This is a genomic window from Rathayibacter sp. AY1A7, from assembly GCF_002930845.1.
In the GTDB taxonomy this organism is placed as follows: domain Bacteria; phylum Actinomycetota; class Actinomycetes; order Actinomycetales; family Microbacteriaceae; genus Rathayibacter.
Window position 1 is genome coordinate 168,452 of sequence record NZ_PSTL01000003.1, and the last position, 54,873, is coordinate 223,324.

Here is a 54,873-nt window from a genome sequence, read left to right on the forward strand (position 1 = left end):
CGGCGGGCTCGTGACCGCGGCGCTCTGCTTCACGGGTCCGCTCGCGGAGTGGTCGCACGCGGATCCGCGCGGGGCGATGCTGACGCACCTGGTCGTCGGGATGCTCGCGCCGCTCCTCCTGGTGCTCTCGGCCCCCGTCACCCTGGCCCTGCGCGCGCTCGACGTCACCGCGGCCCGACGACTCTCGCGGCTGCTCCGGAGCCGCCCGGCCCGTCTCCTCGCCCACCCGGTGACGGCGCTCCTGCCCTCGACGGGCTCCCTCTGGCTCGTGCACGCGACCGGGCTGCTCGCCGCCGCACACGCGGATCCGCTGCTGCACCTCGCACTCGGCGTGCACTTCCTCCTCAGCGGCTGCCTGATGACGGCGGCGCTCGCCGGAGTCGATCCGAACCCGCATCGCGCCCCGTTCGGCCTGCGCCTGGGCGTGCTCGGAGCGGGCATCGCCGCGCACGGGCTGCTCGCGACCGTGCTCTACGCGGAGGCGCCGGACGAGACCGGACGCCAGGCGGCGCTCCTGCTGTTCTACGGAGGCGACCTGCTCGAGACGGCGCTCGCCGTGGTCGTCTGCGCCCGGCGCTTCGCGGCGACGGCGCCCCGGCAACCCCCTCCGCCGAGCGCGCCCTGCTCCCTACGCTCGGACGCATGCTCCTCATCTTCGGGACCCGAGTCGTCGAGGACCTCCTCCGGACGCTCGTCTTCGTCTGCCGGGTCTGCGGGCAGCGCGACGAGCAGCGGATCCTCCGCCGCCGGACGCGCCTCTCGCTCTTCTTCGTCCCCGTCCTGACCGTCTCGACCCGCTACCTGCTCGAGTGCTCGCACTGCGGCAACGTTTCCCCGATCAGCAAGGAGGAGGCGCAGGGCTCCGTCAGCTGGGCCGGCAACTCCGACCAGTGACCGCCCCGAGCGGGAGGCTCTCGCGATGCGCTCAGCGCACCGCAGCCGGCACCGCCGCGGGGCGCGCGGCGACCGCGGCCGCGCGCCGCGTCGCCCAGTTGTTGAGCAGCAGCGCCGTCACGACGATGGCCGCGCCGAGCAGGGCGACGGGCCCCGGCCGGTAGCCGCCCGCCATGCTGATCGCGAAGGTCGTGACCGGGACGAGGTTCTGGAAGAGCGTGCCGTTGAGGGCGCCGAGCAGCTTGATGCCCGTGTTCCACAGCAGCACGGCGACGACTCCGGCCAGCAGGATCAGGTAGGCCAGCTGCGGCCAGGCCGCGAGCACCTCGGCACCGGTCGGCGGGTGCGCGGAGCCGGTGGCCGTCGCCACGGCGACCGCGACGGCGATCGAGGGGCAGCCGAGCGCGGTGGTGAGCGTCGAGTACCGCAGCGCCGACCAGCCGGGGAACGCCGCGGCTCCGCGCGTGTAGACGACCCAGCAGATCGCTCCGAGCAGGGCGAGCAGCTCGCCGAACCCCAGCTCGCCGTCGAGGAGGAGGGCGACGTCGCCGCGGGTGACGACGAGCGCGACTCCGGCGAGCGCGAGCAGGATGCAGCCGACGGTGGCGGCCGGCGGCAGGCGACGCGCGCCGATGCTCGCGAGCACCGCGCCGATCGCGGGCATCATCCCCATCATCAGGCTGACGTTCGGGGCCGAGGTGAACCGCAGAGCCGTGAAGGCGAGCAGGCCGAAGCCGGCGAATCCGGAGGCGCCGAGCAGCGCCAGCCGCCACCCGCGGCCGTCGAGCCGGAAGGCGCGGAGCCCCTCCGCCCGGGCGAGCAGCAGGGCGAGGACGACCGCGGCGGCCGTGTAGCGGATGAGGGTCATGAAGAAGGAGTCGACCGTCGCCGCGATGCTGTCCGCGACCGGGAGCATGCCGCCCCAGAGGATCGGCGGGATCAGGCAGAAGAGCAGACCTCGCGACCGCATGGCGCCCCTGACCCGTCGGGTGCGGCCGCCTCGGGCGGGGGGCCGTCGCTCGATGGTGGACCCCGGCGGCTCGGCGCACAAGAGCGCCGCCGACCCCCGAACGGCCCGCCGCGGGGCCGAGCGGAGAGGGGTGCGCCGGGTGTGGAGGAGGCTCGGCGAGCCGACTGACCTGCTACGACGAAGACGACGGAGCCGCAAGGACCTTGCATGGCCCCTTTAGGGTGACAAAATTCACTTGCTTCCATCATCTCCGTGCCCCTAGGTTGATCGCAGCACCCCCCGATGCTGTCCTCTGTCAGGCCCTGCTCCGATCCCCCCGTCGGACGCCGTTCCTCACTCGGGTCGCGCCCACCCCGGCGACGACCTCCGTTCCGCGCGGGCGCTCATCAGCGCACATCGGCCCCCGGCCGCGGAGAGGAACAGTCATGAGCACACAGCCCGGCCACGGCGCGGACGAGCCGGCGGCTCCCCGTCGCCGGGCGACCTGGGAGGCGCACGACGAGACGGCCTCGCGCCCGCTCTCGGGACGCCGTGCCGCCCGCTCCGGGCGCGAGCGGGTCTCCGCTCCGCGCCGCCTCGCGTCCGCGACGCCTGCCGGAGCGGTGACGGTCCCCGCCGCCCCGACCGCGGTGCTGGAGCGTCCGGCCACCCCGCCCGCAGTGGTCGAGCGACCGGCCGCCGCGACCGCGGTGCTGGAGCGTCGGGCCGCGATGAATGAGCGTCCGGCCGCGCCGACCGCCGTGGTCGAGCGTTCGTCCGCCGCGACCGCGCTCCTGGAGCGCCCGGCCGCCCCGACCGCGCTGCTCGAGCGTCCGCCGGCCCCCGCCGCGGTCCTCGAGCGCACCGCGCTCCCCTCCGTCGACGCCGACCGACTCCCTCCGGCATCCACCCCGATCGCCGGCACGCGCCCCCGCAGCGGCCGCCGCGCCTCGTCGCGCATCGGCGACCTGGTCGCCGCCCTCCCCGCCCACAACGAGGAGGCCGGGATCGCCGCGGCGATCGAGGGCCTGCGCCGGCAGACCTGGCCGCCGGACCGGATCGTCGTCATCGCCGACAACTGCACCGACGCCACGGTCGAGATCGCTCTCGCGCACGGCGCCGAGGTGTTCGTCACCGTCGGGAACAGCCACAAGAAGGCGGGCGGCCTCAACCAGTTCCTCGCCGAGGTCCTCCCGGGGCTGCAGGACGACGACCTGGTGCTCGTGCAGGACGCCGACTCCGCGCTCGACCCCGGGTTCCTCGAGATCGCCCGCGGCAGGCTGCACGGCGGCATCGGCGCGGTCGGAGGAGTGTTCCGCGGCGGCGAGGGCGGCGGCTTCGTCGGCCACCTCCAGCGCAACGAGTACGCGCGCTACGCCCGCGACGTGCGCCGGCTGAACGGGAAGTGCCTCGTCGTCACGGGCACCGCGGCCGTGCTCCAGGTCGCCGTGATGCGCCGCATCAGCGCGGCCCGCCTGGCCGGCTCCCTCCCCTCCGGAGACGGCATCGGCGGCATCTACGACACCACCGTCCTCACCGAGGACAACGAGCTCACGTTCGCGATCCGCCACCTCGGCTACGACGTGCTGAGCCCCGCCGGCTGCACCCTCGTCACCGAGGTCATGCCGACCTGGGGAGACCTCTGGCGTCAGCGCCTGCGCTGGAAGCGCGGAGCGGTCGAGAACTGCGTGCAGTACGGCTTCACGCGGGTCACGGCTCCCTACTGGGGGCGCCAGCTGCTCACGATGCTCGGCTGCATCATCACCTACGTCTACCTGGCCACGATCGTCTACGCCGTCGGCTGGGGCGAGCTGAGCCTCCAGCCGTTCTGGCTGGCCGTCACCGCGATCTTCGTCGTCGAGCGGATCGTGACGGTCCGCGACCGCGGCTGGCGGTACATGCTCGCCGCCGCGTCGATGTACGAGCTCGTCGTCGACCTGTTCCTGCAGGTCGTCCACACCAAGGCCTACCTGGATGCGCTGACACGCCGTCGGCGCGACTGGTGAAACAGAGAGAGAGACATGTACAACCACATCGGAACAGCCGCCGGAGCCGGAGTCGGTGCCGGAACGCTCGCCATGACCGGGTTCGACTCGGTCTGGCTGGCACTCGCGGCCTTCGCCCTCATCGCTGCGGGGACCGCCGTCCTGCGCATCGCTCCTCGCCGCAAGCGCGAGGTCTGAGACACGGTGGCGGGCGGGGGACAGCCCGCGCCCGTCACCGTCCCACGACCGCCGTCGCCGCGGAGGTCCGGCTCGCGGTCGAGTAGCCGGTCTTCGTCCCGGTGACGGTCAGCGTGATCCGCTTCCCCGCCTGAGCCTTCGTGAGCGTGAACCGCGGCGACGTCGCTCCCGCGATGGCCGCGCCGTCCGCCTTCCACCGGTAGGTGAGGTTGACGGGAGTCGGCGTCCACGGACCCGGGGCTGCCGTGAGCACCGCTCCGACCCGGGCCGTGCCCGTGACGGTCGGCGTCGCGGCGCCGAGGGTGCCGGCGGCGACCGGTGCGGTCGGCTGCGAGGTCGTCGGGCCGGAGCCGTCGGCGGCGCTCACCGTCACGGTCACCCGCTTGCCGACCGCGGAGGAGGGGACCACGAGATCCGGACCCGTCACTCCCGCGATGTCGACGCCTCCCGCCGCCCAGCGGTGCACGAGCGGTCCCGTCCGGCCGGCGGAGGAGGACAGGGTCGCGCCCACCGCGGCGGTCCCGACGACGACCGGAGCCGGCGCCGCGTCGGACCGGTAGACCGCGACGTGGTCGACGAGCATCGTCCCGCCGGAGCTCTTCGGAGCGGCCGCGCTGTCGCACCCGCACACCCCGTTCGGCAGCCCGCCCCCGATGGCGAGGTTCAGGATCAGCAGCACGTCGTTCGGGACCGCGGCCTGCCACGCGGCCGTCCCCACCTCCGACTCCCGCACCACGTGCCGGGTGACGCCGTCGACGAGGAACTCCACGCGCTCGTCGCCGGGCACGGTCCGGTCGAGCAGGGCGGAGTAGCGGTGGAACCCGGTCACGCAGGACGCGCAGTCCAGCATCCCGCTCGTCCGGCCGGCGGGCTCGTCGCAGGGGCCGCCGTCCGGTACTCCGCAGTGCAGCGTCTGGATCACCTGGGCGGTGCCGTTGACGGCCTCGAGCATGTCGAACTCGCCGGTCGCGGGCCAGTCGATGACGGCGTTCGCGTCCCGCCCGAGAGCCCAGAAGGCGGGCCAGTAGCCGGTGGCCTGCGCGACGTCCGGCAGCTGGATCGAGGCGGTCATCAGCAGTCGGCCGCCCGCCGGCGCCGAGAACGACTTGTCGGCGGTGACGATCCGCCCGGAGGTCCATGCTCCGGCGGAGTCGCGGAGGGCGCGGATGCCCAGAGCGCCGCCGCCCGTGAGGAAGACGTTCGCCGTCGACGCGGTCGTCCGGTCGACCGCCCCGGTGCCCCAGGTGCCGACCTCGTGCTCCCACTGGCTCCCGACCGGCGCGCCCGCCGGCCCGGTGAAGTCGTCGCGCAGGAGCGTGGTCCAGCCCGGGGCGTCGGCGGGTGCCGCCGTGACGGCCTGGCCGGCGGACGAGGCGGTCGGAGTCGTGGACGCCGGTGCGAGGGCGGCGACCGCCTGCGGGGGTGTCGCCGCCAGCACTCCGAGGCACAGGGCCGCGAGGGCGAGGGCGAGTCGCGGCCGGTCGAGGAGTCGTGAAGGCATGGCGAGTCCTCTGCGTCGAAGGGGCGCGCAGCTGCACGCGCCTCGACGCTAGTGAGGAGTACTCGCTCTCCCCCCACCCTCCAGGCGGGGTGATCTCCGGCACGAAAGCTCACGACCGGGCTCGGCCGGGCCGGGTCCAGGGTGCTGGCAGAGGGGCGGCCGCCGTCGCCTCCGATCGCCCGTTCGAAGGAGAACACCATGCATCGTCGTCTCACGGCCACGCTCGCCGCGATCGCCCTCGCCCTCGGAGGGGCCGTCGCCGTCGCGACCCCCGCCTCCGCCGGGCAGCTCGTCTACCGGAACGGCGGCCCGGGCAACTGCTACGAGGTCCGCTCGCAGCGCGACTCCCTGGGTCGCGCGCAGGTCACGGTGTGGTGGCACTGCGACCAGGCGAGCAACGTCAAGGTCATCTGGAAGAACGGCCCGGACAGCGGCTGCAACAAGATGAGCGTCATCAACCGCAAGTTCAGCGACAGCTCGGGCGTCGCGTCCCGCTTCGACCGCCTCGTCTCCTGCTGACCCGGACGGGCTGCCCCTGATCCCTTCCGCGAGACGCCACCTCGGTACGCGGCACGCCGCGCGAGGTACTCGGGTGGCCTCTCGCGGGAGGGGGGCGGCGGCGGCCCCACTCAGTGCTCGGCGCGCCCCGAGTCCTCGATGAGGCGCACCTTCACGTTGACGGCGAGCGGCCCCGTGACCGACGGGTCGGCGGCGAGCAGCGCGTGCATCCGCTCGCCCACCAGGCGGAGCGTCTCGGGGGCCGGCAGTGCGGCGGACGCGGAGATGTGCGCGCTCACCGTGGTGAACCCCTCCGACCGGTCGATGTCGACCAGCACGTCGGGCTGCCGCAGGTCCAGCTTCACGGCGAGCGCGTCGGCCGCGGCCTCGACGATCGGCTGGGCGGGGTAGACCCCCGCGACGCCCTCGGTGTCGCGGATCTCGGCGGTCAGCCGCTGCGAGAGCTCGGTGTCGTCGGTCATTCCCGCTCCTCCCGGTGGGGGTACACGTCGTCGACCGTCACGTCGATCGCGCCGACGGTCAGCTCGGTGTGGCGCTCCAGGGCGTAGCGGATGCGCTCGCGCAGGCGGTCGGCGGCCACGGCGACCGGCAGGCCGAACTCGAGGGCGCAGGTCACGTCGATCCGGACCACGGCGCCGGGAGCCGAGACGTCGCCGTCGAGGGTGCAGCGGCCCATGATGACGCCGCCCATCGTGTCGCCGGCGCGGCGGATCATCCCGCGCACGGCCGCCTCGGTGAGCGCCAGGCGGAGGGTCGGGTCGGGGTGGCGGACGGGGATGTCGCGGCCGGAGCGCACCTCGGAGCGGATCGCGTCGAGCAGGCCGGCGATCCAGACCTCGTCGCGGTCGGGCTCGCGGTCGGCCTCCTGCCGCAGCGCCCGCGCCGAGAGCTCGGTGAGGCGGGTGAGGTTCGCGAGAGCGAGCCGGCACGCGGCGGAGTTCTCGATCGAGGGGTCGCGCGGCTCGCGGCCGCGGTCGAGGTACTCGCCCAGCTCCTCGAGCGTGTGGCCGTCGAGGTCGTCCTCGGGCACGGCGGCGTCGTCGGTCATCGCCATGCCTCCAATTCGTGGAGCAGGAATCGACGGGCCCGGGCGAGGAGGCCGCGGACCGTCGAGACGGGGAGTTCGAGAGCGTCGGCGATCTCCTGGTAGCTGTAGCCGGCGGTCTCGCGGAGTAGCCAACAGCGTCGCTGATCAGCAGGCAATCGGTCCAGCGCTTCCCAGACCGCGTCCAGCTGGAGTCGTGCTTCGACGATGCGCTCGGGGGAGTGCTCGGGCGGCGCGGGCGGGTCCCAGTCGTCGATGTCGTCGTGGCGGCGGCGGACGCGGATCCGGTCGATCGCCTTGTGGGTGACGATGCGCATCAGCCAGTTGCGGATGTGCGCCGGGCTGTCGAGATCGGCCAGACGCCGCCAGCCGGTGAGGAACGCCTCCTGCACCACGTCCTCGGACTCCGCCTCGGAGCCGAGGAGCTTCGCGGCGTAGACGCGCATGAGCGCACCGTGGCGGCGGGCGAGCTGCTCGAACGCCTGCACGTCGCCGTCGACGGCGCGCGCGGCGAGGGTCGCGTCGGACGCGTTCAGGAGGGGGTCGTCGTCGATGAGCGCCTCCTCCGCGGTCCCGCGCGCGGTGTCCCGCGCGCGCCGATGCCCTCAGTGTGGGGCGCCGTCCGGCATGACTACCAGCCTTGACAACGGGCCGCCGAATCCGCTGGCCGGATTGCGAGTGCCGCCGATGGGGGACGCCTCGAGACGGGATTCGTGACATTCCGGCTCCTCGACACGTCTTGATTCCGTACCCCTCGTGCGTCCCCCCGAGCGCACGGACCCCGAACCCGGAAGAAGTCCCCCATGCACTGCTCCCTCCGCCGCCGCCCCGGGCGGACGTCATGAGCGAGTCGACCTTCACCCTCGGCAGCCCGTTCGCGGGCGACGAGCGGGCCGACCGGCGCTACGAAGCCTCCGGCGACGATCCGTCCGCCGCGTCCGCCGTCTACTCCGAGGCGTACGGCGGAGGCGAGTTCCGCGTCGCTCCGTTGCAGCGCGGCTTCTCCTACCGCTACGCCGTCCGCGGCAGCGACCGGGTGACCCTGCGCACCTCCGACTGCTCCGGCGCCCTCACCGGCCAGGTCCCCCACCTGAAGGAGTACGTCGTCGGCTGGTTCCGCGCCGGTGGCGGACGCCTGAACCTGCCGCCGTTCACCCGGACCGGCGCGCTCTCGGCCCCGTTCCTGTTCCCCGCGGAGCGCCAGTTCGGGCTCGAGTTCGAGCCGCACCGGCAGAACCTCATCCACTTCGCCCCCGGGTTCCTCGAGGACGTCGCGACCGAGACGCACGCCGGCCCCCGCCAGCCCGTCTCCTTCGACCACGGGGCGGACGCCGACCCCGGCGTCCTCGCCCGCTGGCGCGCCGCGGTGACGGAGGCGAGCACCGCGCTCGCGACGGCCGCGATCACTCCGCTCGTGCGCTTCACCGCCGAGCTCGACCTCGCCCGGGTGCTGCTCCTGCTGTTCCCGTGGCGCGCGTGGGACGTGCCGGCCGTGCTGCGGCGCCCGTCCGCCTCCCGCACCCGGGTGGCGCTCGACTTCCTCCAGCACCACGCCCACGAGCCGATCACCCCGGCCGACGCCGCCCGCGCGGCCGGTCTGCACACCCGCACACTGCAGCAGGCGACGAAGCGGCACCTCGGGGTGTCGCCGTCGGTCTACCTGCGCGACGTGCGCCTGGACCGCGCCCACTCCGACCTGGTCGCCGGCGACCCCTGCTCGACCACCGTCGCCGCGGTCGCCCGCGAGTGGGGCTTCGGCAACCTCGGCCGCTTCGCGAGCGCGTACCAGGTGCGCTTCGACGAGAAGCCGAGCCACACGCTGCGCCGCTGACGCGCAGCCCCAGCGTGCCCGAGGGCCTGGACCGTCTCACGGCAGTGCCGGCCCTCGTCGTCTCCGGGTGCGTCCCGAGGGGCCGTCTCGGAGGATGCTCCATCGTGTCCTCCGACCGGTCTTCCGGACACGAGCCTCGTGACACTCGGCGCCGGCTCAGCCCGGCTGATGCACGTGGATGTCGCTGCTCGACGTCACGCCGTTGAACTCGAGATACAGCTGCCCCTCGACGACCGACACGGTCAGCGTGTTGCGGCGCTCGAGTACCGCGACCGCGGCATCCAGGAACCCCTGGTCGAAGCTCTGCACGGTGATCTGCTCGAGCTGGTGGACGCGCTTGCCGGACCACGCCGCGATCACCTTCTCCGGGTTGCGATGCGTGTAGACCGTCGTGCGGTCGGCCAGCTTGCTCCCGAAGTGCAGTCGCTCGGCGTCCGGCGCGCCCACCTCGATCCACGTGGTCAGCCTGCCGGTGAGATCGCGGACCAGCACCGCCGGCTCGGTCGCTGTCGACGAGATCCCCTCGCTGAAGGTGATCCCCTCCACGTATTCGAGGCAGTACGCGAGCACGCGCGTCATCATGTACGCGTCGGTCTCGGAGGGGTGCCGAGCAGCCCGCAGCGTGATGTCCTCGTAGACGCCGCGGTCCACATCAGCCAGCTGTATCGCGAAGTTGTACATCACTGCGCCGGCTGCCACGTGTGCGAGCTTATGTCCTCTCGCTCATCGAGGAGCGCGAGGCTTCTCCGGTGCCGGTGGGGGCATCGTGTTCGCGCGCCTACTGGGGGGGCGTCTCCGCGACCAGGAGCTCGAGGCCTGGCTCGGGGTCAGCCGGACGCCGATCCGGGAGGCGCTGCTCCGGCTGGCCCGCGTCGGCCTCGTCTCGGCCAAGCCCGGCCGGGCGACGATCGTGACCCCCGCCACGGCCGAGAGCATCAGCGACGCTCAGCAGATCGCCGCCGCCATGCACGAGCTCGCCACGCGCCTCGCCGGCCCGGCCGTCACTCCGGAGGCGCTCGCCGCGATGGAGTCGGCGAACGACGACTTCGCGCGGGCGCTGGCGGAGGGCGACGTCGAGCTGGCGCTGCGCTCCGACGACGCGTTCCACGCGGTGCTCACCGGGCTCAGCGGCAACGGGATGATCGAGGACGTGCTCGAGCAGGCCACTCCGCTCATCCGCCGTGCCGAGCGCCAGCGCTTCGCCTCCGTCGCGGCCCGCGGATCCGTGGAGCAGCACCGCGCGATCGTGGAGTGCCTCCGCGCGGGCGACACCGACGGCGCCGCCCGCCTCAGCCGCGAGAACTGGATGACGCTCGACCGTCACCTGCACGAGGCCTGACGCGCTGCTCCTCCGCGGGGAGGAGTCCGCGCTCGGTCATGCGCGAGGCCGACGCGATCGCATCCGCGACGAACCGCTCGGTCAGGTCGGCATGCCCTCGCCCGCGCGCTCCGCATCCGTCCCGAGAGCTGAGCGCCGCCCTCCCCGCGCCTCCGCCGCCGGGATGCGGGTCGAGGCGGGTGCCGGGCGCGGCGCGGAACGACGGACGGCCGACGCGCGGGCGACCGGAGCGCTCTGGAACACTCGAGCGAGGGGCGGGGGCTCCGGAGCGGGGGAGCCGTGGCGTCACGCTTCGTCGAGCTCGACGGTCTGCGCGGCCTCGCCGCCCTCGGCGTGGTCGTCTACCACTTCACCACCGCGTTCTCGCTCGATCATCCGGATGCACCGCCGGGATCCGTCGCGCTCCCGTTCGGCGAGTTCGGCGTCCAGCTCTTCTTCGTCATCAGCGGCTTCGTGATCCTGATGTCCGCGGGCCGCGCGCGGCGGCCGTCGGACTTCGCGATCTCCCGCGTCAGCCGCCTCTACCCGGCCTACTGGATCGCGGTGGTCGTCTCGATCGTCGTCGGCGCTCTCGCCCGCGTCCCCGGCACCGACCTCACGCCGCCGGAGCTGCTGCTCAACTTCACGATGGTGCAGCGGTTGCTGCTGGTGCCCAACGTGAACGGCGCGTTCTGGACGCTGGCCGTCGAGATGCAGTTCTACCTGCTGGTGCTGCTCGTGCTCGTCCTCACGAAGTGCCGGTTCACGGATCGGCTGGTCCGCGTGCTGGTGGTCGTCTGGCTCGGCGTCGCCGCGACCGCCTCCGTCGCCGCCCACCTCGTCTCGGGAGGCGTCGACGTCGTCTCGGCGCCGGTCGCCGTCCGGGTCCTGGCGAACCTGACGCTGGCCGAGTACGGACCGCTCTTCTGCGTCGGGATGCTGCTGTTCCTCTCGCGACGCCAGGGGCGCTTCGAGCTCCTCGCCGTGCCGGCGGCTCTGATCGCGGCCCTGAACGCCCAGCTCCTCCACGGCGGGCCGGACGGAGCAGTCGTCCTCGGCGTCTGCGCGGCCGTCGCGGTCGTCGCGATGCGGCGCCGGACCGCCGTGCTGCGATGGGCGCCGCTGCTCTGGCTCGGGCGGATCAGCTACTCGCTCTACATCCTCCATCTGGTCGTGGGCAGCGCGATCGTCAGCGCGCTCTGGCCGCTGATCGGCCGCGACGGAGCAGGACTCGTCGCCTTCGTCGTCGTCCTCCTGCTGTCCTGGGGCCTCAACGCGGTCGCCGAGGAGCGGTGGAGCCCCGCCTGGCGCCGCGCCCTCACCCGTCGGCGCGACCGCCGGCTCCCGGCGGGGACGGCGGCCGCGGACTGACGCGGCTGTGCACTCCGCTGGCCGCTCAGCGAGTGCGCCGAAGGAGCCTGTGGACGCCGGTGGCCGCGAAACGCATCTCCGCTCGACGTTCCCTGCACCTTGGCTGAGCCACCGGGACGTCCGGGCCCCGGGCCACGTCTTCATCATGTGCCACGGATCGTGAGCACCGCGGCCCCGGCCACGACCTCTGACCATCTGGAGAAGATCATGACCAACGTCACCCCCACCAGCCTCGCCAACGCCTCCTCGGCCAAGCACGGCACCGCCACCTCGGCAGGCAAGAACACGATCGCCGACGGCGTCGTCGAGAAGGTCGCCGGCATCGCGGCCCGCGAGGTCCCCGGCGTGCACGACCTGGGCAACGGCGCCGCCCGCGCCATCGGCGCCATCCGCAACGCGATCAACGCGCAGGACCGCGGCCAGGGCATCTCCGTCGAGGTCGGCGAGAAGCAGGTCGCCGCCGACATCACCGTCGTCGCCGAGTACCCCGTCGCGCTGCAGAAGCTCGCCGACAGCATCCGCTCCGCCGTCTCCGAGGCCATCTCCTCGGTCGTCGGCATGGAGGTCGCCGAGGTCAACGTCACCATCTCCGACGTCTTCATCCCCTCGGACGACAAGGACGACGAGACCGAGAGCCGCGTCAAGTGACTCCGTCCCACATCGGCCTGGTCCTCGGCGCGGTCCTCGCGCTGACCGCCCTCGTCTTCGGCTTCTGGGCGCTCCTCTGGGTCGCCCTCGCCATGGCGATCGGCTACGGCGTCGGGCGGGTCGTCGAGGGCAAGCTCGACCTGCGCTCCCTCGGCGACACCCTCCGCGGGCGGCGGTCCTCGTGACCGCGGCGGTGATGGCCGACGAGGCCAGCCACGGCCGCACGACGATCAGCTCGCGCGCCGTGCGCCGAGTCGTGTCGGCCGTCACCGCGGAGGCGCTGGACGTGAACTCGTCCGACGTGTCCGTCGAGCTCGACGACGAGGGAGGACGCCTCCACGTCGTCGCGCACGCCCCCATCCACGTCACGCCCCTGGGCGAGACGGGCCGCCGCTCCTCCGGGACGCTGCTGGACCGACTCAGCCGGGCGCAGACGACCATCCGCTCGCGCTGCCTCGAACTGACGGGCTCCACGATCGGCCGGGTCGACCTCCGGATCACCGGTGCCGACCTCCGAGAACGAAGGAGGGTGTCGTGACGACTCCCACCACTGCCGGCCGGGCGCTCTACCCGCGCCTGGTGCGGCGCGAGACGCACTCGTCCCGCTCCGGATCGGCGATCGTCCTCGCCGTCCTGCTCATCCTCCTGTTCGCGTGGCTGGCCACGGAGGCGGTCCTCGCCGTCCTCGGCCAGCCCGCCCTGCTCGTGGCCCCGCAGGACGGAGCGTCCTCGCTGCTCAACGCGGCCGCAGCGCCCATCGCGCTGACCGCCGCCGCCGGCGCCGTGCTCGCGCTGATCGGGCTCGTCCTGATCGTCGTGTCGCTCAAGCCCGGCCGTCGCGGCCGTCGCGCCGTCAGCACCGACCGCACCGCGGCCATCGTCGACGACCGCGTCATCGCGCAGGCCGTCGCCCGCACCGCCGGCTACGCCGGAGACGTCGACCCGGACAACGTGTCGGTGTCGGTCGGATCCCGCGTCGTCGACGTGACGGTCTCCCGCACCTCCGGCCGCAGCATCGACGTCACGCCGATCCGCGAGGCCGTCGACGCCGAGCTCGCCACGTTCGACTGCACCCCGCGCCTGCGCTCGAAGGTGCGCCTGTCCGAGAAGGGAACGGTCCGCTGATGACCACCACGAACCGATTCCTCAACCGGCTGCTCCTGTTCGTCGTGGGCCTCGTCCTCCTCCTCGCCGGCGGCGCCGTCGCGGTGGGGTCGCTGCTCCCGCAGGTCCAGGAGAACGTGTCCACCGCCGCGCAGGACGCGGCCGACCCCACGAGCCAGGCCCTCTCGGGCGGCACCCCGTGGATCCTCTGGGTCATCGCGGTCGTCGCGCTCGTCCTCATCCTGCTGCTGGTGCGCTTCATCGTGCGGCAGGGCCGCGGCCGCACCTCCACGCTGCTGCGTGTCGGCTCCGGAGAGGGAGCGGGGACGCCCACAGGCGGCTCCGTCACCATCGACGCGAAGGTCGCCGAGCAGGTCCTCGAGGAGGCCCTGTCGCAGGAGCCGTCCATCGTCGCGGTCGACGTGACCGCGTTCGAGATCAAGCACCAGAAGGTGCTGCGCGTCACCGCGCACACCCGCCGCGGCGCCTCGCCCGCCCGCACCCGGCAGACGGTCGACCAGGCCGTCCGCCAGTGGGACGCCCTCCTCGGCGAGGAGACGCCCGTCGTCATCCAGATCGTCAGCGGTCTGCGGACGAAGATGAGCGGCACCGCCCGCGTGCAGTAGCCGCCGGCGCCACCGTCCGGCCCTCCCGATCGGGAGGGCCGGAGAGCCCCGCTCAGGCGGGATGGAAGTCTTTCTGAAGGAGCACCTCATGTCCGATCCGATGGAGCCCGGCACCGTCGAGCGCATCCGCACCGATGAGCAGCCGACCCCGAACCAGCAGAGCCGGCGCGAGTCCGCCCGCCGCGACGGGAAGCCGTCCGAGCCCGAGTCGACCGAGAGCCGGGTCGCGACCGCCGCCGGCGAGAGCGCCCAGCGCGTGTCCGGCGTCCACCACCTCGGTGGAGCCGTCGCCCGCGGCCTCGACCGCGCCTCCCGCCGCGTGCTGGGCACCAGCACCGTCCCTGGAGTCACGGTCTCGAAGGCCGACGGCGTCACCACCGTCGACATCGACCTCGTCGTCGAGTACCCCCACCCCGTCCGCGAGGTCCTGGACGCCGTGCGCGATCAGGTGCAGCGCGTGGCGGAGCCGGTCGCCGGCGGCCACGTCGTCGTCAACGTCGAGGCGACCGACGTCCACGGCCCGTTCGACCCGATCGAGAAGCCGGAGGAGGACGAGGAGCCGCTCGTCGACACCGTCAAGCGCGCCGTGTCCGACGCCCGCGACTCCGCCAAGGAGGCCGCCGGGAACGCCCGCGACGCCGTCTCCGGTGCCGTCGACTCCGCCCGCGGACGCCTGGCGGACGCCGCCGACGACGCCGCGGACGCGATGGACCGAGCGGCCGACGAGCGCGACGAGCGCGCAGCCGCCCAGAAGACGGCCGATGACGAGCGCGCCGCCGAGCGCGACGAGGACGACCCCCGCGTCGAGACGCACGCGGCCCCGGCCGTCGTCGAGACCGCGGAGTTCGTGGTCCGCGTCCAGGTCGAGCCGGTCGACGACGACGGCGACCCCCGCACCGCGACCGTCGAGGTCGCTCCAGCGGAGGAGTCCGAGCACGTCGAGCGCGACGAGGCGGCGGCCGATCGCGACGCCGCGTCCGACGACGCCGACGCCCACCGCTCCGAGGACGACCGCGCGTCGTCCACCGCCGGTCGGGAGTAGTCCCGTGCGCACCCGCTCGTACGGCGCGCGACGCAAGCCGCGTGCGGCCTGGATCGCGCTCGGCACGGGCGTCGTGCTCTCGTTCGTGGTCGTCGTCGCCGTGCTGCTGCCCGTCCTCGGGCTGATCGGCGCGGCGGACGGCACCACGGCCGGGGCGCTCGACGTCCCGGTCGGCGCGATCGTCCTCTCGATCGTCCTCAGCTACGCGGTCGGCCTGGCCTGCCTCGCCGTCGCGTTGCTCTCCCGCAACGCGGCCCTCGCCTGGGTCGCCGCGGTGGCCGCCGTGATCGCGACGCTCATCGGCTCGATCTGGCCGCTCGTCGCGACCGGATTCGCCAGCGTCGACCAGGCGAAGGACGTCATCCCCTTCATCCAGGACCTGATCGCCCGGGTCCGGGGGTAGCGTCGGGGCGATGAGCTCCGACTACCTCCGCGCCTACGACGACCAGCTCCGCTCCGACGCCGAGACCCCGAGCGCCGTCTCCGTGACGCGGGAGGGGCCTCTGCGTCTGGTGACCTTCGCCGGCGGACGCGGCTTCGTCACCTACCGCGACCTCGCCGGCGCCTCCTCCGCGGAGATCGCCCGCCTGGTCGCCGCGGCCTGCGCGCACTTCGACGCCGATCCCGGCATCACCCGCGTCGAGTGGAAGACCCGCGGCCACGACGAGGCCCCGGGCATGCACGACGCCCTCGTCGCGAACGGCTTCGCGCCGGACGAGGCCGAGTCGATCATGATCGGCCCGGTCGAGGCGCTGCTCTCGGACCGGCCGGTCCCGGAGGGGGTCGTGCTGCGGCGGGTCGTCGACGAGCCGGACGTCCGCGCGTTCAGCGCCATGATCGACGCCGCCTTCGAGGAGGAGGTCGACGTGTCGATCGCCGATTCGCTCGTCGCCCGCCTGGCGCGCGGCGACGGCATGGAGCTGTGGGTCGCCGAGGTCGACGGGCGCATGGCGTCCGGCGGCCGGCTCGAGCCCGTCCCGGGCACCGCCTTCGCCGGCATCTGGGGCGGAGCGACGCTGCCGGAGTACCGCGGACGCGGGCTCTACGGCCTGGTCACGGCCGCCCGCGCCGCCTCCGCCCAGGCACTCGGGAAGACCCTCGTGCACAGCGACTCGACCGAGTACTCGCGGCCCATCCTGGAGCGCGCGGGCCTGGTCCGGGTGTCGACGACGACTCCGTACCGACGGCGGCATCCGTAGTCCGCTCTCCGTGCGTGCGCGGGGATCTCGATACGCGCGCTGAGCGCGCTACTCGATCAGCATGTCGGGGACTTCTGCTGGTCGAGTAGCCCGAAGCGGCGTATCGAGACCTGCCCGTTCGTGCGTGGAGATCTCGATACGCGCGCTGCTCCGATCAGCTCGGGGACGTGATCTCGAGCGCGATGTTGTCGGGGTCGCGGAACTCGAGGAGGCTCATGCCGCCGGCGTCCTTGATCGGCTCGTGGGCGATGCCGAGGTCGTCGAGCACGGCCGCGGCCGCCTTCAGCGCGTCGAGGTCGGGGACGGTGAAGCTGACGTGGTCGAGCCCGACCCGGTCCTCGTCGAAGCGGTCGTCGCCGGGCGCGACGGGGCGCAGGCCGAGCAGTCCGCCCGGGAACTGGTAGATCACGCCGCCGAACACGAACGCCAGCTGCTCCTTCTCCTCCGGCGACGCGTCGGCCGGCGGCGCCTCGAAGGCGACGTCGAAGCCGAAGACGGAGTCGTAGAAGGGACGCGAGACGGCGATGTCGCGGACGGTGAGTCGGACGTGGTTGTAGTCGACAGCGGGGATCGGCACAGGGGTTCCTCTCGGCGGGGCGGGCGGAGTGCCCGTCTCCAGTTGTTCGGAGGCGGCGGGCCGCCGGTTCGGGGCTGGCGCCGCCTCCGAGGATCGGGTAGCGCGTCAGTCCAGCTCGGTCGGGCGCGCCGGCTCGGCCAGCAGGGCGCGCGCCGCCATCCCGATCACCGCGCTGTAGGTGGGGTAGGCGAAGCGGACGTTCGCGAGGGTCGCGAGGTCGACTCCGGCCGCCATCGCCGTGGTCACCGACTGCACGACCTCGATCGCGTTCTCGCCGACCGCGTGCGCACCGAGCAGCAGCTCGCGGCGCCGGTCGGCGATCAGCGTGAGGAACCCGTTCTCGCGGTCGTCGATGACGGCGCGGTCCAGGTGCGAGAACGGCACCGAGGCGACGACGCACTGCGGGTCGCGCTCGCGGGCCTGCTCCTGCGTGAAGCCGACGCCCGCGTAGTCCGGGTCCGTGAATCCGCCCGCGGGCAGGAGGAACTGGGGCGTGCGCCGGTTCGCGCCGAGCACCGCGTTCTCGGCGGCGGCCTCCGCCTCGAACTGCGCCGCCTGGACGAGCATGTCGCGCCCGTTCGCGTCGCCGACCGCGAAGATGTGCGGCACGACGGTGCGGAAGTACTGGTCGGCGGGGATCGCGGAGCGGACGACCTCGATGCCCGCGTTCTCGAGTCCGAGGTCCTCGACGTCGGCGGGCCAGCCGGTGGCCATGACCACCACGTCGACCTCGGCCGTCCGGTCCTCGCCGCCCTCGCGCCACGCGATCGCGAGCGAGCCGTCGTCCTGCCGCTCGATGCCCGACACCGTCTCGATCCCGGTGCGGACGCGGACTCCCTGGCGCTCGAAGGCGGCGCCGACGTGCTCGGAGATGCTGGAGTCGGAGGTCATCAGGATCCGCGGGGCGACGTCGAGGAGCGTCACCTCCGAGCCGAAGGCGTTGAAGACGGTGACGAGCTGGGCGCCCGTGTTGCCGCCGCCGATCACGGCGACGCGGCGCGGCAGCTCGGTCAGCCCGAGCACGTCCTCCGGCACGGTCGCGAGCTCGGCGCCCGGGATCGGCAGCCGCCGCGAGTGCCCGCCGACGCAGACCATGATCGAGCGCGCGCGGATCCGCCGCCCGCTGTCGAGCACGAGGGTGCTCTCGTCGACGAAACGGGCGCGGCCCTCGTGGATCAGGTCGACCCCCGCCTCCTCGAACCGCTGCGCCTCGCGCTTGATCGAGCGCACCAGGTCGACGCGCTCGTGCACGTGGCGCACGGTCGCGGCCCAGTCGAGGACGGGAGTGCCGATCTCGATCCCGTAGTCGCCGGCGGAGCGGGTCTCGCGCATCATCCGCGCCGTCTTCGCGAGGACGCGGGTGGGCACGCAGCCGGTGTTGACGCAGGTGCCGCCGACGCGCGCGGCCTCGAGCACGACCACGCGCGCTCCCAGCTCCGCGGCGCGGAGGGCGGCGGCCGTCCCCGCGGGTCCTGCGCCGATGACGGCGACGTCGTACTCGGCCTGCTCGGGAGTGCTGTCGGGCACGGGGACCTCCGGTTCTGGGTGTGCTCCGATCCTGCCGCTCCGCGCCCCGCTGCACCCGGCCTTGACAGCCCGCCCGCGGACCGGCGTCGCGGGCGTCCCGACGCTGAACATCGGCCGAGGACGGTTGCCCGGCGGGCGCCCGGCACGGTGGGATGACCGGGTGGGCTGCGGCGGGGGACTCGAGCGGAAGGCGCTCCGATGAGCGCCCGCACCTTCGGGGTGGAGGAGGAGTACCTCCTCGTCGACGCCGGCACGTTCCTCCCGACGCCCGCGGCGCCGCTGCTGCTCGGCTCCGTCCGCGGCTCCGCGGCGGTCGCCCTGGCCGCCGAGCTCAAGGCGGAGCAGATCGAGGCGGTCGGCGCTCCCGCCCGCACGCACGACGCGCTGCTGGCCGGACTGCGCGAGGGCCGCCGCCTGGCCGACGACTCCGCCCGCGAGGTCGGTGCCCGCGCCGTCGCGGTCGCGACCAGCCCCGCCGCGTTCGAGCCGCACCTCTCGGCCGACGAGCGCTACGACCGGATGGCCGAGCGCTTCGGCCTCGTCGCCCGCGAGCAGTTCACCTGCGGCCTGCACGTCCATGTCGGGATCGGGTCGCCGGAGGAGGGGATCGCGGTCCTCGACCGGCTGCGCGGCTGGCTGCCCGCCCTCCTCGCCCTGAGCACCAACTCCCCGCTGAGCGCCGGCGTCGACACCGGGTTCGCCAGCTGGCGCTACCAGTCGTGGGGGCGCTGGCCCACCGCCGGCCCGGTCGGCATCTGGGGCGACGTCGAGCAGTACCGGAGCGTCGTCGCCTCCCTCACCTCCTGCGGCGTGCTGCTGGACGAGGGCATGCTCTACTTCGACGCCCGTCTCTCCCGTGCGCACCCGACCGTCGAGGTGCGCATCGCCGACGTCCCGCTGCACGCCGAGGACTCGGCGCTGATCGCCGTCCTGATCCGGGCGCTCGCCGAGACGGCCGTGCGCGACGCGGGCGCCGGGGTCCCGCCCGTGGCGCTGCCGACTCCGGTGATCGCCGTCTCCTCCTGGCTGGCGAGCCGCCACGGCACGACCGGCGACCTCATCGATCCGGTCGACGGCTGCCCGGCCCCCGCCTCCGCGGTACTGGCGCGCCTGCTCGACCACGCGGGTCGGGCGCTGGCGGAGTCGGGCGACGAGGAGGTCGCGGCGTGCGGCGTCGAGCGGGTCCTGGCGCGGGGCACGGGCGCCGAGAGGCAGCGCGCGGTGTGGGAGCGGACGGCGTCCGCGGCCGAGGTGATCGCGGACGCGGCGGAGGCGACGCGCGCCTAGCGGCTCGCTGGTCGCAGGCTCACGGCTCGCTGGTCGCGGGCCCGGCGGTTCAGGGCTCGCTGGTCGCGGGGTCCGGTGACCCGGACTCCACCGTTCCGGACTCCTCCGCCTCGGGCTGCGGCGGCTCCGGCACCAGCTGGTAGCCGCCCTCGATCGTCCCGTCCGGGCGGAGCAGGATCTGCGTGTACACCGGGGCGCCGCTGCGGAGCGTCGTGCCGCTGACCCGGAGGGGCTCCCCGGCGAAGAACGCCTCCGAGCCGGTGCAGCCGGCGAAGAAGGACGCGTCCGGGCGCTGCACGGCGAGGCACACCGTGGTGCCGTTCGGCTCGGTGATCAGCAGGCGGTCGTTCTCGGCGGTGTCGAACCCGGAGCCGTAGACCGTGGCCTCCCCGGCGAGCAGAGCGAGGCCCGGCGGGACGTCGGTGGTCGGCTCCCAGCCCTCGACGAGCGCGGCGAAGCGGTCGGCGGGATCCGCGGAGGCGGTCGGCGGGGCGACGGGGTCCGCGGGCGGAGGGAGGAGGAGCGCGGTGGGGACGATCGCGCCGACCGCGGCTCCGCCGACGATCGCGGCAGCGAGCACGAGGCGGCGGCGGCGCGGGTGCGGCGTCCGCGGGGCCGGCCCGTCGGGGTGCTCGGCGGGCGACTCCGCAGTCTCGGAGCCGACGGTCGCCGACAGCGGAAGTGCGGCCGCCGGCAGGGGGGCGCGCGAGTCGGTCGCCGTCCCGGGATGCGCCGCGCCCGGCTGCGCTCCGGACGGCGCGGCGCCGGTCTGAGCGCCGGATCCCGTCACTCCGGGAGGAGCGTCCTCCGCCTCCAGCTCGCCGAGCCGTCGCAGCGCCTCGCGCCGCTCGTCCCGGTCGGCGCCGTCGTCGCGGGGTCGGGCCGACAGGATCCGCTCGAGATCCCTGCGCTCATCGTCCTCGGCCTGCACTCCGTCAGTATGGCGGCGCCGGACACGGGAACGGCCCGCGACCCCCGGGACTCCGCCTTCTCAGCGGTGTCCCGGTGGCCGCGGGCCGTTCCGGTGCGGGCGTCAGCCCGACGGGTTCTCGACCGGGTCGCCCTCGGGGTCGGTGGCCGTCTCGGGGTCGACGTGCTCGGGGTCGGTGGTCTGCGGGTCCTCGGGAGTGTTCTTCTCGGTCATCGGATCCTCCTTGTCGCTGGGTGCGGAACGTGCGGACAGGTTCCACGCTACGGCGGGAGCTCCGTGGAGCGCGCCCGGTTGACTCCGCCGCCCGGTGTCCGGAACCGAGGTCAGGAGCGGCGGATCCGCCCGAGCGGCCCGTCACGCTGCTTCCGGCCTCGGCTCCGGACGCCGCTCGCCTCAGCCGGCCCCTTCACCCGTGGCAGCCGCGGGCGTCCACCGCAAGGCCTGGCAGCGCTCTGTCGCGATTCGTACGCTGAACCCATCGAGCCGAGGAGCAGCAGCGCCACATGATCCGCACCACCGTCACCATCGAGGGCAAGACCTACGGGCTGTCCCAGGGGACCGACGTCGCCGAGCTGAAGCGGTCGGCGACCGAGGCGACGCAGGCCGGAGGAGGCCTCGTCGACTTCGTGATCGTGGGCAACCGCCAGGTCAGCGTCCTGATCTCGACGGGTGTTCCGGTGATCTTCGAGGAGCTCGAGGTGCCGGACGACGACCGCGACACCGGTGACGTCCACCAGCCGTGGGACGACATCGACTACCTCGACTGACCCCGTCCTCCCGGTCGCGCCGAGTCGCGGCCGGGTCCCAGACGCCTGAGGGGCGCCGCCGGCTGGACCCGGCGTCTCTCGGGCACCTCGTGCCGCGCTACTCCGCGGACTCGCTCTCGGCCAGCTCGCCCTCGACCAGCGTGCGGGCGGCCGAGGCGAGGGCCGAGCGGATGCGCTCCGCCGGCTCCTGCAGCATCGCCGCGATCGCGTCGACGTCGTGGCCGCCGGTGTGCCGGAGCAGCCAGGCCTGGCGCTCGAGCGTCGGCAGGGCGTGCAGGCGGCGGTGGAAGCCCGAGCGCAGCAGGTCGTCCTCGCGGATCGCCGCGGGGGCCTGCTCGGCGCGCTCCATCGCGGAGCCGCCGCGCTGCACGCTCGCGCGCCCGACCTCGGAGCGCATCAGGTCGAGGGCGCCCGTGTCGTCGAGTCCCTGCGGCCGTCCGCTGCGGACGGTGACCGCCGCGTGGCGGAGGGCGGCGCTCGCCGCGGAGTCCGACAGCGTGAGGCGGTAGGCGTACGCGTAGAGGCCGAGGGCGCGGTTCTCGAGGGCGCGGCCGGCGAGCAGCTCGCCCTGCTGCTGCGACTGCGTCATGCCGACGGCGGCGACGGGTCTGTCGTAGGTGGTCACGGTGACTCCTCGGCTCCGCGCGCTCCCGGTCGGGAAACGCGTCGGAGGCGATGCTAGGGAGTCGAGAACGATCGTTCTACCCTTGACTTCTCGGAATCTTTTTCGATGCGTGCGCATGGAAGCGCTTTCCCGACAACCGTCCTGGAAAGTGGAAGCGCTCTCACTCCCGCGCCGAGAGGATGCAGAACTCGTTGCCCTCCGGGTCGGCGAGCACGACCCAGGACTGCTCGCCCTGCCCGACGTCGGACCGCGTCGCCCCCAAGCCGACCAGCCGCGCGACCTCCGCCTCCTGGTCGTCCGGCACGAAATCCAGGTGCAGCCGGTTCTTCACGGTCTTGCGCTCGGGCACGTCGAGGAAGAGCAGGCTCGGCCCGCGGCCCGACGGGGCGAGCAGCTCGATGCCGTCCTCGTCCTCGTCCACGACGTCCCAGCCGAGCGCCTCCTGCCACCAGTGCGCGAGGGTCCGGAAGTCGGTGCAGTCGACGATGATCTCTTCGAGTCGGAGGGCCATGCACCGACGCTAATCGGCGCGGGGCGTGTCGGGGAAGTGCGTCCGGCGGGTCCGCGCGGCGCCGCGGCTCCGTCCGGCCGTGTCGTCCGCGGGACGGGTGCCCGTGCCGGTTCGGCACGACGGCTGGCGGCCGGAGCGGCGGCGCGGCATCCTCGACGCGGGTGCCCCTGCGCCCGGGGACGAGGAGCAGCATGAGCACCGCACGCGAGCAGTGGGAGGCGCGCTACGCCGACTCCGATCGGATCTGGTCGGGCCGGCCGAACGCGACGCTGGTCGGGCTGGTCGGCCCGGTGCCGCCGGGCCGCGCCCTCGACCTCGGCGCCGGCGAGGGGGCGGACGCGCTGTGGCTGGCGTCGCTCGGCTGGCGCGTGACCGGGCTCGACCTCTCCGAGACGGCGCTGGGCCGGGCGCGCGCGGCCGCGGCCGAGCGGGGCGCCGACGTGGACTTCGTGCAGGCCGACCTCGCCGAGGACTGGCCGGTCGTGGGGGAGTTCGATCTGGTGACGGCGAGCTTCCTGCACTCGATGGCCGAGTTCCCGCGGATCGACGTGCTGCGGCGGGCGGCCTCCGTCGTCGCTCCCGGCGGCCGCCTCGCCGTCGTCTCGCACGCCGCGCCCCCGCCGTGGGCGAGCGGCGACGACCACCGCCACGGAGCGATGCACCTCGTCGGCCCCGAGGAGGAGCTCGCCGAGCTGGCCCTCGACCCCGCCGAGTGGACCGCGGAGCTCGTCGAGACGAGGGAGCGCGCCGTGACCGCTCCCGACGGCACGGCAGCCGTGCTCCTGGACGGCGTGATGCTCCTGCAGCGACGCGGCTGAGCAGGCGCCGCTCGAGGACCCGCGGCCGGGCTAGCGTGGTCCGCGACCCCGACCCCGCAGGAGGCGCCGATGCCGTTCGATCCGTACCTCGCCGCTCGGCTGCCTCTCCTGGCCGGCCTCGCGTATCCGCTCGACGCCGAGCAGGCCGCCCGCATGGCCGCGTTCGAGGAGGATCCGGGGCCCTGGTCGCTGCCCGAGGGGATCGACGTCGTCACGGAGACCGCGTCCGGCCCGCACGGACCGGTCCCGCTGCGCGTGTACTCGCCCGCCGCACCCGAGCGCGCTCTGCTCTGGGTGCACGGAGGAGGGTTCGCCGCCGGGAGCATCGACATGCGCGAGTCGCACGTCGTCGCGGCGGAGCTCGCCCACCGGGCGCGGGCCCGGGTCGTCTCCGTCGACTACCGGCTCGCCGGCCCCGACGTCCGCTACCCCGTCCCGCTCGACGACGTGCACGCCGCCTGGCGGCACCTCCGCAGCACGGAGTCCGGATCCACACCCGTCGCGATCGGCGGCGCGAGCGCGGGAGCGGCCCTGGCCCTCGGTGCGGTCCTCCGCGAGCGCGACGCCGGTGCGCGGCTGCCGGAGCACGTGCTCCTGGCCTACCCCTTCGCCCACTTCCCCAACCCCGCCGTCGACGACGCGATCGCGGCCGAGCTGCGCGAGCTGCCGCCCGTCCTCCGCTTTCCTCCGTCGAGCATCGAGGGCATGGTGCGCACCTACCTCGGGCGGATCTCCGACCTCCCCGTCGAGGCGCTGCCCGGCTCCGCGCCGCTGGCGGGTCTGCCTCCGGTCACGGTCCTCGTGAACGAGTACGACGAGCTGCGGGGGTCGGCCGAGCTGCTCCTGCGCCAGCTCGCGGAGGCGGGCGTCGCCGTGACCGGGCACCTGGCCGCCGGCATGCCCCACGGGCACCTCAACCGGACGCCGGCGCTGCCCGAGGTCGACCGCTCGCTGCACCTCTTCTCGGCTCAGCTGCGCGCGATGGGCTGAGGCGCTCTGCCCCGTCCCGTCCCGCTCCGCCCCGCTCAGCTCAGGCGCGGTCCGCACCGTCCCGCTTAGGCGCGGTCGTGCAGGGTGACGTGGTAGCCGTCCGGGTCGGCGAAGGTGAAGGTGCGCCCGAACGGGCCGTCGATCGGAGCCGCGACGACGGGGTGCCTGTCGGCGACGAGCGCGTCGTGGATCTCCTGCACGCCGGTCGCGTGCAGCCAGATCGCGGCGCCCACACCGGGGCGGGAGGCGGAGTCGAGGTCGGTGCCGGGCGCGAGGTCGCGCAGGGCGAAGGCGATCGGAGTCGTCGTGAAGACGACGGCGTGCGGCGGGCCGGCGGGCGAGCGGACCAGGCCGAGGTACTGCTCGTAGAACGCCTGGGACGCCGCGAGGTCGCGGACCTGGAGCGAGACGAAGTCGGGGCCGGTGACGGGCATGGGGTTCCTCCTCGGTTGTGTCAGCTTTCTGACACACAGGAGCGTATGTCAGAATTCTGACATGAGTCAAGACGGCATCGACCTCGAGACCTCGCTCGGCTACCTGCTCAAGGAGGCATCGAGCGCGCTGCGCGCGGCGATGGAGGCCGTGCTGCGCCCGCTCGGGATGACGGTCACCCACTACTCCTGCCTCGAGCTCCTCGCCCAGCGGCCGGGCCTCTCGAACTCGGAGCTCGCGCGGGGCGCCTTCGTCACCCGGCAGTCGATGAACGTCCTGCTGCAGACTCTGGAGCGCGACGGCGTCGTCACCCGCCCCGACGCGGCTCCGGTCGGCAAGGCGCTCCCCGCCAGGCTCACCGAGCGCGGACGCCGGAGCCTGGCCGAGGCGTCCGCCGCCGTCCGCGGGGTGGAGCTGCGGATGCTGGAGGGGCTCGCGGAGGAGGAGCGGCAGGCGGCGGCGCGCCTGCTCCGCGGGATGATCCGGTCGCTCCGGGCGGACGACCGCGCCTGAGGGGCGCTGTTCCGCCGTCTGTAGGAACGGGCGCCGCCCGCTCGCCGGTACGGTCGCGCTCATAGCAGCAGGAGGAGCGGTGCGCCCGCTCGACGTCGGGATCGTCGGCGGCTCGATCGGCGGACTGTTCGCCGCGGCCCTGCTCGTCCGCGACGGGCACCGCGCGACGGTCCTCGAGCGGTCGGCGACAGGCCTGTCGCGGCGGGGAGCCGGGCTGGTGGCCCAGCAGGACCTGATCGACCTCCTGCACGCGATCGGCCGCGACGACGAGGCGCGGGTCGGCGTCGTCGCGCACGAGCGGATCACCCTCGACCGCTCCGGGCGCGTGATCGGCCGCGACCCCTCCCCGCAGACGCAGGTGTCGTGGGACCACCTCTACGACACGCTCCGCTCGCGGATCCCCGCCGACCGCTACCTCCTCGGCCATGCCGTCGCCGGGGTGCGCCCCTCGACCGGGACGGACCCGGTCGTCGTCGAGCTGCGCGACGGGAGCGGCGTGGAGTTCGACGTCGTCTTCGGAGCCGACGGACTCGGATCCGTCGTGCGCGCGGCGGTCGCGCCCGAGGCGCGGGGGAACCGCTACGCCGGCTACTCGACCTGGCGCGGGCTGATCCCGGAGTCGGCGCTCCCCGCCGAGGCCGCGGCGACTCTGCTCGGGCGCTTCGCCTTCTACACCGCGCCCGGCGAGCACATGCTCGGCTACCTCGTCCCCGGACCCGCCGGCGAGGTGGAGCCCGGCCGCCGGCGCTACAACTGGGTCTGGTACCGGCCCCTCTCGGAGGACGCCCTCCGCGGAGTGATGACGTCGTCGGGCCGTCCGCCGGAGAGCGTGTCCCTCGCGCCCGGCGATCTCGCTCCCGATCTCCGCCGTCGGCTCGAGGAGGACGCGGTCGACCGCCTGCCGCCGCCCTTCGCGGCTGCCGTCCTGGCCGAGCCGCAGCCCTTCCTGCAGGCGATCGTCGACTACGTCCCGCCGCGGACGGTCCGCGGCCGGGTCGCCCTCCTCGGTGACGCCGCCGTGACGGTAAGGCCGCACACGGCCATGGGTGCGGCCAAGGCGGCGGGCGACGCGCTGGCCCTCGCCGGCTCCCTCGCGCGGCACCCGGTCGACGAGGCGCTCCAGCGCTACGAGGCCGAGCGGCTCCCCGTCGGCCGCGCCATCGCCGAGTACGGCAGGCGCCTGGGCCGCTCGATCCCGCTGCTGTCCGAGTGACCGCAGTACCGCGCTCCTGATCGATCCCGGACGTCCGCAGTGACCACCGCCTTCCCGGTGACGAGCCGCCACTGCGAAAGAGTGCGATCGAGAGCGAAGAAGAAGGTCTCCGCTGGAAGTCCTCAGGTGAGCCGAGGGCCGTGCTCGTCACGAGTTCATCCCCCGCCCCCGCCTGGCCGCTCCCCGCCGTCCGCCGCGCGTCCCTTGCTCCTCGACCGCGGAGACGGCACCCTCGGGTGACGGCCCACGGCGAAGGAGACGCATGGACGACGACGGACTCCTGGCTGCGCTGCTGCGGGGACGGCCGGCGACGCTGGCCGACGCGGCGGAGCTGACCCACATCGACGAGGCCGAGGTCGCTGCGGCGATCGAGCGGCTCCGCGGCCGGGGGCTCATGGGCGGCGAGGGCGAGCAGCTCGACTTCCCGGCGCCGATGGAGTGGGCGGCCGCGGCCATCGCCCGGCACACCGAGTCGGCGCGGCGGGCGGGCAGGGAGTCCCTGGACGGGATCGAGCGCGTCGTCGCGGGCCTGCCGATGCTGCTCGGCGCCTGGCGGGTCGGCGAGGACACGTCGGATCCCGTGCCGACCCTCCTCCGCCACGGTCCGCACGCGTCCGAGGACCTCTGGTTCGACCTCGTGCGCCGCGACTCCGGCTCGCTCGTGGCGGTGCTCCCGAACGTGGAGCGGTTCCTCGACCCGCCGACGGAGCGGGCGATCCGCTTCGGGCACGCGCTCGCGGCGAAGGACCGGGTGCGCGTCATCATGCCGGCCGCCGGCGCGCGCGACCCCCGGGTGCTCGCCCGGGTGGAGGCGTACCAGGCGGCGGGCGTCGAGTACCGGCTCCTCGAGAGCCCGCCGAGCTGGTTCTGGGTCGACGGCGACCACCTCGCCGTCCCGTTCGAGCGGGGCGAGACGAAGCCGACCAGCGTGCTCGGCGTGCGCCATGCGGCGCTGGCCGGGCTGGTCGAGTCGTACTTCGAGGTCCTGTGGCGGCAGGCCGCTCCGATCGGCGCCGTCGACCAGAGCTGGCTGCCGCTGCTCCGGCTGATGCGCCAGGGCGTCACGCTCGAGACCGCGTCGCACCGGCTCGGCATGAATCCGCGGACCGGCCGCCGCCGCGTGGCCGCCGCGATGGAGCACTACGGGGTGGCGACGCTCTTCGCGCTCGGCACGGCGTGGGCGGCGGACTCGCGCACCCGCGACGGCGACGCCGGTGCCGGAGAGCCGGTGCTCGTCGATCCGGAGGCGCTCGAGCCGGGAGCGCTGGACGACGGCGAGATCGACCTCGCCGAGACGGTGCCGCGCGATTGAGCTCCCGCGGGACCGAGCCGTGCGGCCGACCCCTCGACGCCTTCGGGTGGCAGTGAGGAGTCGGCCGATGCGCCCGCCCGGGCACCTCTCCAGTGTCCGGACGTGACCACGGCGGGGACAAGAGCCTGTAGCGGACACGTCCGGAAGAGGACACCGCACCCGGGAGCGGATCGCGGGTGCTCCCGCTCGGAGGCGGGCGCGTGCCAGGCTTGCCGCATGGATCTCGAGGTGCGGCCGGGGCTCGTCGTCCCCGCATCGGAGCTGCAGTGGCGGTTCTCGCGCTCCTCCGGGCCCGGCGGGCAGCACGTGAACACCTCCGACAGCCGCGTTCAGCTCACCTGGAACGTCGAGGAGTCGACGGCCCTCTCGGACGAGCAGCGCTCGCGTCTGCTCGAGCGCCTCGGGAGGCGGCTCGTCTCCGGGGCGGTCACCGTCACGGTGGCGCAGGAGCGCTCGCAGCTGCGCAACCGCGAGACGGCCCTCGAGCTGCTCAGCGGGATCATCACCGCGGCCCTCGCGCCTCCCTCCGCCCCGCGGCGCCCGACCCGGCCCACGCGCGGCTCCACCCGCCGCCGGCTCGCCGCGAAGCAGCAGCGCTCCGAGACGAAGCAGCAGCGCCGGCGGCCGCCCGGCGACTGAGCGGAGTCGCAGGGTCCGCCCGGTGGGTGCTCCAGGCCGCGGTATCCCGGTCGCGCCGGACCCGGCTCAGGGAGCGAAGAACGCCTCGATCGCCGCGGTCAGGGCGACCAGGTCGTCCACGTGGGCGAGCTCGCGCGCCGAGTGCATCGAGAGCAGCGGCACTCCCACGTCGACCGTGGAGATGCCGAGCCGGGTCGCGGTCAGCGGGCCGATCGTGGATCCGCACGGCACCGAGTTGTTCGAGACGAACTCCTGGTACCCGACCCCGGCGCGCTCGCAGACGCCCGCCCACAGCGCCGCGCCGCGCGCATCCGTCGCGTAGCGCTGCGTCGCGTTGATCTTGAGCAGCGGCCCCTTCCCGGCCACCGGCTGGTTCGCGGGATCGTGCTTCTCGGAGTAGTTGGGGTGCACGGAGTGGCCGGCGTCGGCTGAGAGGCACCAGGAGGCGGCGATCGCCCGGGCGCGCTCGTCGACGCCGGCGCCGAGGGCCGTGCCGATGCGCGAGAGGACGTCCTCGAGGAACGGCCCGCTCGCTCCGGACCGGCTCGCCGAGCCGAGCTCCTCGTGGTCGAAGGCGGCGAGCACGCTGATGTGCGCGGGCGGCGCCGCGGGATCGGCGCTCGCCGCGAGGAGCGCGACGAGGCCGGCGTGCACGGAGCTGAGGTCGTCCATCCGCCCGGCGGCGAGGAACATCTCGTCGAGCCCGAAGCGGCGCGGCGCCTGCGTGTCGGCGGTGAGCAGGTCGTAGCCGGCGATGTCGGAGGCGTCGTCGAGCCCGGCGTGCGCGGCGAGCAGCTGGAGCAGGTCGACCTCGGAGGCGTCGCCGATACCGAACACGGGGACGGTGTGCTTCTGGCGGTCGAGGGTGAGGCCCTCGTTCGCCGTGCGGTCGAGGTGGATCGCGAGCTGCGGGATCCGCAGCAGCGGGCCGGTCCGGAGCAGGCGCGTCGAGCCGTCGCGGGTGACCACGCGCCCGGCCAGCTCGAGCTCGCGGTCGAGCCAGGAGTTGAGCAGCGGGCCGCCGTAGATCTCGACGCCGGCCTGCAGCCAGCCCTTCGAACCGATCGTCGGCCGGGGCTTGAGCATGAAGCCGGGGGAGTCGGTGTGGGCGCCCAGGATGCGGAAGGGCGTGGTCGCCCCGGAGCCCTCGGGCAGGTGCCAGGCGATGATCGCGCCGTCGCGGACGACGTAGTACCGGCCGGGCCCCGCGGGCCACGCCTGCGTCTCGTCCAGCCCCGTGAATCCGGCTCCCTCGAGGCGCCGTGCCGCCTCGGCGGCCGCGTGGTACGAGGAGGGGGAGGCGGTCAGGAACTCGGCGAAGTCGGCGATGTGGTCGTCACGCGTGGTCATCCCTCCAGTGAAGCACGCGGCGCGGCCGGGACGGGGAGGGTGCCGGGGGAGCCCCTGCGGCGGCCGTCACGGCCGGGCAGGGGCACCCCGGGGCGGAGGGTCAGCGCCGGGTCAGGTCGACGTCGGCCTCCGCGGCGATCGCCTTGATCAGCGCCGAGGCGTTCTCCCCGCCGAAGCCGGCGGCCATCGCCTCGTCGATGTAGTGGCGGGCCGTCGCGACGCCGGGGACGGGTGCGCCGACGCTGTCCGCGTAGGCCTGGATCAGCCCCGCGTCCTTCTGCATCAGCGCGAGGGCGAAGGACGGCGAGTAGTCGCCGGCGACAGCCTGCTCGACCCGCTGCGGGCGTCGCACTTCCCCGTTCGAGTCCGCGACGGCCGAGAACGCGGTCATCACGGACGCGGAGTTCAAGTCAGTTGCCGCGGATCTGATGAACATCCGCAGCACGATCGGGTACGTCTCGAGCAACCTCAACCAGCTCGCCCCTCGGTGGCGCCAGCGGGCGAGGGCTGATGCGCAGAAGTTGTGCGCGGGAAGAGGTGCTGAACCGCTCGTCGCCGCGTGAGGAGGGGGCGACGAGCGGTTCAGCGCTGGTCTTTCGGGTGTCGTTAGCGCACGACTCCGTCGATCTCGAAGCTGTCGAAGCTGCCGGCGAGGTACGGGTCGGGGAACTGCGACTTGCCGAGGAAGTTGCCGCTGGTGCGGCCTAGGTCCTTCGGAGCGAGCGGCATGGCGGTGTTCTGCCCGACCTGCACTCCGTTGGCGAAGATCGTTCCCGTCGTCGTGCCGTTCGTATTCGCCTTGAAGGTCACCTTGATGTCGGTCCACTGCCCAGCGGGCATCGTGAAGTTCGTCGAGATCCGTGTCTCCGCTCCATTACCGGAGGTCGTGAGGGCGAGCCCTAGCTTCCCGTCAGTCGACTTCGGCGTGAGGAACACGTACTTCTGGGTGCTGCTGCCGAAGTCGAACAGCCGGCTGAAGGTGGAGATCGAATCGACCTTCACCCTCATCGAGATGGTCAGGTCCTTCGAGCGTGACAGGATGTCCGACGGCAGCTGGGCGAAGGCCCCGTCGCTTCCGTTCAGCCGCAGCACGCTCGCCGTGCCGTCGGTGGAGGTTGCCGCCGTCCCCTTGAGCGCGAGCGCGTTGCCGTTGCCGGAGGCGTCGGGGACGGTGCCGTTCGACGATGAGTCGAAGGTGTAGGTCACCCAGTCGGCCGGGAGCGGCTGCAGGGCTTGAACGGTCACGGACACCGTGTCGGTGGTCGCAAGGACGCCGTCGCTTGCCCGGAGTGCGAACACGTAGCTGCCGGCGGTACTCACCGACGCAGACGTGCGGCGAGCAGTCGGCGACGCGAAGGTCGCGGTGGCACCGGCAGGAGCAGACTGCACGCTCCACTGCGTCGTCAGGGTTCCGTTCGGCGAGCCGAGTCCGTCGTCGGAGGCGGATCCGCTGAGCTGGATCGGATCGAGTCCGAGGGACAGCCCGGCCTGGTCGGGTCCGGCGTTGACGGTCGGCGCCGCATTCGCGCCCGGGGCGGTCGAGACCAGGTGGACGATGTACGTGCTGCCGGCGGGCGCATCGAACGGGACGCGGACCGGCGCGGGAAGCGTTCCCGCGAGAGAGGCGGGCCGGTAGACGTTGACGGTGCGCTGGCGCACGCCGTTCACGATGACCGCGTAGCTGCCCTGCGCGAGGCCGCTGACCTCCGCGATGCCGGAGTGTGCGGTGCCGGTGCGGTTGAGCATGTCCAGGCGCAGGTCGGCGCTGTTCGAGCCGACGATCGCCTGCGAGTAGGCGTCGTTCTCGAGGTCGACCGACAGCTGCTGGGTCACCAGGTTGAGGCGGCGCTGCAGGCCGTCCTTCGGGATGACGGTGGTGGAGTAGGCGTCCCGCGAGACGTCCGCTCCGTATCCGACGACTCCGAAGATCGGGTCATCGGTGACGACGTCGGCGCTGAGGGTCTGCAGGGTGCCCCACAGTCCGAGATCGCTCTCGCCGGTCATGCCCCGCCAGCCGTTGTTCAGCTTGACGTTCGCGCCTCCGCCGACCCCGAGGGTGCCGAGGTTGCCGCGCTCGGCCTGGTACGACCACGATGCGGCTCCGATGTTGGCCGGCGCGTTGCTGATCTGGCCGGAGTTGATGGTCGCGAGTCCTGCGACCTTGCCGGCGTAGTTCAGGCGCTGCAGCTCGGCGCGGCGCGCGGCGGTGATGGCCGTGGTTCCGGTCTCGAGTGCTGCGGTGTGGTTGATGTAGTCGTCCATCGTGTAGCCGGCGAGGGAGGCGCTGTACTGGAACTGCCACCAGTTCTCGCCCGTGATGGTGGTGGGGTCGGAGTACCAGTACCAGACGGGCATGCGTCCGCGGGCGGCCTCCGTCTTGGCGACGATGTCGCGCATGACGCGCAGGGCGTTCGTCTTGTCGTCGTTCACATTGAGCTTGGCGAGGGTGTAGACCGCCTCCTCCCCCGTGTTGTCGTAGCTGTACTCGGAGCCGTAGGGGTAGGCGTTGGAGGAGAAGTTGGCGTACTTGATCGCCATCTTCGCTTCGATGTCGTTGGCCTGCGTGTCCAGTCCCTCGGCGCGCAATGCGGCGATGAGATCGGGTGTCGAGAGCTCACCCATGAGTCCGGTCTCCCAGTTGTAGGCGACGGGTCCCTCGTAGAGCTCCTTGAAGATCCCGTAGGCCGTCGTCAGGTACCACTGAGCGGGGTGGGCGTAGGCGATCGCGGAGGGGTTCTGCTTGGCGATGTTGTACATGCCGAAGAACGTGTTGTAGACGTGCGGGTAGGCGTAGCCGCGGTAGCCGGGCGTGGTGTTCAGGCTGCCGGGCTTCCCCTGCTCCCAGAAGTCGTAGACGGTGTACTTCGGCGCGGCGCTGGGCGACGTGTTCCCCATCAGGTTCTCCCAGACGGCCTTCTGGAGGTAGTCGTCGAGGGCCTTGATCTGGGTGGCGTCGGGCAGGGCGACGAGCTTCTCCGCGAGGAACTGGCCGTGCGGGAGTCCCCAGTCGTCGCCGAGCCCGTAGTAGCCGGCGTACTCGTTGCGGCGGCCCTGAGGGGCGTTCGTCGTGGTGGCGAGGCTGCCGTCGGGGGCGTTCATCATCCAGTCGTCGAAGGTGTAGTTGCGGATGTCGCTCGCGGAGAGTCCGTCGGACGGCTTCCACTGGGTCTTCTCGACCATGAACTTCGCATGCGTGTCGAGGAGTCCCGCGACACTGTCGATCACGGAGAACTGGAGGACGGACTGCCGCGCGGCGCCGGTCTGGTCCGTGTACGAGACGGTGACGTCGTTGGCGCCCAGCTGCGTGCGGTCGAAGGTCATCCCGTAGATCCGGTAGTCGCCGTTGCTCCGGGAGAACGTCACGACGGGGTTCGTGGGCGCTGACCCCTTGAGGTCGTTGCGGTTGCGCGCGGTGACTGACGTGATGGTGCCCTTGATCCGGAACGCCATCTCTGCGCGCCGGTCGATGGGCACGATGAGTCCGGGGACGACCGTGGTGTCGAGCAGCCCTCGATCGAACATCGTCTGCTTGAGTGCTGCGTCGTCATCGACCTTGCCGATGCGATAGGTGTAGCTCTTCGTCGCGCCCGGCGCGATGGCGACACTGGTGGAGCTGAGGTAGCCGCGGTTGGTCTTCTGGATCGCGGTGGAGTGCGGGTAGTAGATGTTGAGGCCCTTGATGTTCGAGCTCTCGTTCGCCGAGTTCCAGGCCCAGGAGGTGTTGCCGACTTCCTCGGTGCGCCAGCGGTCCTGGTACTCGAAGCCGGAGCCGGATGCGGTGTCGGCGGTCATGGCGATGAACGGGCCCTGGCCGCTGGGACGCTCGAGAGTGACGTAGGAGCCGTTCTTACCCACGTAGGAGTGTGTGAGGACCCGGGTCTCGTAGATCGAGTCGCCCTGCCTCCATAGCTCGTTGCCGGGAACGGGGACACCCCAGTCGCCGATGACGAGCTGCGTGGCCGCGGTGTTCTTGACGTCCTGCTTCCAGACCAGGGAGCCGTCGGAGGCGAGAGAGTACGTCTCGGTGACGGTGAAGCCCTTCACGCCTTCCGCGTTGGTGGAGTTCTGGTGGGTGACCGTCACACTGCTCGACGTCGCCGAGACGGTGCGGCCGTCGGCCGACTGGGAGGTCCACGCGGTCTTCCAGGGGTTCGCGCCGACACCGGTGGTCGACACTGCTCCCGTGCCGTTCGCGTAGGAGAACATCAGGTTCCCGAACCACTGGCGGTACTTGCTGTTCGTCTCGCGGGCCTGCTCCGGAGCGCTGTCCGGGTTCATCAGGTATTCGGTGTCGTGTAGGTCGCCGACGATCTTGAGCGACTGCATCGACCCGTCCGCGGCGAAGCTCGCGCGGATCTTGTCGGAGGCGAGCGTGTAGGGGTAGCTGGTGGCGGCGTCGGCGGTCTGGCCGACCACCACCGATCCTGCTGCGGCGATGACGCTGATCGTGAGTGCCGCGAGCAGCCGAGAGGCTCTGCGTGAGAGGAGGGACATGTCCTGCCTTCTTCGTCGAAGTGCGGATGCGGTGACCGGCGGCCGCCGCAGAGGAGCGAGGATCCGCCCGGCGGTGGGAGCTCGCCCGGGAATCAGGAGTGGTTCACGGGAAGCCAGATGCGCATCGACACGGGACCTCGGGATCCCCACGACCGGTACGGGGTGAGCGCCACGGTCAACGGCCGTCGGTGCGGGGTTCGAGGGATTCTGGAGAAGGGCCATTCGTGCTCGTCGCGTTCGGCGACGCTGCCGGCGAGCGTCACACGCCCCTCTCGTGCGATCGGGACCGCTCCGGCGTCCAGGGCGATGTCGTCGACGTGGGCGCCGGCGGGGAGGTCGACGGACTCGAGGCAGAGGATGTCCGGTCCGTGCTGGACGGCGACGGTGCCGCGGGTGGCATCGATCCTCTCGTCGGGCTGCACGAGGACGGGTTCGAAGGGGAGGTCGAGTTCGATCCGGTCGCCGACGCGGAAACGCCGTTCGAGGTGGAGCGTGCCGTGGAACGGTCCGGTCGGCGTCTCGGCAGCATCCCCGTCGGCGGAGACGACGACGACGTCCGCGTTCGTCGCCCAGGTCGGGATCCGCAGCGTCAGAGTCCACGGCTCGACGGGTGTGCGCGTGATGGTCACGGCGACTCGCCCCCGCTCCGGCAGGTCGCTGGAGACCTCCATCGAGACGTCTCCCTGGAGGAGAGCGGCGGAGATCGTGGCGGACGCGTACTGGTGCAGCTGCACACCCTTCGCATCGGTTGTGGCGAGGTAGCCGGACAGCGAGGCGAAGGTGCGGGCGAGGTTGTTGGGGCAGCAGGCGACGTCGAACCACGCCGCCCGCTGACTGGAGTCCGCGCGCTTGGACTGCTCCTCCGGGGAGGACGCGACGCCCGGCTCGCGCCGGTGGAGGGTGTTCGCGTAGAAGAAGGAGCGGCCGTCCTCGGACACGGCGGTGGCGATGATGTTGTGCAGAGTGCGTTCGATCAGGTCCGCGTAGCGCGGGCGGCCGGTGGCGAGCAGCAACCTCCACGAGAGCATGATCGAGCCCACGCCGGCGCAGGTCTCGCAGTACGCGCGGTCGTTGGGTAGCTCGAAGTCGGCGCCGAACGCCTCGTCCTGGTGATGCGAGCCCATTCCACCGGTGATGTAGGTCCGGCGTGCGACTGTGGCCTCCCACTGCCGCTCGACGATCGCGAGCAGCTCGGCGTCATCAGTGTCCACGGCGACGTCGACCACCGCGGACGTGAGGTAGAGGGCGCGCACCGCGTGTCCGCGGAGGACCTTGGCCTCGCGGATCGGGACGTCGTCCTGGAAGTAGGCGCGACCGAATTCGACGTCTTCCAGGCTCTGGTGACCGCGGCGGTCCAAGAACACGCGGGCTTGCTCGAGGTAGCGCTCCTCCCCCGTGGCGCGGGCGAACTCCGTGAGCGCGACCTCGATCTCCGGATGTCCGCAGACCGTCTGGCGGCCGTCCGCCCCGAACTCCGAGCAGATGTGGTCGGCGAGACGGCGCGCGGCCTGCGTGAACCCGTCCTCACCGTGGGTGCGCAGTCGCGCGACCGCGGCCTGGAGGAGGTGTCCGGCGTTGTACAGCTCATGGCCCCACTCGAGGTCGCTGTAACGCTCAGCCTGACCGTGCCGGCCGAAGCGGGTGCCGAGATAGCCGTCGCTCTCCTGCGCACTGACGATGCGGGCGGTGAGAGCGCGGATGATCGATTCGGTCTCCGGGTCCTCACGTCCGGCGGTGTGCCAGCAGAGCCCTTCGAGGGTCTTGTAGACCTCGGAGTCGGCGAACTCGCGTCCGCGACGGCCTTCGGCGAGTCCGCCCCCGACGGCGAGCTCGAAATTGCGCAGCCATCCGGCGCGCTCCAGCCAGCCGAGGTTGTGCTCGAAGGTGGCGGTCGCGTTGACGGCGACCCGACGTCCCCAGAACCCCTCCGGGTCCAGCTGGACCCGGTCGATGGCGAGGGGTGTCAGGGTCCCGGCGGCCGGGTCAACGGGCAGGGCTGGGGAGAAGGTCATGACGGGATCTTTCACGAGTGGCGCGGGACGAGAGGAAGGACGACTGCTACTTGACGCTGCCGACGGCGAGGCCCTCACGCAGCAGCCGGAACGACAGCACGTAGACGGCCAGCAGCGGCAGCGAGGAGATGACCGCGAGAGCCATCAGCCCGGGCCAGTCGATCCCGTACCCCGACGTCTGCTGCGCGATGAGAGCGCTGATCGGGTAGTTGACCGGAGAGAGGAAGAGGTTGATCGCGAAGAGGAACTCGCCCCAGGCGACGAGGAAGATCAGCGAGCCGACCGTCGCCATGCCGTTTCGAACGATCGGGACGACGACGGCGAAGAAGGTGCGCAGCCGACCGGCCCCGTCGATGGAGGCGGCCTCTTCGATGGCGTCGGGCACCGCGGCGAAGAACGGTCGCAGCAGCAGCACGGCCCACGGCAGCAACATCGCCGTATCGGCGAGGACGAGACCGGCGGTGGTGTCCAGAAGACCGAGCCTGCTGAAGATCGCGAACAGAGGGATGATGCTCGCCGTCTGCGGCACCATCTGCAGGAAGATCAGCAGCCCGAGGACGAGACCGGCGACGACGCCGTCGACGCGGCGCAGCGCGTAGGCGAACGGGACGCCGAGCGCGAGCACCAGTGCAGTGGTCCCGAGGGCGATCTGCGCCGACTGGGCGAGCGCCGTCGCGAGGGCGGGGTTCGCGAGCGCCTCCGCATAGGCGTCGAAGGAGGGCGCCGAGAGGATCGCTCCGCCGACCACGTCGCCCTGGCGCTTGAGGGAGGTGAGCACGATCCAGACAAGGGGCAGCCCGTACAGGACGTAGAGCACCACGCGTACGGTGAAGGCGACCGGCTCCCGGGTGCGGGACGGTCGCGCGACGCGGGTCGCAGCGCCGCCTCGCAGGCGGGTCAGGGGGGCGGTGAGGGTGCTCATCAGGACTCGCTCCTGGTCGATCGGACGTAGACGACGGCGAGGACCGCCACGATAGCGAGGGCGATGATGCCCGTCGCGGAACCAAGTCCGTAGTCGTGCTGGACGAAGGCCTGGGAGTAGCTGAGGTAGGGCAGCGTGGACGTCGCGTCTCCGGGGCCGCCGGCGGTCATCACGTAGATGAAGTCGAAGCTGCGGAAGGCGTAGACGACGGTCAGGATCGCCAGGATGACGGCGGTCGGCCGCGCCGCGGGGATGAGGATGCTCCGGATCTCCTGCCAGCGGCTCGCGCCGTCGACCGAGGCCGCCTCGAGGATCTCGGGGTCGATGCCCAGCAGAGCCGACCGGAAGACCAGCGCATTGAAGGGGATGACGGCCCAGGCGTTCACAATCGCGACCGAAAGCAGCGCGAACCTCGCGTCGTAGAGGAAGGGGACGCCCTCCGCCGAGAGGCCGGTCGCCCGCACGAGCGTGTTGACCAGACCCTGATCGGCGAGGAGGAACTTCCAGATGCTGCCGTTCACCACGGGCGGCATGGCCCAGATGAACACCATCATCCCGAGGAGGAAGGCACTGCCCAGTCGGGAGGACCGGAGGGCGATCGCCGCTCCGAGTCCTCCGACGACCCCGACGACCGTGACCAGGACCACGAAGGCCCCGGTGCGCAGCGTGGCGCCGCCGAGGTCGGAGCCCTCGAGCAGCGCGAGGAAGTTCTGGACGCCGACGAACGGCCAGTCCCCGTTGAGGGTTCCGGAGCTGACCTCGCTGACGCTCATCCTCATCAGCAGGTAGATGGGGTAGAGCGACAGCGCCGCGAGCAGCACTCCTCCCGGTGCGGCGAAGCCCAGTCGGCCGCCGCCGACGCCGGATCGTCTCCGGGTCGTGGTCGAGGTGCCGCTCACGGTCGCTCCATTCTCTCGTCGGGGTCTGCTACTGCTGGAGCAGCGGCGTCAGGGTCGTCATCAGGTCGCTCGAGAGCTGCTCGGGGGTCCCGCTGCCGGCGACCGCCGCGCTCCAGGACTCACCGACGGTCTGCAGCACCTTCGCGACGTTCTCGGACGGGATCGCCGGGTCAGGCGAGGTGTGGCCGTCGTCCTGGAGGATCGCCGCGAACTGGGAAAGGATCGGGTCGCTGCCGACCTTGTCGTCGGCAGCTGCATCGGCACGGGCGGGGATCGAGCCGAAGGCGTCGAGCAGCGTCAGCTGCCCCTGCTTCGAGAAGAACTCCTGCTCGAGGTACTCCTGCGCGAGCGCCTTGTTCTCGGAGAAGGCGCCCACGTTCTGCACCTCACCGCCGAGGTAGACCGAGCCGCCCTCACCGACGGGGATCGGCACGACCCCGTACTCGAACGCGGCGTCCTTCTCGGCCGAGGTGATCTGCCAGTTGCCGTTGACGGCGAAGGCCGTGTTCCCCGCGGCGAACTGCTGGAAAGGGACCGTCTGGTCCCACGTCGCCGCCTCCTTGGTCAGGTAGCCCTTCGCGGTCCAGTCCTGCACCATCGCGAACGCGTCCTGCAGAGGCTGCTGCTCGGGTGCGGCGTAGTCCCACCCGGCACGCGAGAGCCACGGGAACGCCTGCCACTCGCCCTCGGAGTTCGCCTTGCCGGTCAGCGTGATGCCGTCCTTGCCGGCGGCCGTGGCCGAGGCGAGATCCGCCTCGAGCTCCTCGAACGTGGTGGGAGCCTCGACACCCAGCTCGGTGAGGATGTCCTGGTTGTACCAGAGGCCGATCAGGTTCACGAAGCCCTGCACGCCCATGACGTCGTCGCCGACCTTCTGCACGACGGCGTCGGGGAACTGCCCGGCGTCGGCGTACTGGTCCCACCACTCGTTCATCGGCTCGATGGCCTTCGCCTCGGTGAGGGTGAAGGTATCGGCGGCGTTGTAGACGACCACATCGGGGCCGGTGCCCGTTCCCGCGGCCTGCACGAGCTTGTTCGTCAGCTGGTCGAACGGAACGTAGACGTTCTCGACCGCGACCCCCTCGTGCGTCGATTCGAAGTCCGACGCGAGCTCCTCGAGTCCGGCGGTCTGGCCGTCGACGGAGTAGTAGTGCCAGACGGTCAAGGTGTCGCCGCCGTTCCCGGCCGAGGCGCCTCCCGCGGACGACGGCGTGCAGCCGCTGAGAAGAAGGGCCGCAGTCGCGGCTGTGACCGCTGCGACGATGCTGATCCGGGTGCTGTGACGCCTCACGACGTGCCTCGCTTTCACTGTCTTCATTGACTCGGCCACCTGGTGCAGGCATTTCATCGATGAAATCGAGGACCGCTGTCGGCGATAGTAGAGCCGCCGGGCCGACCCCGTCAACATTCGACACCATCCCTTTCGGATCGCGGTGTGCTGGTCGAGGCGTGCATACTGTGCGCACCAGTTCATCGATGAAACGGAATGGCCATGACCTCGCACCCCGTCCACCGAGCGCACGGCATCGTGCACCCCGCCTTCACGGTCGGGACGATCGATCCGCGGCTCTTCGGATCGTTCGTGGAGCACCTGGGCCGAGGCGTGTACGGCGGCCTGCTCGATCCTTCGCACGAGAGTGCCGACGCCGACGGATTCCGCACCGACGTCCTCGCGCTCGTCGAGGAGCTCGGGGTCACGACCGTCCGCTACCCGGGCGGTAACTTCGTCTCGGCGTACGACTGGCGCGACGGCATCGGTCCGGTCGAGGACCGTCCCGTCCGGCTCGATCCTGCCTGGCACACCGTCGAGCCGAACCGCTTCGGGGTCGACGAGTTCGTCCGCTGGTGCCGGGCGGCACGCGTCGAGCCGATGATGGCGCTGAACCTCGGGACCGACGGAATCCGCTCGGCCCTGCACCTGCTGGAGTACGCGAACCACCCCGGCGGCACCACTCTCTCGGACGAGCGGCGCGCGAACGGCGCCGACGAGGCGCACGGCATCCGTCTCTGGTGCATCGGCAACGAGATGGACGGGCCGTGGCAGATCGGCCACCTGAGCGCCGACGAGTACGGGCGTCTCGCCGCCCGCACCGCCGCCGCCATGCGCGCACTCGACCCCTGCCTCGAACTGATCGTCTGCGGCAGCTCGAACGACCGGATGGCCACCTTCGGAGCCTGGGAGCAGGAGGTACTGCTGCACACGATCGAGCACGTCGACTTCGTGTCCTGCCACCAGTACTTCCGCTACGACGGCGACCTGGCCGCGTTCCTCGCCTCCGGCGTCGCGATGGATCGCTTCATCACCGCCATCGCCGACACGATCGGACAGGTGCGCGCACAGACGCGATCAGAGCGTCCGATCGCCATCTCCTTCGACGAGTGGAACGTGTGGGACTTCGTCGCCCACGACGAGCGCGTCGCGGGAGGGCTCGAATGGGAGGAGGCGCCCCGACTCCTCGAGGACCGCTACACGGCAGCGGACGCCGTCGTCGTGGGCGACATGCTCATCAGCATGATCAACAGAGCCGACATCGTCCGGGCAGCGAGCATGGCTCAGCTGGTGAACGTCATCGGTCCGATCATGACCGAGCCGGACGGCCCCGCCTGGCGGCAGAGCACCTTCTGGCCGTTCGCCCAGGCACGGCGCTCCGCCGGCGCCACCGCGCTCCGGACCGTCGTCGAGGCGGACAGCACGGGAGCGGGCGAGGACTCCGCTCCCGTCCTCGCCTTCGCCGCAGCGGCGCACGCCGACGGCTCGCTCGACCTGATGATCGTCAACCGCGCGACCGACGGCGTCACGGATACCACGGTCGACCTCACGTCGTTCCCCACCCTCACGGTGACAGAGGCACTGATCCTCCGACACGAGGACCCCTTCGCGACGAACTCGGCGGAGCTCCCCGACACCGTCACTCCGCGGCCCCTCGCCGTAGCGCTGACCGACGGCGTCCTCTCGCTCCGGATCCCCGCCATCGCCTGGGTGACCGTGCGCCTCTCGCCGACCGTCGACCTGGGATGATCGGGGAACGCTCATGGGAGGGATGATGCCGATGCCGCGATCGCGAACCCGCCCGGTGACCATGGCCGATGTCGGCGCTGCTGCAGGCGTCACCGCTCGCACGGTCTCCAACGTGCTCAGCGGCAACGCCAACGTCAGACCCGAGACCCGCGATCTCGTCCTCAAGGCAGTCCGCGATCTTGGATACCAACTCAACGTCTCCGCGCGCGGACTGCGCACCGGCCAGACCGGGCTCATCACCCTCGCGATCCCGGATCTCGCGATCGAGTACTTCGGCCAGCTCGCGACGGTCATCATGTCGGAGGCCGAGCGGCACGGCTGGACCGTGATCATCCAGCAGACCGGAGCGCGCCGAGACGCCGAGATCGCCGTCCTCTCCGGCTCCAGCCGCCAGCTGTCGGACGGACTGATCTTCCAGCCCCACGCACTCGGCCCCGGAGACGAGAAAGTACTCGTCGGGGACCGCCCACTCGTTCTCCTGGGCGACAGGATCTTCGACGGCCCGGTCGATCACGTGACCATGGCGAACACAGCCGCCGCGGCCACCGCCACGCAGTACCTGATCGACCGCCAACACCGGCGCATCGCCGCGATCGGCAGCAACCCCGCCGGCGGATCCGTCAGCGCCGCAGCACTCCGCTTGGACGGATACCGCGGTGCCCTCGAGGCGAACGCGATCCCGTTCGACCCCGCCCTCGTCGCGGTCGCCACCGAGTGGCACCACGCCGACGGCGCCGTCGCGATGACGCGGCTGCTCGACTCCCGCGTCCCTCTGGACGCCGTCTTCTGCTTCAACGACACCCTGGCCTTCGGGGCACTGCACGCACTGCACGTTCGCGGCATCCGCGTACCGGAGGACATCGCCGTCGTCGGCTTCGACAACGTCACCGCCGCCGCCTACGCGATACCCGCCCTCACCACGATCGATCCCGGCAGCCGCCAGATCGCCAAGACGGCCGTCGACCTCCTCGCTCAGCGCATCCGGAACGGCCCTCCGGCGCACCCGAGCGAGATCGTCGTCGAGCACTCGCTCATCTCCCGCCGCAGCGCGTAGCACAAGCACATTAGTCAGCGACGAGCCGGTCCGCGCCCGAGAACACGTCTCCGAGCGCACACCGCTCGGCGTGCCCCGTCCACCGACCGACGCCCCACCGGCGCAGCGACCCGGCGCGAGGACTGGCCGGTGACGTCGCGAACGGATCCGTATGGAGAGCAGCACCTTCGCATGCATGTCGAGGTGGCTGGTCCGGTAGCCGTGAGCCTCCGATACGTCGCGCAGGCCGCGCCCGCTCACCCCGCGCCGGAACCGGCCCGGAAGTGAGCAGATTGCCAAGATCGATGCCCTTCGGGGAGGGGCTGGAACCGCTTCTACTAGATCTGAATATCGGTGTCGAACATTCCGACGGGCGGGGTCCTGCAAGGCAACGGTTCGCCCGGCAGGTTCTCGTCTGTCGCTCCCGTGAACGGTCCGTCTGTGGATAGCAGGGCGGCCATGTGTGGTTCGGCGTGGTTGATCCACCAGGCGCTGATCCCGAGTCCTGCGTCGAGGCGGGATGCTTCCCAGCTGCGCCAGAGCGCTTCGATGCGTTGCACGGCCTCATCGACGGTCCACCAGTCGGCGCGCCAGCGTCCGGTTCCCTGACCTTTGGCGGAGACGCGGCGGCGGTACGTGTAGCGCCAGTACTTCCGCAGCCACTCGTCCGCGGATCCGTAGACGAGGGTCGGGGCGGAGTCCTCTTCGAACGAGCGCTGCACGGCCGCTTCGGCGCGGGCCTGCATCAGCTCGACCCGCTCGGGCGTCAATGCTCGTTCCAAGGCTTCCTTCGTCATCCCGGCGATGATCCCGGTGATGACGTCCGCGACCTCTCTCGCGGCGATCGCGTCGACGTCGAACGCGCCGAGCATCGATGCGGCCGCGGTGTCGCCCTCTCCGTCGACGGCGGCTGAGAGGCCCGCAGCCTCTTGCACGTCTCCGCCCGCGAGCGGATCATCGTCAGTCACGCTGCGTCTCCGCTCGCTTGGCGTCCTCGTTCTCCATCAGAGCCCGCATCGACGCCGCGAGATCAATCGCCGGGTCCGGCTCGACGGACGCGCCGACCGGCTCGGCGCCGGTCACGACCGGCTGCGCCGACGTCGCCGCGACGGGAGTCGGCTCGGCGCCATGTTCTGGGGCGGTCGCGGGGTCGTGGGCGGCGATGGATGCCTTGATCGCTGCGACTTTCTCCTTCGTGCCCTCGTACCAGGGCACGGTGCGCAGCAGCGCGGCCCTCGATCCGGTGGAGAGCATTACGGCGCGGCCGCGGGGCATCGCTCCGAGCTCGTCCACGGTCAGGATCCGTTCGCGCTTCAAGGCGGTCGAGGTCGAGCGGACGCCCTTGTTATAGCTGGCGGAGGTCGTTTCGCGGTCGTAGTCACCGACGAGCTCGGAGACGTTCTGCAGGAAGTCGTTCTCCTTGACGCTGCCGAGGTAGAGGAACGCGTTCGATGCGCTCCACGGCTTCAACATGCCCTCCTTGCCCCGTGCCGCTCATCCAGGCGTCGATCCTCCCGCCCGACGGCAGGCGCGCCTAGCCGCGAGGCCCGCGTCTCTGCGGGACGGAGGCGCCTTCGTTTCCGCGGCGGGACGGCGCTCGTCGCTCCTGTGGTGGAAGCGCGCCCGTCACTCCTGCGCGCCCGTCACTCCTGCTCGGCCGCTGCGAGGGCGCGGTCGAGCCAGTCCGCGAGCAGCAGGCGCTCCGCGGGCGTGAGGCCGGCGAGCTCCGGTGCGAGGGCACGGACGCCGACGAGGGCGGTGAGCCGCCCGCCGTCGCCGGGGGAGGGCGGGTCGGCGAGGATCCCCGCGAGCACGCTGTCGAGCGCGGCATCGGCGAGACCGGGGTCGCGGTCGGCGGCGGGGGTGGAGAGCAGGGTGGTGACCACGCCGGTGCCCGCCGCCTGGATGAGGCCGACGGCGCGCTCCTCCGGCACGCGGAGGCGGCCCTCGGCGGCCACGCGCTGCACGCGGGCGGCGAGGACCCGCCGCCCGGAGAGGGCGGCCGGCGATCCGGAGGCGCGGCCCGGATCGCTGAGGAGGCGGAAGAGCGCGGGGTTGGCCAGGCCGAACTCCACCTGCGCGGCCCAGCCCGCGCGCAGGTCCTCGACCGGGTCGACGCCCCCGGCGACGGCCGCCTCGACCGTCCGCGCTTTGGAGTCGACCCAGGTGGCCAGCACGTGCTCCGCGACCGCCTCGAGCAGGCCGTCCTTGTCGCCGAAGAGGCGGTAGATCGCCGGGGCCTGCAGCCCGGCCGCCTGGGCGACCGCTCGCGTGGTGACGGCGGCGGGGCCCTCGTCGCGGAGGAGGCCGGCGGCCGCCTCGACGATGCGCAGGCGCGTGTCGGTCGGAGGAGTGGGGCTGGTCACGTATCGACGGTAGCGCACGGTTGCTATCGGCGGAATTCCGTGGTTATCTTCCTCGTGGTATCGCTGATACCCCTCATCGGAAGGCTCTCCCCATGATCATCGTGACCGGTGCCACCGGCGCTCTGAACGGCGCCACCGTCGACCACCTCCTCGACTCCGTCCCCGCCTCCGGGATCGCCGTCGTCGCCCGCGACGCCTCGAAGGCCGCCCGCTTCGCGGAGCGCGGAGTGGAGGTGCGCGTCGGCGACTACGCCGACCCCGCCTCCCTCCCGGCCGCCTTCGACGGAGCGGATCAGCTGCTCCTCGTCTCCTCGAGCGATCCGCGGGCCGACGCCGTCGCCCTGCACCGCACCGCCGTCGAGGCGGCCGACGCGGCCGGAGTCGGACGGGTCCTCTACACGAGCCACCAGGGCGCCGCCGCCGACACCCCCTTCAGCCCGGGCCGGGACCACGCGGCGACCGAGCGCCTGCTCGCCGAGTCCGGACTCGCCTGGACGTCGCTCCGCAACGGCTTCTACGCGCACAGCCTGGGCCTCTTCCTCGGACCGTGGCGGGAGACCGGCGTGATCGAGGTCCCCTCGGACGGTCGCGTCTCGTGGACGGCCCGCGAGGACGAGTCGGAGGCGGCCGCCCGGCTCCTCCTCTCGGGGAGCCCGCACGACGGGCCGATCACGCTGACCGCGACGGAGGCTCCGACGTTCGAGGAGATCGCCGGGATCGCGGCCGAGGTCGGCGGGCGGCCCGTCGAGCTGCGCGTCCTCGGCGACGACGAGTGGGTCGCCGCGCGCGTCGCGGCGGCTGGGCCCGAGTTCCTCGTGCGCTTCACCCTCGGGATGCACCGGGCGGCCGAGCGCGGCTTCTTCGCGGGCACCGGCCCCGAGCTCGGGCGCCTCCTCGGACGCGAGCCGCGCAGCGTCCGCGACCTGCTCGAAGCCGGACCGGCAGCCGTCACCGGATGACGCCGGGCGGGCCGTCCTGGGCCCGCCCGCGCGCCGCGGCACCGCGCCGTCCGCCGAGGCGCCGCCGAGGGAGCGGTGCCTCGGCGTCAGGGCGGTGTCCCGACTCCCTCCGCACGACGACGGGAGCCCGCCGCACCGGTGAGGTGCGACGGGCTCCCGGGGAGTGCCGTGCGTCAGCCGCAGCTGCGCGCGCTGTACGGCGCGGTGGCCGTGGCCGTGACGGTCTTGCCGCCGACAGTGGCCGTGCCGGTGACTGTCGCCTCGCCCGCGGCGAGCTGCGTCGAGCGCACCGTGAACGCGGCGGAGCCGGAGGCGCCCGGCTTCACGCCGGCGATCGTCTTCACGCCCTCGGGGGTGCTGATCGAGACGTCCATCGGCACCGTGTCTCCGTTCCTGCCGACGGCCGTCAGCACGACCTTGCCGGCGACGCAGCGCGACGTGGCGGTCGCGCTCACCTTCAGCGAGGACTGCACCGTGACCGTGACCTGCACCGGCATGCGCGACGCGTCCTGCGCGACGCCCGAGACCGTGAAGGTCCCGGCCGTGGCGTAGGCGGCGGGCGCGACGGCGTCCCAGGCCACGTCGACCGTGCTGGTGGTGCCGGCGGCGGTCGTGATCGTGGCGCGGGGCAGGACCGGCGCGGTGCCGGCCGTGGTCGTCGCGGTCAGCGGAGCGACCGAGGCGACGGCCAGGCCGGGGGCGTAGCCCTCGAGCACCTTCTGGTACTCGGAGCGCGTCACCGGGATGACCGTGCCGTGGCGGGGCTTGCCGCCGTCGGCGTTCTGCGGCAGGCCCGTGCGGAGCTTCGCTCCGAGCGGCTGCCAGGAGTCGCCGTTCGCGAGGTCGTCGGTGCCGAACGGGATGTAGTGGTTCGGCCCGTCGTGGTAGTTCGGCTGGTCGATGAAGAGGAACCAGTCGAGGCCGTTCACGTCGCCCTCGTTGGCGGGGAAGACGTTGGGGCCCTCACCGCTGGTGAAGGTCTTCCCGGGCTCGCCGTTGGGCAGGCCCGAGGCGACCTTCTCCTTGACCAGCGACCACTCGTCCGCCGGTCCGCCGGTGCCGGGCAGCGAGCCCGAGACGGTGGCCAGCAGGTCGGTGCTCTTCTCCTCGCGGAGGGTCATCGACGCCTCGTCCTTGGTGAAGCGGTAGTAGGTGTCGCCGTCCTTCGCGACCGTCGAGTCGATGGTGCCCTTGCCGGCGCCGCGCTTGACGTCGATCCACGGCTTCGCCTCCGAGAAGGAGGTGAAGTCCTCGGTCGTCGCGTACATCATCTGGTTGTAGGTGACGGAGGCGCGGTCGGCCGTGTTCGTGGTCGGGTACATGTTCGAGGCCCAGAACACGACGTAGGTCTGGAGCTCGTCGTCCCAGTACGCCTCGGGGGCCCAGGTGTTGCCGGCGAAGTCGGTGGAGACCTTGACGTGGCGCTGAGCGGACCAGTTCACCAGGTCGGTCGACTCCCAGACCTCGATGTACTTCGAGCCCGACTTCTGCGCCGTGTCGAAGCCGCCGGGGAGCCCGTCGATCTTCAGGTCGGTGGCGAGCATGAAGAACTTGTCGCCCTCGTGCGAGCGGATGATGAACGGGTCGCGCAGGCCCATCGTCCCCAGGTTCGAGGTGAAGACCGGCTTGCCGCCGTTCAGCGTGTTCCAGCTCAGCGCGTCGTTGCCCTTCGAGGCGGCGAGGCTGATGCGCTCGGCGCCGTCGCCCTCTCCGGTGAAGAACGCCCAGACGTACGCCTCGGTGTCGTCGGTGCCGGCGGGGAGCGGCTGCACCCGGAGGGTGAAGTCGCGGGTCCGGGTGGTGGATCCGCTGGTCGCGGTCGCGCGGACGACCACGTCGATCGCGGGGCTCCCGGTCGCGGGGCGGTCGACGTCGATGGTGCGGGTGCCGGCGGCGCTGCCGTCGCGGACGGTCGCTCCGCTCGGGCTGACGACGCTCCAGGCGATGCTCGAGCCGAGCGTGCCGGTGGTGGGCACCGAGACGTTCGTCCGGATGTCGCCGACGTTCGGGACGGCGATCGCGGCGAGGTCGCGCTGGACCTTCGTCGCGTCGTCCAGCTGCGCGGCGACGCGCACCGCGTAGTCGACCGAGCGGGTCTCGGTGCCGACCCTGTAGGTGGCGGTGAGGGTGGCGGTGGCGTCCGGCTGTCCCGCGGCGGGGCGCGTGACGGTCGCGGTGCCGCCGGTGATGGCCACGGCCGCGCTGTTCGACGTCCAGGTGATGCCGACGCCGCTGGCGGTGGTGGGCACCGTGAAGCCGGCGGTCGCCTCCGTGGGCACCGTGACCGACGCGACGGCGCGGTCGAGGGCCTGCGAGGAGTAGAGCGCCTGCACGGAGCTGCTGCTGAGGGCGCTGTCGTAGACGGCGAAGTCGTCCATCTCGCCGTTCCAGCCCGGGTCGTTGTAGGTCGAGCGCGCGATGTACGCGACGAGCGACGGGCCGAACGAGGAGACGTCGCGGGCGATCGTGCTCTGCGAGATCTGCGCGCCGTTGACGTACACGGTGAGCTTGCCGGTCGAGCCGTCGATGACGGTCGTGTAGAGCGAGAGGCCCGAGGGGGTGCGCGCGCCGACGGTCGGGGTGCCCGTCGCTCCGGCGCCGACCTCGGTGTTGTAGGGAGCGCCCGCGTTGACCGAGTTGGTGACGACCGACTTGGTGTAGCCGGAGAGGTTGCTCGGGTTGAGCAGCCAGTAGCCGGAGGAGAACGAGGCGCCGGAGGCGACGGGCGCTCCGACGAACGCGGCGGCGACGTTGCCCGTGCCGCCCTTGTGGGCGAGCCAGGTCGAGAAGGTCAGGTCCTTCTTGCCGACGAGGCCGGCGGTGGGGATCTCGAGGTAGGGGGCGGCCGCGGCGGATCCGCCGGGGAGGCTGATGAGCCCGTTGCGGAACTGGGCTCCGGAGCCGCGCAGCGTCGCGCTGTAGCCGTTGCCGCTGGTGTCGGCGACCGTGGTGCCGGTGGGGGCGGTGTCGAACGTGTAGTGGAGGAGCGGGGTCTCGGTGGCTCCGAAGGCGGAGCTGGGGACCGTGGCGCCGAGCAGCGCCGTGGCGGCGACGGTCGCGACCGCCAGAGCGGTCCTCACCGCCGATCGTGATCGTCTCATGCAGCTAGGCCCTCGTGATCGGGTGCGGCGTCGAGGCACGATCCGCAGGGCCGCGGAGGTGTGCGTCTTCGCACGGAATGTGAACCTGAACATCCTAGATCGCGGTATCGGATCCTGACCAGACCCCGGGAGAGGTCTGCGGGCTCCTGCAGAACGCACGCCGAGAGCGCGGTCCCTCGCCCGCCGACGCACAGGCCCTCCTCTCCGCCGACGTTCTGCAGGAGCCGGCCGGGTGGCACGATGTCCGCATGGCCTCCGACCGCCCCGTCCTGCTCGTCGTCGACGTCGCCGACGGCGGCCGCGAGGATCCCGAGTTCGAGATCGAGCTGCAGCTGCTGACCGCGAGCGTCGTCACGGCCGCCACCGCCGCGGGCTTCGTGGTCGACCGCATCCCTGCCGAGCAGGCCGGCGCCGCCGAGCTCGAGCGCCGGCTCGCCGCCGCCGACGCCGTCGTGGTCACCGGAGGGGAGGACGTCGACCCGTCCCTCTACGGCGGCCGACCCGACGACCCGCACCGAGGCCAGTCCTTCCCCGCGGCCGACCGCGCGCAGATCGCGCTCGTCCGCCGTGCCGTCGAGACGCGGACCCCGCTGGTCGGGATCTGCCGCGGGATGCAGCTGGTCAACGTCGCCCTCGGCGGCGACCTCGTGCAGCACCTGCCCGGCGCGGGTCACGTCGGCCGGTCGGTCCCCGGCGAGCACCTGTCGGGGATGGTCGACCACCGCGTGGCGCTCGAGCCGGGCAGCGCCCTCGCCGGCATCCTCGGCGCCGCGGAGCTCGTCGTCCGCAGCTCCCACCACCAGGCCGTCGACCGTCCGGGCGAGGGCCTCGTCGTGGTCGGCCGCGCCGACGACGGCACCGTCGAGGCCCTCGAGCACGAGTCCGCGCCGCTCTGGTGCGTGCAGTGGCACCCGGAGGACGCGGGCTCGCGAGGCACCGTGCTCACGGACCTGCTCGAGGCGGCGCTCGCCGCGACCGCTACTTGATCGACCCGCGCATCACTCCGCTGACCACCCAGCGCTGCGCGAAGAGGTACACGATCAGCAGCGGCGCCATCGCCATCAGGTAGGACGCGAAGGCGACGGTGTAGTTCGTGTTGAACTGCCCCTGGAAGACGTACTCGGCCAGCGGCAGGGTGCGGGCGGACGGGTCCGAGAGCACCACGAGCGGCAGGATGAAGTCGTTCCACGCCCACACGCAGGTCAGGATCCCGACGGTCGCGTTCATCGGGCCGAGCAGCGGGAAGATCACCTGCCAGTAGGTCCGCCAGGTCGAGGCGCCGTCGGTGCGCGCCGCCTCCTCGAGCTCGATGGGGATCGAGCGGATGAAGGCCGTGTAGATGAACGTGTTGATCGAGAGCCCGAACACGGCGTAGAGCAGGATCAGCCCGGCCTGGTTGTCCAGGCCCAGCAGGGCCGTCTCCTTCACCACCGGCAGCATGATGATCGGGAACGGCACGAAGACCGCGGCGAGCAGGTAGAAGTAGACGCCCTTGAAGAACGGCCTGTGCATGTTCCGGGCGACCGCGTAGGCGACCATCGAGTTCGAGAACAGCGTCAGCACGACGGCTCCGACCGTGATCAGCGCGGTGTTCACGAAGGCCTGCGGGAAGCGGGTCGCCGTCCACGCCTCGGCGAAGTTGCCCCACGAGATCGAGGTCGGCAGCTCGAACCCGGTGCCGCCGAGCTGGTCGGGCGTCTTCAGCGCGGTCACGACGGCGAAGTAGAGCGGCAGGAGGATCGTCAGCGAGCAGACCGCGATGAGCGCGGTCGCCCACCAGTTGATCCGGTAGGTGTCGCGGGAGGGCCGGCGCCGCCCCTCGGGCTCGCCGAGGGCGATCGCGGTCGTGGGGGTGATGGTCGATGTCATCAGAACGACGCCTCTCTGCGGCTGAGGACTCGGAACTGGATCAGCGAGACCACGATGATGATGAGGAAGTAGAGGACGGCGTTGGCCGTCTGATACGCGTACTCGCCGCCCTGGAAGCCGCCGCGGTAGATCAGCAGCGTGATCGACTCCGTCGAGGTGCCGGGACCGCCGTTGGTGAGGGCGATGATGTGGTCGAAAACCTGGAGGAAGTTCTTCATCGAGATGACCATGTTGATCGTGAAGAAGGAGGCGATCAGCGGGAACGTGATCGAGGTGAACTGCCGCCACCTCCCCGCTCCGTCGAGCGAGGTCGCCTCGTAGAGCTCGCCCGGGATCGTCTGGAGTCCGGCGAGGTAGATGATGATCGAGAAGGCCGAGGCCTGCCAGACCGCCAGCACCACGATCGCCACCCACGCCCAGTCGGCGTTCGCGAGGATGTTCTCGCCGATCACCGGGATCGCGCCGAGGATCTGCGGCAGCGAGTTCGCGAAGAGGTACTGGAACACGTAGCCGATGACCAGGGTCGAGAGCACGTAGGGGATGAAGTAGATCCCGCGGAACGCCGTCTGGAACTTGATCCGCGCGTTGAGGGCGACGGCGATGGCGAGCGAGATCACGTTCACCAGCACGGTCGCCACGATCGCGAAGCCGAAGGTGAACCCGTAGGCCTTCCAGACACGGTCGTCCTGGAGGAGCGCGAGGTAGTTCGAGGCGCCGATCAGGTCCCACGAGCCGTAGCCCGCGTAGTCCGTGAAGCTGAAGAAGATTCCGGTGAGGACCGGGACCGTGTGGAGCACGAAGAAGAGCAGGACGGCGGGGACCGTCATCCAGTAGAAGGTCTTCGAGGTGCGCCCGATGGTGCGCTTGCGGCGCGCGGGCGGCGGAGGAGTGGTCGCCACCGCCTGGGCGGCGGCCGTCGTGGTCGTGGTCATGGGGTCACTTCCTGGTCGTGCGTGCCGCGACTTTGCGCCACTCACTGTCGAGGGTCCGGAGCGCCGCGTCGGCGTCCCCGCTGGCGAGGAACGCCTGGAGCGTGGGGTTGAGCGGGATGCTCGCGGGGATCTGGTGGTCGACGAAGCCGATCAGCCGTCCCTGCTCGAAGTAGGGCTGCAGCTCGGCCAGCGTGGGGTCCGAGTTGGGTGCGGCGCCGACCAGCGGCGAGAAGGCGGCCTGGCTCGCGACGTACGGCTCGACGACTCCGGGGGTCAGCAGGAAGTCGACGAAGCGGCGGGCCGCGTCGAGCTTCGGAGTGCCGCGGCCGATGGCGACGGCCACGTCGACGCCCGAGGTGACCCGCGTGTCCGCCGGGTCGTCGAGCACCGGGTAGGGGAAGACGCCGAGGTCGATGTCCGGGTTGTTCGTGCGCACCGGGTTGATCGCCCAGATGCCCTGCGGGTACATGGCCGCCTCGCCCGCGGCGAAGGCCTGGTTGCCGTCGTCGTAGCCGCGGCCGAACGAGCCCTCCTGCGTGTACGAGAAGAGCTGCCCGAGCCGCTCCATCGTCGTGGCGTAGTCCTTCGTGAACGAGACGGGGGAGTCGGGGCCGAGTGCCGCTCCCTCCTCGCGCATCGCGTCGAAGAAGCCGTCCGGCTGCAGCTGCCCGCCGAGCGCGTTGAAGGCGGGGGCACCGGTCCAGTTGTCGAGCAGGGCGCCGTAGAAGGGAGTGATCCCGGCGGCGGTGAGCGTCTCGCAGACGGCGATCAGCTCTCCCCAGGTGGTCGGCACCTCGATCCCGTTCTCGGCGAAGATCGTGCGGTTGTAGAGGATCCCGTCCGCGTTGTTCGCGAAGGCGAGCGCGTTCACCTCCTTCCCCTCGAAGCTGCCGAGGGCGGCGAGGATGTCGAGGGCCGCCGGGTTCACCCGCTCGACCAGCTCGTCGCCGGTGAAGTCGTGGAACACGCCGGCCTTCGCGAGGTCGGCGTAGTAGCCGCTGCCGTTCAGGGTCAGCACGTCCGGCACCTTGTCCTTGACGAGCAGAGTGCGGATGGCCGTGTCGGGGTCGGGCACGTTGTTGGCGATGACCCGGATGTCCGGGTTGGCCGCCTCGAACTCGCGGATGATCCGCGCGAAGTCCTCCACCGCCTCCGCCTTGAACTGGAAGAAGTCGAGCGTGGTCACTCCGTCGCCGGCGCCGGGGGAGGCGCAGGAGGCGAGGGCCGCGGCGGACGCCGCGGCGAGCGGCACCGAGAGGAACAGCCGCCGGGAGAACCCGGGGGGATGCGGATGAGCGGACATGCGGCGCCTCCTTGCGCGTGGGGACAGGTCTCAGGGCGCGCTCGACCGCGGAGGGCGGTGCGAGAGCAGGTGCGGCGGCGGGGGAGCGGGTCGGCTCCGGAGTCGGGAGGGCGGGTCAGAGGGCGGTGAGCACGAGCACGACGAGCTGCTCCGGATCGAGGACGGGGGCCCGGAGCCCGACGGTGCCCAGTACGCGGCCGCGGAGCGCGGTCCCGTGCTCGGCCCAGCCGAGCGGCGACTGCCCGGGGCCGCCGAGCGGCGACGTGACCGGGGCGAGCGCTACGGAGTAGGTGCGCTCCGGGTCCAGGCCCGGGAGCGTGATCCGTCCGGGCGGGTAGGTCTCGCCGGTGCGCAGCTGGGCGAAGGTGAAGAGGGCGGCGGAGCGGTCGGCGGCGACGACTCCGGAGAGCGAGGCGGCGTCGTCGGCGAGGTCGGCGCGCACGACCGTCCCGGTGTGCAGCAGCGCCCGGTGCTCGCGGTGGAAGGCGACCCAGGCGGTCAGCTCCTCCTCGACGGCGGGGGCGAGATCCGAGACGTCCCACTCGATGCCGAGGTGGCCGGGCAGCGCGGTGCCGGCGCGGAAGGCGAGCGAGTGGGTGCGCTGCGTCGAGTGCGACCGCGGCCCTCCGATGTGCTGCCCCATCAGCTCGGGCGGCACCACCAGCTGGGTGAAGGGCTGGATGGTCTGCCGCTCGAGCGGGTCGATGCAGTCGCTCGTCCAGATGCGGTCGGTGCGGGCGAGGATCCCGAGGTCGACGCGGGCGCCCCCGGAGGCGCACGACTCGATCTCGACGCCGGGGTGCCGGGAGCGCAGCTCGTCGAGCAGGCGGTAGAGCGCGAGCACGTTCTCGTGGACGGCGGAGCGGCCGGTGGCGGGCGAGACCGCCTCGATCACGTCGCGGTTGTGGTCCCACTTGAGGTAAGCGATCGGGTACTCGGTCAGCAGCGCGTCGAGGGCGTCGAGCACGTGCTCGAACGCGCCGCGCTGCGAGAGGTCGAGGACCTGCTGCTGCCGCCCCGAGGCAGGGAGGTGGCCGGCCGGGCCGAGGATCCACTCCGGGTGCGCGCGAGCCAGGTCGGAGTCGGGGCTGATCATCTCGGGCTCCACCCAGAGGCCGAACTGCATGCCCAGGCCGGTGACGACGTCCGTCAGCGGGGTGAGGCCCTCCGGCCAGACCGCGGGGTCGACGGTCCAGTCGCCGAGCGCGGCGGTGTCGTCGCGGCGGCCGAGGAACCAGCCGTCGTCGAGCACGAAGCGCTCGACCCCGATCCGCGCGGCCCGCTCGGCGAGGGCGGTGAGGCGAGCGAGGTCGTGGTCGAAGTAGACGGCCTCCCAGGTGTTGAGGGTGACGGGCCGCGGAGCGACGGGGTGCTGCGGGCGAGCGCGGAGCGACGCGTGGAACCGGGCCTGCAGAGCGCTGAGCCCGTCGCCCCAGGAGCCGTAGGCGACCGGGGTCTCGTAGCTCTCGCCCTGCAGGAGCTCGATCTCGGCGGGCCGCAGCAGCTCGCCGGCCGCGAGGAGCGAGACGCCCTCGACGGTGCGCTCGGCGCGGAGCGAGGTGTCGCCGCTCCAGCCGAGGTGGATGCCGTGCACGAGCCCGCGCTCCCAGCCGAAGCCGGGCGTGCCCGCGGCGAGGAGGAGGGTCGCGTCGGCGCCGGGGCGGCCGCGGCGGGTGCGGCGGGTGTGCTCGCCGATGGTCAGCGGGCGGCGCTGCGGGTGGCGCTCGCGGAGGTGGTGCCCGGTGGTGTCGAGGATCTCGCGCGCGGTCGCGGGGAGCGGGAAGCCGAGCTCGAAGCGCTCGAGGCGGAACGGGCGGGCGTCGAGGTTCTCGACCCGGGCGCGCTGGGTGAGCAGGCCGGCCGCGTCGACCTCGAGGTCCACGGTCAGGCGCACGCCCGCGCCGGTGGCGACGGTCCGGAGGGCGGAGCCGAGCGCCTCGATGCTCTCGACCTCGAACCGCTCCGACGCGGCCGCGCGCTCGTGGGTGCCCTCGAAGGTGGGGGCGTGCTGCCAGCCGTCGGCCTCGACGGCGACGAGCCCGAATGGCGCGAAGGCGTCGAGCCCGCCCGAGACGCGCTGGGGGAGGGCGGCGTCTGCCAGGGCGGATAGTTCGGCGGCGGAAAGATCTCCGAGCGCGGCGCCCCAGTGCACGATAGTGGGGAAGGTGACGAGGCGGGCGTCGACGACGACGCTGGTGCCCCCGTCCTGCAAGTGGAAGAGGCGCGATTCCCGGCCGGAGAG

The 54,873-nt window shown here is 72.3% G+C and carries 55 protein-coding genes (2 of these 55 only partly in view); 28 read left to right on the forward strand and 27 right to left on the reverse strand.

What is annotated here, in order from left to right; genetic code table 11:
• Positions 1 to 784 carry the 3' portion of a cytochrome c oxidase assembly protein gene (locus C5B95_RS04475; RefSeq protein ID WP_181067995.1) on the forward strand. It extends 149 nt beyond the left edge of the window, so the window shows 784 of its 933 coding nt (coding positions 150-933); its start codon lies beyond the left edge, outside the window; the stop codon is at positions 782 to 784.
• Positions 736 to 894, forward strand: a complete 159-nt coding sequence (locus C5B95_RS18035; RefSeq protein ID WP_374953132.1) for a hypothetical protein — start codon at positions 736 to 738, stop codon at positions 892 to 894. Before C5B95_RS04475 ends, C5B95_RS18035 begins: the two co-directional genes overlap by 49 nt.
• Before the next feature lie 31 nt (positions 895 to 925).
• Here C5B95_RS18035 and C5B95_RS04485 read toward each other — a convergent pair whose 3' ends face one another.
• On the reverse strand, positions 926 to 1,864 hold the full coding sequence (locus tag C5B95_RS04485) for a DMT family transporter (protein ID WP_104291897.1): 939 nt from the start codon (positions 1,862 to 1,864) through the stop codon (positions 926 to 928).
• A 425-nt stretch (positions 1,865 to 2,289) separates the two neighbouring features.
• On the opposite strand from C5B95_RS04485, the gene C5B95_RS04490 reads away from it, so the two are divergent.
• Together C5B95_RS04490 and C5B95_RS17395 are read left to right on the forward strand one after the other, a co-directional pair.
• Positions 2,290 to 3,849: a glycosyltransferase family 2 protein gene (locus tag C5B95_RS04490; protein ID WP_258059798.1), complete on the forward strand. Its 1,560-nt coding sequence runs from the start codon at positions 2,290 to 2,292 to the stop codon at positions 3,847 to 3,849.
• A gap of 15 nt (positions 3,850 to 3,864) precedes the next feature.
• Entirely contained in the window at positions 3,865 to 4,026 is a 162-nt protein-coding gene (locus tag C5B95_RS17395) for a hypothetical protein (protein WP_167305255.1), read from the forward strand.
• Between the two features lie 34 nt (positions 4,027 to 4,060).
• On the opposite strand, the gene C5B95_RS04495 is transcribed toward C5B95_RS17395, so the two are convergent.
• Complete coding sequence (locus C5B95_RS04495; protein ID WP_104232935.1) at positions 4,061 to 5,527, reverse strand: family 16 glycosylhydrolase; 1,467 nt, start codon at positions 5,525 to 5,527, stop codon at positions 4,061 to 4,063.
• Between the two features lie 198 nt (positions 5,528 to 5,725).
• Between C5B95_RS04495 and C5B95_RS04500 the strand changes: the two genes are divergently transcribed.
• Complete coding sequence (locus C5B95_RS04500) at positions 5,726 to 6,046, forward strand: hypothetical protein (RefSeq protein ID WP_104260536.1); 321 nt, start codon at positions 5,726 to 5,728, stop codon at positions 6,044 to 6,046.
• Positions 6,047 to 6,156: 110 nt separating this feature from the next.
• Here the strand turns inward: C5B95_RS04500 and C5B95_RS04505 are convergent, their stop codons facing one another.
• The 3 genes from C5B95_RS04505 to C5B95_RS04515 are packed head-to-tail and all read right to left on the reverse strand — an operon-like array spanning position 6,157 to position 7,579.
• Entirely contained in the window at positions 6,157 to 6,507 is a 351-nt protein-coding gene (locus C5B95_RS04505) for a hypothetical protein (RefSeq protein ID WP_104291896.1), read from the reverse strand.
• Positions 6,504 to 7,100 carry an Asp23/Gls24 family envelope stress response protein gene (locus C5B95_RS04510; RefSeq protein ID WP_104223973.1) on the reverse strand — a complete coding sequence of 199 codons (597 nt, stop codon included), beginning with the start codon at positions 7,098 to 7,100 and terminating at the stop codon, positions 6,504 to 6,506. Before C5B95_RS04510 ends, C5B95_RS04505 begins: the two co-directional genes overlap by 4 nt.
• Positions 7,091 to 7,579, reverse strand: coding sequence for an RNA polymerase sigma factor (locus C5B95_RS04515; RefSeq protein WP_244248147.1), 489 nt, complete (start codon positions 7,577 to 7,579; stop codon positions 7,091 to 7,093). The genes C5B95_RS04510 and C5B95_RS04515 overlap by 10 nt, the downstream gene beginning before the upstream one ends.
• A 353-nt stretch (positions 7,580 to 7,932) precedes the next feature.
• Between C5B95_RS04515 and C5B95_RS04520 the strand changes: the two genes are divergently transcribed.
• Positions 7,933 to 8,922 carry a helix-turn-helix transcriptional regulator gene (locus C5B95_RS04520; RefSeq protein ID WP_104291895.1) on the forward strand — a complete coding sequence of 330 codons (990 nt, stop codon included), beginning with the start codon at positions 7,933 to 7,935 and terminating at the stop codon, positions 8,920 to 8,922.
• A 156-nt stretch (positions 8,923 to 9,078) separates the two neighbouring features.
• Here the strand turns inward: C5B95_RS04520 and C5B95_RS04525 are convergent, their stop codons facing one another.
• Positions 9,079 to 9,621, reverse strand: coding sequence for a YaeQ family protein (locus C5B95_RS04525; protein ID WP_104250497.1), 543 nt, complete (start codon positions 9,619 to 9,621; stop codon positions 9,079 to 9,081).
• Between the two features lie 67 nt (positions 9,622 to 9,688).
• Here C5B95_RS04525 and C5B95_RS04530 point away from each other — a divergent pair, with 67 nt between their 5' ends.
• The 10 genes from C5B95_RS04530 (at position 9,689) to C5B95_RS04575 (ending at position 16,230) form a co-directional block, all read left to right on the forward strand.
• Positions 9,689 to 10,261, forward strand: a complete 573-nt coding sequence (locus tag C5B95_RS04530; RefSeq protein WP_258059799.1) for a GntR family transcriptional regulator — start codon at positions 9,689 to 9,691, stop codon at positions 10,259 to 10,261.
• A 279-nt stretch (positions 10,262 to 10,540) separates the two neighbouring features.
• Entirely contained in the window at positions 10,541 to 11,611 is a 1,071-nt protein-coding gene (locus tag C5B95_RS04535; protein WP_181067996.1) for an acyltransferase, read from the forward strand.
• Between the two features lie 207 nt (positions 11,612 to 11,818).
• The gene (locus C5B95_RS04540) at positions 11,819 to 12,259 is read left to right on the forward strand and encodes an Asp23/Gls24 family envelope stress response protein (protein ID WP_104223989.1); all 441 of its coding nucleotides are present in this window, start codon (positions 11,819 to 11,821) and stop codon (positions 12,257 to 12,259) included.
• Entirely contained in the window at positions 12,256 to 12,444 is a 189-nt protein-coding gene (locus tag C5B95_RS04545) for a DUF2273 domain-containing protein (RefSeq protein WP_104223990.1), read from the forward strand. Before C5B95_RS04540 ends, C5B95_RS04545 begins: the two co-directional genes overlap by 4 nt.
• Positions 12,441 to 12,797, forward strand: a complete 357-nt coding sequence (locus C5B95_RS04550; RefSeq protein WP_244230558.1) for a hypothetical protein — start codon at positions 12,441 to 12,443, stop codon at positions 12,795 to 12,797. Before C5B95_RS04545 ends, C5B95_RS04550 begins: the two co-directional genes overlap by 4 nt.
• A complete protein-coding gene (locus C5B95_RS04555) occupies positions 12,794 to 13,384 on the forward strand; it encodes a DUF6286 domain-containing protein (protein ID WP_104348577.1) in 591 nt (196 codons plus the stop codon). The genes C5B95_RS04550 and C5B95_RS04555 overlap by 4 nt, the downstream gene beginning before the upstream one ends.
• Positions 13,384 to 13,989: a hypothetical protein gene (locus C5B95_RS04560; protein ID WP_104238125.1), complete on the forward strand. Its 606-nt coding sequence runs from the start codon at positions 13,384 to 13,386 to the stop codon at positions 13,987 to 13,989. The genes C5B95_RS04555 and C5B95_RS04560 overlap by 1 nt, the downstream gene beginning before the upstream one ends.
• A gap of 88 nt (positions 13,990 to 14,077) precedes the next feature.
• A complete protein-coding gene (locus tag C5B95_RS04565) occupies positions 14,078 to 15,031 on the forward strand; it encodes an Asp23/Gls24 family envelope stress response protein (protein ID WP_181067997.1) in 954 nt (317 codons plus the stop codon).
• A 4-nt stretch (positions 15,032 to 15,035) separates the two neighbouring features.
• Complete coding sequence (locus tag C5B95_RS04570) at positions 15,036 to 15,434, forward strand: hypothetical protein (protein ID WP_104317722.1); 399 nt, start codon at positions 15,036 to 15,038, stop codon at positions 15,432 to 15,434.
• 10 nt (positions 15,435 to 15,444) lie between these two features.
• A complete protein-coding gene (locus C5B95_RS04575) occupies positions 15,445 to 16,230 on the forward strand; it encodes a GNAT family N-acetyltransferase (protein ID WP_104348579.1) in 786 nt (261 codons plus the stop codon).
• A gap of 154 nt (positions 16,231 to 16,384) precedes the next feature.
• Here C5B95_RS04575 and C5B95_RS04580 read toward each other — a convergent pair whose 3' ends face one another.
• Both C5B95_RS04580 and C5B95_RS04585 read right to left on the reverse strand, forming a co-directional pair.
• Positions 16,385 to 16,807, reverse strand: coding sequence for a VOC family protein (locus tag C5B95_RS04580; RefSeq protein WP_104223996.1), 423 nt, complete (start codon positions 16,805 to 16,807; stop codon positions 16,385 to 16,387).
• A gap of 105 nt (positions 16,808 to 16,912) precedes the next feature.
• Positions 16,913 to 18,334, reverse strand: a complete 1,422-nt coding sequence (locus C5B95_RS04585; RefSeq protein WP_258059801.1) for an NAD(P)/FAD-dependent oxidoreductase — start codon at positions 18,332 to 18,334, stop codon at positions 16,913 to 16,915.
• Between the two features lie 198 nt (positions 18,335 to 18,532).
• On the opposite strand from C5B95_RS04585, the gene C5B95_RS04590 reads away from it, so the two are divergent.
• On the forward strand, positions 18,533 to 19,621 hold the full coding sequence (locus C5B95_RS04590) for a glutamate--cysteine ligase (protein ID WP_104348581.1): 1,089 nt from the start codon (positions 18,533 to 18,535) through the stop codon (positions 19,619 to 19,621).
• A gap of 49 nt (positions 19,622 to 19,670) precedes the next feature.
• Here the strand turns inward: C5B95_RS04590 and C5B95_RS04595 are convergent, their stop codons facing one another.
• On the reverse strand, positions 19,671 to 20,552 hold the full coding sequence (locus C5B95_RS04595) for a hypothetical protein (RefSeq protein WP_104348582.1): 882 nt from the start codon (positions 20,550 to 20,552) through the stop codon (positions 19,671 to 19,673).
• 503 nt (positions 20,553 to 21,055) lie between these two features.
• Here C5B95_RS04595 and C5B95_RS04600 point away from each other — a divergent pair.
• Positions 21,056 to 21,319 carry a hypothetical protein gene (locus tag C5B95_RS04600; protein WP_104224053.1) on the forward strand — a complete coding sequence of 88 codons (264 nt, stop codon included), beginning with the start codon at positions 21,056 to 21,058 and terminating at the stop codon, positions 21,317 to 21,319.
• 97 nt (positions 21,320 to 21,416) lie between these two features.
• On the opposite strand, the gene C5B95_RS04605 is transcribed toward C5B95_RS04600, so the two are convergent.
• Together C5B95_RS04605 and C5B95_RS04610 are read right to left on the reverse strand one after the other, a co-directional pair.
• Positions 21,417 to 21,944, reverse strand: a complete 528-nt coding sequence (locus C5B95_RS04605) for a hypothetical protein (protein ID WP_104325651.1) — start codon at positions 21,942 to 21,944, stop codon at positions 21,417 to 21,419.
• Between the two features lie 160 nt (positions 21,945 to 22,104).
• Positions 22,105 to 22,455 carry a VOC family protein gene (locus tag C5B95_RS04610; protein ID WP_104225854.1) on the reverse strand — a complete coding sequence of 117 codons (351 nt, stop codon included), beginning with the start codon at positions 22,453 to 22,455 and terminating at the stop codon, positions 22,105 to 22,107.
• A 191-nt stretch (positions 22,456 to 22,646) separates the two neighbouring features.
• On the opposite strand from C5B95_RS04610, the gene C5B95_RS04615 reads away from it, so the two are divergent.
• Both C5B95_RS04615 and C5B95_RS04620 read left to right on the forward strand, forming a co-directional pair.
• On the forward strand, positions 22,647 to 23,273 hold the full coding sequence (locus C5B95_RS04615; RefSeq protein ID WP_104250487.1) for a class I SAM-dependent methyltransferase: 627 nt from the start codon (positions 22,647 to 22,649) through the stop codon (positions 23,271 to 23,273).
• A gap of 69 nt (positions 23,274 to 23,342) precedes the next feature.
• Complete coding sequence (locus tag C5B95_RS04620) at positions 23,343 to 24,263, forward strand: alpha/beta hydrolase fold domain-containing protein (RefSeq protein WP_104348583.1); 921 nt, start codon at positions 23,343 to 23,345, stop codon at positions 24,261 to 24,263.
• A 65-nt stretch (positions 24,264 to 24,328) separates the two neighbouring features.
• On the opposite strand, the gene C5B95_RS04625 is transcribed toward C5B95_RS04620, so the two are convergent.
• Complete coding sequence (locus tag C5B95_RS04625) at positions 24,329 to 24,697, reverse strand: VOC family protein (protein WP_104348584.1); 369 nt, start codon at positions 24,695 to 24,697, stop codon at positions 24,329 to 24,331.
• 61 nt (positions 24,698 to 24,758) lie between these two features.
• Between C5B95_RS04625 and C5B95_RS04630 the strand changes: the two genes are divergently transcribed.
• From C5B95_RS04630 to arfB, 4 genes are all read left to right on the forward strand, one after another.
• On the forward strand, positions 24,759 to 25,208 hold the full coding sequence (locus C5B95_RS04630; protein ID WP_104225858.1) for a MarR family winged helix-turn-helix transcriptional regulator: 450 nt from the start codon (positions 24,759 to 24,761) through the stop codon (positions 25,206 to 25,208).
• Positions 25,209 to 25,287: 79 nt separating this feature from the next.
• Positions 25,288 to 26,421, forward strand: a complete 1,134-nt coding sequence (locus tag C5B95_RS04635; RefSeq protein WP_104348585.1) for an FAD-dependent monooxygenase — start codon at positions 25,288 to 25,290, stop codon at positions 26,419 to 26,421.
• 262 nt (positions 26,422 to 26,683) lie between these two features.
• The gene (locus tag C5B95_RS04640) at positions 26,684 to 27,733 is read left to right on the forward strand and encodes a hypothetical protein (RefSeq protein WP_104325647.1); all 1,050 of its coding nucleotides are present in this window, start codon (positions 26,684 to 26,686) and stop codon (positions 27,731 to 27,733) included.
• 216 nt (positions 27,734 to 27,949) lie between these two features.
• Complete coding sequence (gene arfB, locus C5B95_RS04645; RefSeq protein ID WP_104348586.1) at positions 27,950 to 28,372, forward strand: alternative ribosome rescue aminoacyl-tRNA hydrolase ArfB; 423 nt, start codon at positions 27,950 to 27,952, stop codon at positions 28,370 to 28,372.
• A gap of 66 nt (positions 28,373 to 28,438) precedes the next feature.
• Here the strand turns inward: arfB and C5B95_RS04650 are convergent, their stop codons facing one another.
• The 7 genes from C5B95_RS04650 to C5B95_RS04680 form a co-directional block, all read right to left on the reverse strand.
• Positions 28,439 to 29,722 carry a M18 family aminopeptidase gene (locus C5B95_RS04650; RefSeq protein WP_104348587.1) on the reverse strand — a complete coding sequence of 428 codons (1,284 nt, stop codon included), beginning with the start codon at positions 29,720 to 29,722 and terminating at the stop codon, positions 28,439 to 28,441.
• 100 nt (positions 29,723 to 29,822) lie between these two features.
• Positions 29,823 to 30,194, reverse strand: a complete 372-nt coding sequence (locus C5B95_RS04655; RefSeq protein WP_146076488.1) for an NAD-binding protein — start codon at positions 30,192 to 30,194, stop codon at positions 29,823 to 29,825.
• Between the two features lie 134 nt (positions 30,195 to 30,328).
• A complete protein-coding gene (locus C5B95_RS04660) occupies positions 30,329 to 34,216 on the reverse strand; it encodes a DUF5695 domain-containing protein (RefSeq protein WP_104348589.1) in 3,888 nt (1,295 codons plus the stop codon).
• 92 nt (positions 34,217 to 34,308) lie between these two features.
• Entirely contained in the window at positions 34,309 to 36,228 is a 1,920-nt protein-coding gene (locus C5B95_RS04665; RefSeq protein ID WP_104225865.1) for a glycoside hydrolase family 127 protein, read from the reverse strand.
• A 46-nt stretch (positions 36,229 to 36,274) separates the two neighbouring features.
• Positions 36,275 to 37,150: a carbohydrate ABC transporter permease gene (locus C5B95_RS04670; protein WP_104224039.1), complete on the reverse strand. Its 876-nt coding sequence runs from the start codon at positions 37,148 to 37,150 to the stop codon at positions 36,275 to 36,277.
• Positions 37,150 to 38,049: a carbohydrate ABC transporter permease gene (locus C5B95_RS04675; protein WP_104348590.1), complete on the reverse strand. Its 900-nt coding sequence runs from the start codon at positions 38,047 to 38,049 to the stop codon at positions 37,150 to 37,152. The genes C5B95_RS04670 and C5B95_RS04675 overlap by 1 nt, the downstream gene beginning before the upstream one ends.
• A 28-nt stretch (positions 38,050 to 38,077) precedes the next feature.
• A complete protein-coding gene (locus C5B95_RS04680) occupies positions 38,078 to 39,340 on the reverse strand; it encodes an extracellular solute-binding protein (protein ID WP_181027149.1) in 1,263 nt (420 codons plus the stop codon).
• 201 nt (positions 39,341 to 39,541) lie between these two features.
• On the opposite strand from C5B95_RS04680, the gene C5B95_RS04685 reads away from it, so the two are divergent.
• Positions 39,542 to 41,068 (forward strand): alpha-N-arabinofuranosidase, encoded by a 1,527-nt coding sequence (locus C5B95_RS04685; protein WP_104348633.1) that lies wholly within the window; start codon positions 39,542 to 39,544, stop codon positions 41,066 to 41,068.
• 31 nt (positions 41,069 to 41,099) lie between these two features.
• On the forward strand, positions 41,100 to 42,122 hold the full coding sequence (locus C5B95_RS04690; RefSeq protein WP_104348634.1) for a LacI family DNA-binding transcriptional regulator: 1,023 nt from the start codon (positions 41,100 to 41,102) through the stop codon (positions 42,120 to 42,122).
• A 317-nt stretch (positions 42,123 to 42,439) separates the two neighbouring features.
• Here C5B95_RS04690 and C5B95_RS04695 read toward each other — a convergent pair whose 3' ends face one another.
• From C5B95_RS04695 to C5B95_RS04705, 3 genes are all read right to left on the reverse strand, one after another.
• The gene (locus C5B95_RS04695; RefSeq protein ID WP_146076489.1) at positions 42,440 to 42,973 is read right to left on the reverse strand and encodes a DUF4913 domain-containing protein; all 534 of its coding nucleotides are present in this window, start codon (positions 42,971 to 42,973) and stop codon (positions 42,440 to 42,442) included.
• An 88-nt stretch (positions 42,974 to 43,061) separates the two neighbouring features.
• Positions 43,062 to 43,574, reverse strand: a complete 513-nt coding sequence (locus tag C5B95_RS04700; RefSeq protein WP_104348592.1) for a TraM recognition domain-containing protein — start codon at positions 43,572 to 43,574, stop codon at positions 43,062 to 43,064.
• A 170-nt stretch (positions 43,575 to 43,744) separates the two neighbouring features.
• Complete coding sequence (locus C5B95_RS04705; protein WP_104348593.1) at positions 43,745 to 44,467, reverse strand: TetR/AcrR family transcriptional regulator; 723 nt, start codon at positions 44,465 to 44,467, stop codon at positions 43,745 to 43,747.
• Positions 44,468 to 44,559: 92 nt separating this feature from the next.
• On the opposite strand from C5B95_RS04705, the gene C5B95_RS04710 reads away from it, so the two are divergent.
• Positions 44,560 to 45,426: an SDR family oxidoreductase gene (locus C5B95_RS04710; protein ID WP_104348594.1), complete on the forward strand. Its 867-nt coding sequence runs from the start codon at positions 44,560 to 44,562 to the stop codon at positions 45,424 to 45,426.
• A gap of 173 nt (positions 45,427 to 45,599) precedes the next feature.
• Here C5B95_RS04710 and C5B95_RS04715 read toward each other — a convergent pair whose 3' ends face one another.
• Positions 45,600 to 48,506, reverse strand: coding sequence for an immunoglobulin-like domain-containing protein (locus C5B95_RS04715; RefSeq protein ID WP_181067998.1), 2,907 nt, complete (start codon positions 48,504 to 48,506; stop codon positions 45,600 to 45,602).
• A 269-nt stretch (positions 48,507 to 48,775) separates the two neighbouring features.
• On the opposite strand from C5B95_RS04715, the gene C5B95_RS04720 reads away from it, so the two are divergent.
• On the forward strand, positions 48,776 to 49,513 hold the full coding sequence (locus C5B95_RS04720) for a gamma-glutamyl-gamma-aminobutyrate hydrolase family protein (protein WP_104348596.1): 738 nt from the start codon (positions 48,776 to 48,778) through the stop codon (positions 49,511 to 49,513).
• On the opposite strand, the gene C5B95_RS04725 is transcribed toward C5B95_RS04720, so the two are convergent.
• The 4 genes from C5B95_RS04725 to C5B95_RS04740 form a co-directional block, all read right to left on the reverse strand.
• Positions 49,506 to 50,396, reverse strand: coding sequence for a carbohydrate ABC transporter permease (locus tag C5B95_RS04725; RefSeq protein ID WP_347877594.1), 891 nt, complete (start codon positions 50,394 to 50,396; stop codon positions 49,506 to 49,508). The genes C5B95_RS04720 and C5B95_RS04725 overlap by 8 nt on opposite strands.
• The gene (locus C5B95_RS04730; protein ID WP_104225874.1) at positions 50,396 to 51,328 is read right to left on the reverse strand and encodes a carbohydrate ABC transporter permease; all 933 of its coding nucleotides are present in this window, start codon (positions 51,326 to 51,328) and stop codon (positions 50,396 to 50,398) included. The genes C5B95_RS04725 and C5B95_RS04730 overlap by 1 nt, the downstream gene beginning before the upstream one ends.
• 4 nt (positions 51,329 to 51,332) lie before the next feature.
• Positions 51,333 to 52,631 (reverse strand): ABC transporter substrate-binding protein, encoded by a 1,299-nt coding sequence (locus C5B95_RS04735; RefSeq protein WP_104348597.1) that lies wholly within the window; start codon positions 52,629 to 52,631, stop codon positions 51,333 to 51,335.
• Between the two features lie 115 nt (positions 52,632 to 52,746).
• Positions 52,747 to 54,873, reverse strand: partial view of an alpha-galactosidase gene (locus C5B95_RS04740; RefSeq protein ID WP_104348598.1) — the 3' portion only. It continues 39 nt past the right edge of the window; 2,127 of the gene's 2,166 nt are visible here — the last part of the coding sequence; its start codon lies off the right edge, out of view; its stop codon occupies positions 52,747 to 52,749.

What these genes read in the sequence shown, in the direction of transcription:
- C5B95_RS04730 (WP_104225874.1), bottom strand. Translation starts at nt 51,328, where the DNA reads ATGACCACGACCACGACGGCCGCCGCCCAGGCGGTGGCGACCACTCCT.
- C5B95_RS04490 (WP_258059798.1), top strand. Translation starts at nt 2,290, where the DNA reads ATGAGCACACAGCCCGGCCACGGCGCGGACGAGCCGGCGGCTCCCCGT.
- C5B95_RS04520 (WP_104291895.1), top strand. Translation starts at nt 7,933, where the DNA reads ATGAGCGAGTCGACCTTCACCCTCGGCAGCCCGTTCGCGGGCGACGAG.
- C5B95_RS04710 (WP_104348594.1), top strand. Translation starts at nt 44,560, where the DNA reads ATGATCATCGTGACCGGTGCCACCGGCGCTCTGAACGGCGCCACCGTC.
- C5B95_RS04630 (WP_104225858.1), top strand. Translation starts at nt 24,759, where the DNA reads ATGAGTCAAGACGGCATCGACCTCGAGACCTCGCTCGGCTACCTGCTC.
- C5B95_RS04615 (WP_104250487.1), top strand. Translation starts at nt 22,647, where the DNA reads ATGAGCACCGCACGCGAGCAGTGGGAGGCGCGCTACGCCGACTCCGAT.
- C5B95_RS04590 (WP_104348581.1), top strand. Translation starts at nt 18,533, where the DNA reads ATGAGCGCCCGCACCTTCGGGGTGGAGGAGGAGTACCTCCTCGTCGAC.
- C5B95_RS04495 (WP_104232935.1), bottom strand. Translation starts at nt 5,527, where the DNA reads ATGCCTTCACGACTCCTCGACCGGCCGCGACTCGCCCTCGCCCTCGCG.
- C5B95_RS04735 (WP_104348597.1), bottom strand. Translation starts at nt 52,631, where the DNA reads ATGTCCGCTCATCCGCATCCCCCCGGGTTCTCCCGGCGGCTGTTCCTC.
- C5B95_RS04500 (WP_104260536.1), top strand. Translation starts at nt 5,726, where the DNA reads ATGCATCGTCGTCTCACGGCCACGCTCGCCGCGATCGCCCTCGCCCTC.
- C5B95_RS04690 (WP_104348634.1), top strand. Translation starts at nt 41,100, where the DNA reads ATGCCGCGATCGCGAACCCGCCCGGTGACCATGGCCGATGTCGGCGCT.
- C5B95_RS04685 (WP_104348633.1), top strand. Translation starts at nt 39,542, where the DNA reads ATGACCTCGCACCCCGTCCACCGAGCGCACGGCATCGTGCACCCCGCC.
- C5B95_RS04720 (WP_104348596.1), top strand. Translation starts at nt 48,776, where the DNA reads ATGGCCTCCGACCGCCCCGTCCTGCTCGTCGTCGACGTCGCCGACGGC.
- C5B95_RS04560 (WP_104238125.1), top strand. Translation starts at nt 13,384, where the DNA reads ATGACCACCACGAACCGATTCCTCAACCGGCTGCTCCTGTTCGTCGTG.
- C5B95_RS04625 (WP_104348584.1), bottom strand. Translation starts at nt 24,697, where the DNA reads ATGCCCGTCACCGGCCCCGACTTCGTCTCGCTCCAGGTCCGCGACCTC.
- C5B95_RS04575 (WP_104348579.1), top strand. Translation starts at nt 15,445, where the DNA reads ATGAGCTCCGACTACCTCCGCGCCTACGACGACCAGCTCCGCTCCGAC.
- C5B95_RS04700 (WP_104348592.1), bottom strand. Translation starts at nt 43,574, where the DNA reads ATGTTGAAGCCGTGGAGCGCATCGAACGCGTTCCTCTACCTCGGCAGC.
- C5B95_RS04670 (WP_104224039.1), bottom strand. Translation starts at nt 37,150, where the DNA reads ATGAGCACCCTCACCGCCCCCCTGACCCGCCTGCGAGGCGGCGCTGCG.
- C5B95_RS04725 (WP_347877594.1), bottom strand. Translation starts at nt 50,396, where the DNA reads ATGACATCGACCATCACCCCCACGACCGCGATCGCCCTCGGCGAGCCC.
- C5B95_RS04620 (WP_104348583.1), top strand. Translation starts at nt 23,343, where the DNA reads ATGCCGTTCGATCCGTACCTCGCCGCTCGGCTGCCTCTCCTGGCCGGC.
- C5B95_RS04650 (WP_104348587.1), bottom strand. Translation starts at nt 29,722, where the DNA reads ATGACCACGCGTGACGACCACATCGCCGACTTCGCCGAGTTCCTGACC.
- C5B95_RS04510 (WP_104223973.1), bottom strand. Translation starts at nt 7,100, where the DNA reads ATGGCGATGACCGACGACGCCGCCGTGCCCGAGGACGACCTCGACGGC.
- C5B95_RS04565 (WP_181067997.1), top strand. Translation starts at nt 14,078, where the DNA reads ATGTCCGATCCGATGGAGCCCGGCACCGTCGAGCGCATCCGCACCGAT.
- arfB (WP_104348586.1), top strand. Translation starts at nt 27,950, where the DNA reads ATGGATCTCGAGGTGCGGCCGGGGCTCGTCGTCCCCGCATCGGAGCTG.
- C5B95_RS04540 (WP_104223989.1), top strand. Translation starts at nt 11,819, where the DNA reads ATGACCAACGTCACCCCCACCAGCCTCGCCAACGCCTCCTCGGCCAAG.
- C5B95_RS04640 (WP_104325647.1), top strand. Translation starts at nt 26,684, where the DNA reads ATGGACGACGACGGACTCCTGGCTGCGCTGCTGCGGGGACGGCCGGCG.
- C5B95_RS04485 (WP_104291897.1), bottom strand. Translation starts at nt 1,864, where the DNA reads ATGCGGTCGCGAGGTCTGCTCTTCTGCCTGATCCCGCCGATCCTCTGG.
- C5B95_RS04610 (WP_104225854.1), bottom strand. Translation starts at nt 22,455, where the DNA reads ATGGCCCTCCGACTCGAAGAGATCATCGTCGACTGCACCGACTTCCGG.
- C5B95_RS04505 (WP_104291896.1), bottom strand. Translation starts at nt 6,507, where the DNA reads ATGACCGACGACACCGAGCTCTCGCAGCGGCTGACCGCCGAGATCCGC.
- C5B95_RS04660 (WP_104348589.1), bottom strand. Translation starts at nt 34,216, where the DNA reads ATGTCCCTCCTCTCACGCAGAGCCTCTCGGCTGCTCGCGGCACTCACG.
- C5B95_RS04665 (WP_104225865.1), bottom strand. Translation starts at nt 36,228, where the DNA reads ATGACCTTCTCCCCAGCCCTGCCCGTTGACCCGGCCGCCGGGACCCTG.
- C5B95_RS04600 (WP_104224053.1), top strand. Translation starts at nt 21,056, where the DNA reads ATGATCCGCACCACCGTCACCATCGAGGGCAAGACCTACGGGCTGTCC.
- C5B95_RS04695 (WP_146076489.1), bottom strand. Translation starts at nt 42,973, where the DNA reads ATGCTCGGCGCGTTCGACGTCGACGCGATCGCCGCGAGAGAGGTCGCG.
- C5B95_RS17395 (WP_167305255.1), top strand. Translation starts at nt 3,865, where the DNA reads ATGTACAACCACATCGGAACAGCCGCCGGAGCCGGAGTCGGTGCCGGA.